This is a genomic window from Cytobacillus firmus DS1 (genome assembly GCF_000565285.1).
Taxonomy (GTDB): domain Bacteria; phylum Bacillota; class Bacilli; order Bacillales; family Cytobacillaceae; genus Cytobacillus; species Cytobacillus firmus_A.
In genome coordinates, this window is sequence record NZ_APVL01000028.1 from 1 (window position 1) to 41,523 (window position 41,523).

At 41.2% G+C, this 41,523-nt stretch carries 34 protein-coding genes, 1 pseudogene and 2 riboswitches; of the genes and pseudogenes, 33 read left to right on the forward strand and 2 right to left on the reverse strand.

The window, feature by feature from the left end:
• The 4 genes and pseudogenes from PBF_RS21965 to PBF_RS25240 all read left to right on the forward strand — a co-directional run.
• Positions 1-271: group II intron maturase-specific domain-containing protein (locus tag PBF_RS21965; protein ID WP_035332804.1), on the forward strand; the 271-nt coding region annotated here is incomplete at its 5' end.
• A 1,120-nt stretch (positions 272-1,391) separates the two neighbouring features.
• A pseudogene (locus PBF_RS26595) lies at positions 1,392-1,784 on the forward strand (hypothetical protein); the annotation flags it as partial.
• A gap of 13 nt (positions 1,785-1,797) precedes the next feature.
• Positions 1,798-2,214, forward strand: a complete 417-nt coding sequence (locus PBF_RS21980; RefSeq protein ID WP_035332805.1) for an immunity 70 family protein — start codon at positions 1,798-1,800, stop codon at positions 2,212-2,214.
• Positions 2,215-2,296: 82 nt separating this feature from the next.
• Complete coding sequence (locus PBF_RS25240) at positions 2,297-2,848, forward strand: DUF2247 family protein (protein WP_035332807.1); 552 nt, start codon at positions 2,297-2,299, stop codon at positions 2,846-2,848.
• Positions 2,849-3,388: 540 nt separating this feature from the next.
• On the opposite strand, the gene PBF_RS21995 is transcribed toward PBF_RS25240, so the two are convergent.
• Complete coding sequence (locus PBF_RS21995; protein ID WP_035332808.1) at positions 3,389-3,718, reverse strand: hypothetical protein; 330 nt, start codon at positions 3,716-3,718, stop codon at positions 3,389-3,391.
• Between the two features lie 36 nt (positions 3,719-3,754).
• Between PBF_RS21995 and PBF_RS22000 the strand changes: the two genes are divergently transcribed.
• The 6 genes from PBF_RS22000 (at position 3,755) to PBF_RS22025 (ending at position 8,665) form a co-directional block, all read left to right on the forward strand.
• Positions 3,755-4,036 (forward strand): HNH/ENDO VII family nuclease, encoded by a 282-nt coding sequence (locus PBF_RS22000; protein ID WP_051488985.1) that lies wholly within the window; start codon positions 3,755-3,757, stop codon positions 4,034-4,036.
• Positions 4,033-4,476 carry an SMI1/KNR4 family protein gene (locus PBF_RS22005; RefSeq protein ID WP_035332809.1) on the forward strand — a complete coding sequence of 148 codons (444 nt, stop codon included), beginning with the start codon at positions 4,033-4,035 and terminating at the stop codon, positions 4,474-4,476. Before PBF_RS22000 ends, PBF_RS22005 begins: the two co-directional genes overlap by 4 nt.
• 290 nt (positions 4,477-4,766) lie before the next feature.
• A complete protein-coding gene (locus PBF_RS22010) occupies positions 4,767-5,174 on the forward strand; it encodes a DUF600 domain-containing protein (RefSeq protein WP_081757347.1) in 408 nt (135 codons plus the stop codon).
• Between the two features lie 226 nt (positions 5,175-5,400).
• Positions 5,401-5,601 carry a hypothetical protein gene (locus tag PBF_RS25610; RefSeq protein ID WP_081757348.1) on the forward strand — a complete coding sequence of 67 codons (201 nt, stop codon included), beginning with the start codon at positions 5,401-5,403 and terminating at the stop codon, positions 5,599-5,601.
• Between the two features lie 344 nt (positions 5,602-5,945).
• Positions 5,946-7,067, forward strand: coding sequence for an ABC transporter ATP-binding protein (locus PBF_RS22020; RefSeq protein WP_035332812.1), 1,122 nt, complete (start codon positions 5,946-5,948; stop codon positions 7,065-7,067).
• Between the two features lie 29 nt (positions 7,068-7,096).
• Positions 7,097-8,665, forward strand: coding sequence for a glycine betaine ABC transporter substrate-binding protein (locus tag PBF_RS22025; protein ID WP_035332814.1), 1,569 nt, complete (start codon positions 7,097-7,099; stop codon positions 8,663-8,665).
• Positions 8,666-8,753: 88 nt separating this feature from the next.
• On the opposite strand, the gene PBF_RS22030 is transcribed toward PBF_RS22025, so the two are convergent.
• Complete coding sequence (locus PBF_RS22030) at positions 8,754-9,377, reverse strand: DUF421 domain-containing protein (protein WP_035332817.1); 624 nt, start codon at positions 9,375-9,377, stop codon at positions 8,754-8,756.
• A gap of 176 nt (positions 9,378-9,553) precedes the next feature.
• On the opposite strand from PBF_RS22030, the gene PBF_RS22035 reads away from it, so the two are divergent.
• The 23 genes from PBF_RS22035 to ptsG all read left to right on the forward strand — a co-directional run bounded on the left by PBF_RS22035 (position 9,554) and on the right by ptsG (position 41,274).
• The gene (locus PBF_RS22035) at positions 9,554-10,552 is read left to right on the forward strand and encodes an ABC transporter substrate-binding protein (protein WP_035332819.1); all 999 of its coding nucleotides are present in this window, start codon (positions 9,554-9,556) and stop codon (positions 10,550-10,552) included.
• Between the two features lie 480 nt (positions 10,553-11,032).
• Positions 11,033-11,326: a WXG100 family type VII secretion target gene (locus PBF_RS22040; protein ID WP_009336200.1), complete on the forward strand. Its 294-nt coding sequence runs from the start codon at positions 11,033-11,035 to the stop codon at positions 11,324-11,326.
• 178 nt (positions 11,327-11,504) lie between these two features.
• A complete protein-coding gene (locus PBF_RS22045; RefSeq protein WP_035332821.1) occupies positions 11,505-11,744 on the forward strand; it encodes an EsaB/YukD family protein in 240 nt (79 codons plus the stop codon).
• Between the two features lie 15 nt (positions 11,745-11,759).
• Complete coding sequence (gene essB, locus PBF_RS22050; RefSeq protein ID WP_035332824.1) at positions 11,760-13,091, forward strand: type VII secretion protein EssB; 1,332 nt, start codon at positions 11,760-11,762, stop codon at positions 13,089-13,091.
• A 20-nt stretch (positions 13,092-13,111) separates the two neighbouring features.
• Complete coding sequence (gene essC, locus PBF_RS22055; protein ID WP_035332826.1) at positions 13,112-17,584, forward strand: type VII secretion protein EssC; 4,473 nt, start codon at positions 13,112-13,114, stop codon at positions 17,582-17,584.
• Complete coding sequence (gene esaA, locus PBF_RS22060) at positions 17,581-20,427, forward strand: type VII secretion protein EsaA (protein ID WP_035332827.1); 2,847 nt, start codon at positions 17,581-17,583, stop codon at positions 20,425-20,427. The genes essC and esaA overlap by 4 nt, the downstream gene beginning before the upstream one ends.
• Entirely contained in the window at positions 20,417-20,896 is a 480-nt protein-coding gene (gene essA, locus PBF_RS22065) for a type VII secretion protein EssA (RefSeq protein WP_035332829.1), read from the forward strand. Before esaA ends, essA begins: the two co-directional genes overlap by 11 nt.
• Before the next feature lie 154 nt (positions 20,897-21,050).
• The gene (locus PBF_RS22070; RefSeq protein WP_035332831.1) at positions 21,051-21,434 is read left to right on the forward strand and encodes a YwqH-like family protein; all 384 of its coding nucleotides are present in this window, start codon (positions 21,051-21,053) and stop codon (positions 21,432-21,434) included.
• Positions 21,435-21,460: 26 nt separating this feature from the next.
• Complete coding sequence (locus PBF_RS22075; RefSeq protein WP_035332833.1) at positions 21,461-21,730, forward strand: DUF5344 family protein; 270 nt, start codon at positions 21,461-21,463, stop codon at positions 21,728-21,730.
• Positions 21,731-21,743: 13 nt separating this feature from the next.
• Positions 21,744-23,315 (forward strand): T7SS effector LXG polymorphic toxin, encoded by a 1,572-nt coding sequence (locus PBF_RS22080; RefSeq protein ID WP_035332834.1) that lies wholly within the window; start codon positions 21,744-21,746, stop codon positions 23,313-23,315.
• Between the two features lie 16 nt (positions 23,316-23,331).
• Positions 23,332-24,123 (forward strand): hypothetical protein, encoded by a 792-nt coding sequence (locus PBF_RS22085; RefSeq protein WP_051488986.1) that lies wholly within the window; start codon positions 23,332-23,334, stop codon positions 24,121-24,123.
• Positions 24,124-24,166: 43 nt separating this feature from the next.
• Entirely contained in the window at positions 24,167-24,538 is a 372-nt protein-coding gene (locus tag PBF_RS22090) for a hypothetical protein (RefSeq protein WP_051488987.1), read from the forward strand.
• Between the two features lie 38 nt (positions 24,539-24,576).
• Entirely contained in the window at positions 24,577-25,593 is a 1,017-nt protein-coding gene (locus tag PBF_RS22095; protein WP_035332835.1) for a hypothetical protein, read from the forward strand.
• A gap of 220 nt (positions 25,594-25,813) precedes the next feature.
• The gene (locus PBF_RS26890) at positions 25,814-26,080 is read left to right on the forward strand and encodes a DUF5381 family protein (RefSeq protein WP_268745132.1); all 267 of its coding nucleotides are present in this window, start codon (positions 25,814-25,816) and stop codon (positions 26,078-26,080) included.
• Positions 26,081-26,328: 248 nt separating this feature from the next.
• Complete coding sequence (locus PBF_RS22100; protein ID WP_035332836.1) at positions 26,329-28,023, forward strand: transglutaminase domain-containing protein; 1,695 nt, start codon at positions 26,329-26,331, stop codon at positions 28,021-28,023.
• A gap of 154 nt (positions 28,024-28,177) precedes the next feature.
• On the forward strand, positions 28,178-29,635 hold the full coding sequence (locus tag PBF_RS22105; RefSeq protein WP_081757350.1) for an esterase/lipase family protein: 1,458 nt from the start codon (positions 28,178-28,180) through the stop codon (positions 29,633-29,635).
• A gap of 470 nt (positions 29,636-30,105) precedes the next feature.
• Positions 30,106-31,062: an AAA family ATPase gene (locus PBF_RS22110; protein ID WP_035332838.1), complete on the forward strand. Its 957-nt coding sequence runs from the start codon at positions 30,106-30,108 to the stop codon at positions 31,060-31,062.
• Position 31,063: 1 nt separating this feature from the next.
• Positions 31,064-32,278 carry a DUF58 domain-containing protein gene (locus tag PBF_RS22115; protein WP_035332841.1) on the forward strand — a complete coding sequence of 405 codons (1,215 nt, stop codon included), beginning with the start codon at positions 31,064-31,066 and terminating at the stop codon, positions 32,276-32,278.
• Positions 32,278-34,482 (forward strand): transglutaminase TgpA family protein, encoded by a 2,205-nt coding sequence (locus tag PBF_RS22120; protein ID WP_035332844.1) that lies wholly within the window; start codon positions 32,278-32,280, stop codon positions 34,480-34,482. The genes PBF_RS22115 and PBF_RS22120 overlap by 1 nt, the downstream gene beginning before the upstream one ends.
• A gap of 70 nt (positions 34,483-34,552) precedes the next feature.
• A riboswitch (purine riboswitch) is annotated at positions 34,553-34,654 on the forward strand.
• Between the two features lie 216 nt (positions 34,655-34,870).
• Positions 34,871-36,391 (forward strand): glutamine-hydrolyzing GMP synthase, encoded by a 1,521-nt coding sequence (gene guaA / locus PBF_RS22125; RefSeq protein ID WP_200870082.1) that lies wholly within the window; start codon positions 34,871-34,873, stop codon positions 36,389-36,391.
• An 85-nt stretch (positions 36,392-36,476) separates the two neighbouring features.
• A riboswitch (purine riboswitch) is annotated at positions 36,477-36,578 on the forward strand.
• A gap of 123 nt (positions 36,579-36,701) precedes the next feature.
• Positions 36,702-38,030, forward strand: coding sequence for an NCS2 family permease (locus PBF_RS22130; protein ID WP_035332848.1), 1,329 nt, complete (start codon positions 36,702-36,704; stop codon positions 38,028-38,030).
• Between the two features lie 123 nt (positions 38,031-38,153).
• Positions 38,154-38,996 carry a glucose PTS transporter transcription antiterminator GlcT gene (glcT, locus tag PBF_RS22135; protein WP_035332849.1) on the forward strand — a complete coding sequence of 281 codons (843 nt, stop codon included), beginning with the start codon at positions 38,154-38,156 and terminating at the stop codon, positions 38,994-38,996.
• A gap of 217 nt (positions 38,997-39,213) precedes the next feature.
• Positions 39,214-41,274, forward strand: a complete 2,061-nt coding sequence (ptsG, locus tag PBF_RS22140) for a glucose-specific PTS transporter subunit IIBC (RefSeq protein ID WP_035332851.1) — start codon at positions 39,214-39,216, stop codon at positions 41,272-41,274.
• Positions 41,275-41,523: the final 249 nt, after the last annotated feature.

The following is a 41,523-nucleotide window of genomic DNA, read 5'->3' on the forward strand; positions in this document are numbered from 1 at the left end:
GGCAAAGATAAAAGCCTATACTGAGCCAAGAAATAAGCTTTACTTGGATATCGGTGAATTAGTGAAAGGGCTGAATAAGAAACTTCAAGGTTTCAAGAACTATTACCAAATATCACCCCTAGGAAAGAAATGGCTCAATCGAATTGATTGGTATGTATTAGAACGCCTCGCTTTGTTTTATAACAAGAAGAGGAACAATCGTAAGAAACATGGGAATCTAAAGGACGTAAGTAAAGAAGTTGAACATATTTTGGTGAAATTGGCTCGTTAGATACCGTAAAGCCAAAGAAAGAAGAACGTCGGAAAGCCGTATGAGGGAAAACCTCACGTACGGTTTGATGAGGAGGAACTGAAAGTAAAAGAGATAGCGTAAGCTATCCCTTCGAAATCAGTTTCTTACTCTACTGTTAGAAATTTAAACTTTGTATGACATTGATGATCCTTAATTGAAATTCATAACTCATGAAGGTTGTACCATCATGAAGTATTGTTTTAACACTTTGAGGAACGGAATAAGAACGAGAAATAGGCGAGATGACATTTCACATGGCAGAGATAGTTATGATATGGAATTGCTGACAAACTAACGAGATTGACAAAGCTCGTGGCGATAAACAATAAGGTAACGTGAAAGAGAGTTCTTATATTGCTTGGGCTTATAAATTTTGGGTTGTATTTTTACTAGAGACGGTCGTATAATACTCCCTATTCGTCAAAAAAGCGTTACGAAAATTACAATTTATGTAACGGGAGGGTGAAAAGTTGAACGTTGTTGGGGCCCAATCTATGGAGAGCTTTTAAAAGGCATCAGGCATAAAGCAGGAAATTCCGTGCGTTCTCCGGAATTCTTTAGAGAACTCGGCGTAACGGCCCTGGGTCAGATTCTGCCGCCCGGTGCTTATTCCATCTGGGCTATCTGGCAGAGTACCTACGAAAGAAAGACCATCCATTATCAATTAAGAGCCTTGAGAGCTTTAGCAGAGCTAAACAGCAGCGAAATCAGCCCGGAGGAATTCGCCTCCCTGAGTGGCCGGGAGATCCTGACTGTTGATGTCATAGATGAGTATGGAATCGGCAGCGAGAATCAAGGCGGAAAGTTTCATCTATATGAGGACGGCCGGATTGTCCGGGAATTCTATGGAGAAAAAGGAAAAGCCTACGAATTTGTCGACTCCATTCCAGAAGACCGAGTGGGGGGAGTGCGGGAACTGGACTCCATAGCTGACGGAACCCCGCTTGAAATACTCGAATACCTGTCGCTCGCGGCTGTTGTCAGAAAGCAAGGAACCAAGGTCATACGGAAAAGCATCAATAAGGCGGACTTTGATGCGCTTGTCAGGATATTGAAAGAGGAAAAGGGCCATGTGGTCTTGCCGGGGAAGAAGGCAGGTAAGGGTACGGGTAAAACTAGACCTTCATGGAGACAGTCTGAAATTGATGTAGAGAAGGATTTCCCTGAGTATAATGCCCAAAAGTCTTTTAAAGATGGTAAAGAAGTACCCTATGGAGAGAAAGGTAGTTCTAGACCTGACTTATATCAGACTGGGCATAGTATTGAGGTGAAAAATTATAAAATTACTACTTCAAGCGGACGGAGCAGATTGGTTAATAACGTGTCAAAACAGGTGGAAAAAAGATTAAGTGATTTGCCTAACGGTACAAAACAGTCTGTTATAATTGATATTAGAGGACAAAATGTATCAGATGAAATAATAGAAGAATTGTATGAAAAGATTATGAATAAAACAAATGGTAAAGTAGATATAAGATTCAAAACAAATTAATTGAGGTGAAAGAATGGCTGTGGGATTTAAGGTGAAATATTACTGGTATCAAGTCGGGCATGGCGATTTCTTACACTCTTTTTTCTCTACAATAAGCTATCATTTAGAACAAAATGGATGGGGGACAGAATATCCGTTCTTATTAAATGAACTTTACAACGGGAAACTTGAGAATAAGAATATTGATAGCGCTATAAACGAATTAGAAGCAATTAAAAAGAAATTACAGAAATTTAGTCCATCACAAGTAATATGGGATATTGAAGACTTATCTAAAAGACCGCCTTGGGGTGATAATATTAGTAAGGATATCACAAACTTATCTAATTATTTTATAACAAGTGAGGGCGAGGATTTAATAGATATGTTAATGAAAGCATTAGAGAAAGGACAAAAGACTAATTCAGATGTTTATATAGAAAGCATATAATTTCCATAAAGGATTACCTTGAAATAATAATTTCAAGGTAATCCTTTTATAGCTAATATGTTATAAAGTGGAGGGGGCTCAAATGGGAATTTCAATGGATATTTTCAAGCAAAACAAAATAAAGTACGATTGGAAAACGTTATACGTGGGATTTAAACTGGATTTAATAATGTATAGTGATATAGTGAATTATGCAGCTAAGTTTATAGCTGAACATCCTGATACCAGTAATCAAAATATTGTGCAGCTAGCTTGGGGTGGGGAAAATATTGATTACGAGAGTTTACTAGTAGATATATTAAAAGACTCGCATATTAATGACTTCAACTTGGACACTGATATTTGGCAGCTTGAAAAAAGAAAATGGCGATTTGGTATATTGGCTTATTTAAAAAGGAAATACCAAGAGAATTTCGAGGAGTTATTAAACAAGATTACTGAAGTGTATGCTGATTTTAATTATCCCGAAGATATGGATAGCTTTATTAATTATCTGGAACCAAAAGACGGCTACAACCCTTCAAAATACTCGAAAGAAGAGAATGTAATCAGATTAATAAACTTATTTAATGACTTTATGAACCAAATACACGATTATATACAAAATGACAAGTTAGTCTTTGACATTGATTAGCAAAATGCAAGTCAAGATTTTATCATGATTAACTATGTTGCGGGCAAGAGTACGGATGAAGTTACACCTAGAAAGAAGTCTGTACCTAATTGGCATAATGACGTTGGTAATTTTAGAAAGGAAAATCAGCCCAGTTATCCTTATAATGTGGGAGGGGTGGAGCAAAAGAAGCAGGAGGCAAAAAGTACTTAGTTGACTCATGTATCCACTTAAAGAAATAGTAACGAGAAAATTTACTCAAATTTGGTCTTTACAGAATGTAAATGTTAGCATTTTCGGCTATTCCGTTAACCAACTTCACTCTAGCCCAATCCATGAAGAGTTTTTAGAAGGCATAAGCAGGAAATTCATGCTCCCTGGAATTCTTAAAGGAACATGGCGTAACGGTCTGGGGTCAGATTATGCCGCCTGGAGCATATTCAATTTGAGGATATCTGGAAGAGCAAATATGAAAGAAAAACAATCCAATATCTGTTAAGAGCCTTGAAAGCTTATCACAGCTAGGACTATCATACCCTCTAATATACCAAAATCGCTGTATTAATCCTCATTAAGCTTTTGCTCATCAGCTTCTTCCAGATACTTTTCTGTACTTAAATGGGATTCTATAAGATTATCTAAAAACTCAATGCTAACCTCTCTATATTCTTCAAATATGTGAATTTTAGCACCAGCCTCTAATAATAAACTTACTATTTTTTTCATTTCAAATAATTTATCAATTTCTATTAGATTATACGATAAGATGAAATCGTTATTATTAAGTAATTCTTTTAATTCAGATAAACGCTTATTAGTATTTTTTCTTAAAATGGAAATGTACTTGACCTTATTAGTATCTTTTTCTATTTGTATATTCATTTTAGTCATTTACATTCTCCAAAAGCACAGCGTTCATTATCGCATATGTCTGATAAACAATTGTTATACTCATTTAAAAAAGGTTACTCACCAAAGGATGGAGCAAATGATACAATTGTACTCCATCATCATGAACAAAAAGTTGAGGGACCAATAATTGAAATGCCTAGCAGATATCATGATTTAGGTAATAAAAGACAACATCCATTTGGAAATTCGGGTGGAGTTTGTAGTGGAGAAGCTAGGCTAGAATTTAATAACTGGCGTAAAGAATATTGGAAGGCAAGATATGCTAATGAAATGATTAAAAGGGGGATTATTGAATGAAGGTAGAAATATTAAATGCCATCGATGAAGAGTTCGTAATGTGCCCGGAAGCCTTTGGAGGGCCTCTTACTATTGAGGAAGTAAACCAAGCAGAAGATGAACTAAAAGTAAAATTGCCAGAAGACTTTAAAGAATTTCTTTTGAAGTATGGTTCTGGAGCAGTGGGTGAGGCTATTGTTTTGGGATTGAAAGAGGCTGAGTTTGTTGCGACACCCTCATTTGTAGAGAAATCACTACATTTTAGAAAGGTACTTCCTAAAGGGTATGAGAATTTTACTGCCATTGGTATAGACGGTGCAGGAAATCCAATAGGCTTTATTTACCCTGAAACAGAAATTATTACATTTGACTTTAATTTCGGTGGGAAAGAAATTATAGCAGAAAGTTTTGAGAAATACCTAGAAAAAGCAATCCGTGAAGAATTAAATATGCATTTTTAACATCCAGGATATTAGTTATAGCAAGATAAACAAAGAAATTAATATTTAACTGTAAGCACTTGATTGCAATGAGGCAACAAGTGCTTTTTGTGGGAAAACAACCCTTTGGACAACAGGCGGTTTACCTTGTGGGCAGAAAGAACATACCCTGTTGGTGAGATTATGATGTATATATTATGGATTTACAAACATTGATTGGCAAACAGCCTTACAAGGTTTCTTTTTTCAGAGGCTACCAAGTGCCGAATACACCCCTTATTATTTACAAATAGAGAACTAGAGGTGATTATGTGAAGGTATTTGAGGATTATTTTTCAGAAATACAAACAGACATGGTGGCTATTTGTTTAGAGTATGTCGAAAATAAAGCAGATGAAATCTTTATTTATTGTTCATATGAACCCGAAATGTATGTTTTTGATTTTTTCTATAGAATTAACGGGAAGATTGTCCATAAACATCAACTAAATGATGCTATAAAAGAGTTAGACAGTCAGCAATATCAAATTTACGATGTTTCGAGAGAAAGACAGAAGGCAGCATTAAAAATTGGTAATCAAAATTTAAAGCTAATCCATAAGAAATGTGAAGACTTCAATAAAGAAATGCCTACAGAGATGAAGTTATATTACAATGTAAAACAAAATAGTTTAAAAGGAAAATATAGGTATGATTTGGTTTATACGAATGATGATTAACTATTGCCTGATGATATCTTTGAGTTATGGTTCGAAGAAGTGAAAGAAACTGTTTTGTAAAATCTGACCTTGATTGGCTATAAAATGCCTTTCAAGGTTTTTCGTTTTTCGGTTAACATGTCCCCGACATTCCCCCTCAAAATGTAGTGAATTTGCCCAAGCCAAACCCATTTCCACGCATATACAATAATGTAGGCATATACAGAGGAAATGGAGGTATGAACGGATGTACCCTTACAGAGGCCCTTATCAGCCGCAGGATCAGCGATTTTTTGGATTCTTCGGTCTGCCCTTTTTAGGCGGGTTAGCAGGAGGTTTATTAGGCACTGCCTTATTCTACCCGCGTCCATATTATTGGTATCCTCCACCGCCGCCGCCTTATTATCCGCGGCCTTGCTGTGGAACGGGATTTGGATTTCCTTACTAAACGTCATCTCATGGGAAGCTCATTATAATGTGCTTCCTTTTTTGAAATATCTTCGAATTCAGGGATATAGGAAATAATATTCAGATCAATCAATTGGCAGGAAAACGGAGAAACTATTACTTTTTAGGTACGGTTGCAGGGTATCAAAACAAGCTTACAATCAGAAGTCCAGATTAAGCCCTTTTTGGTTTAATTAAAGAAAAATAAGGATATAGGTATATATTATGGTAATAATATAGGTATTTTTGCGTGGTTAAGCTTGATATGTTATCCTAGAAAACATATCTGCGAATAGGGTGTCCATAATTTAAAAATTATTTCAAGTATTGGGGGGTGCTGAAAAGTTGATTGAGTTTAAAGATGTAAATAAAGTCTTTCAGGATGGATTTCATGCTCTTAAAGATATTACCTTTAATGTGAAAGAAGGAGAGCTGCTCGTTCTGATAGGACCCAGCGGATCTGGAAAGACCACAACAATGAGGATGATTAACCGCCTGATTGAGCCGACAAAAGGCACAATTACAATTGAAGGAAAAGATATTTCAAAAGAGGATCCAGTCAAGCTTCGCCGGACGATCGGCTATGTCATCCAGCAGATAGGACTGCTTCCGCATATGACGATTAAAGAAAATGTATCGCTTGTTCCGAGGCTAATGAAATGGAAGAAGGAAAAATACATAGATAAAGTGGACGAACTGATGCATATGGTTGGATTGGATCCGGAAGTCTTTGGTGACCGATACCCTTCAGAACTGAGCGGCGGGCAGCAGCAGAGGATCGGTGTTATCCGTGCGCTGGCAGCTGAGCCGAAAATTATCTTAATGGATGAACCGTTCAGTGCACTGGACCCGATCAGCAGGGAGCAGCTGCAGGATGAATTAGTCCGCCTTCAGCGGGATATCCAGAAAACGATTGTATTCGTAACACATGACATGGATGAGGCGCTTAAAATCGCTGACCGCATCTGTATTATGAAGGATGGAAAGGTCGTGCAGCTGGATACGCCGGAAAACATCATTCGCAGACCGGCTAATGAGTTTGTCCGAAGCTTTATTGGAGAAGACCGGCTTCAGGAAAGTGACAGCATATCATTCCCTAAGCTGACCAAACTAATGGTTCCGGCTGTGACAGCGGGCGAAAGCCGCAGGCTGGCAGAATCCTTGAAGCTGATGCGCAGCAAGCGGGTTAACAGTCTTGTCGTTGTGAATAATCAAAATGTTTTTCAGGGGATAGCAACCGTCTGGGACGTTCAAAAGAATTACAAAGATGAAGAGTTGATGCTTAAAGATATTATGGATTCAAGCGTTGTGACACTTCAGCAAAATGATCCGTCGGAAAAAGCCTTTCAGCTTGTGAACGAATCTGTTTACGGCTTTGTTCCGGTTATGGATGAACATAAAAACCTTTTGGGCATTGTGACCCGATCAAGTCTTGTAGAATATATGGTCGACGAGATCGTCGAATAATCAGGATAGGGGTGTAGACGATTCTTAACATGATCAGCAGCACGGCTGACGTTTTTGTAAACCGTTGGCCGACTATATGGAACTTAATTTTAGAGCATATGTATCTTTCTCTTATTTCAATAGCCATTGCGATTTTAATATCTGTTCCTTTGGGCATTTATTTAACCCGCCATCGGAAAATTGCCGATTCTATTATTGGAATTGCAGGAGTTTTTCAGACGATTCCAAGTCTAGCACTTCTTGTATTTCTCGTGCCATTCATCGGAACGGGACAAGCCCCTGCCATTATTGCTTTAACCGTTTATGGCTTATTGCCCATTCTCCGAAATACGTATTTAGGTATTACTGGTGTTGAAAAGTCTGCCATCAACGCCGGAGTCGGAATGGGAATGACGAATCGCCAGGTCCTCTGGATGGTGGAGCTTCCGCTGTCCCTGAGTGTCATCATGGGCGGGATTCGTACGGCGACTGTATTAATTATCGGTGTTGCTACGATTGCAGGGCTCATTGGAGCAGGCGGCCTGGGAGATCTCATATTCCGTGGACTGCAGACTTATAATACAGGCCTTATTCTGGCAGGTGCAATTCCATCTGCTCTCTTAGCGATTATTTTTGATTATTTGCTGAAGCTTCTGGAGACAGATGTGACTCCTCAGGGGCTTAAACAAGGGCAGAAAACCAATCCAACTGTGAGCCGCTGGAGAAAATGGGCGGTGACCGCATTGATTTTAATCCTTCCTCTGTCCGCCTTTGCTGCTCAGCTCGGCGAAACAGGCGGCGGCAAGGATACAATCACCATTACCGGAAAAAACTTCACGGAGCAGGAGATCATGGTTTACATCATGGGCCATCTGATTGAGGAGCATACAGATTTAAATGTGAAATACGAGTCCTTTCTGGGCGGTACCGCACCTGCATTTGAAGGAGTTAATAACGGAAATTATGATTTGTATATGGAATATACGGGAACGGCCCTTCTGAGTATTTTAAAAGAAGAAATGATCAGCGATCCTGACAAGGTATATGACCTTGTAAAAGAGCGCTTTATGGATGATTATGATTTGGTCTGGCTTGAACCATTTGGGTTTAATAACACGTATACACTGACCATTCGAAAAGAAGATGCTAAAAACTGGGGGGTAGAAACCATCTCAGATTTAGCCAAGAAATCATCGGAGCTTGCTCTTGGGTCAGAGCCGGAATTTCTGGAACGTCCAGATGGATATCCCGGCCTTGTGGAAACTTACGGATTTGAATTTGGGGAAACTCAGGCCATGGACTCTGGCATTATGTACAGTGCCATCAAGAATGGAGAAGTGGATGTCATTGATGCCTTTTCCACCGATGGCCGCATACCGGCATTCAATCTGCAGGTCCTTGAGGATGATAAAAAGTTCTTCCCTCCGTATTATGCAACCCCTGTTATAAGGGCTGATACGCTGAAAGAACATCCTGAAATTGAAGAAGCATTGAAGATGCTTGCCGGAAAAATTGATAATGAAAAAATGCAGGAGCTTAATGCAAGAGTTGATATCGATAAAGAACAATATGAAGATGTGGCGGTTGATTTCCTGAAAGAAGAGGGATTAATTGACTGATGCGAAAAGGACTGCGGATATCATCCGCAGTCCTTTTTGTAAGATCAATATCAATTTAAATGATAATGGATGGTGCTCTGAACTAAACTTACTGCAGATGACCTTGCTCACTTTCGGAAGTTTCTTCTGCCACTTCTGTAAAAATATCCTCTTCGTTTTCGGGAACCATATGGACAGAGAAGCCCTTGGCAAACGCAGGTTCCAGTATATGAATCAGCTGTTGGACATCAGCCTGCATCTGAAGGAATTCCTTTTTCGTTACAGGCTGGGCTTCTTCTTTTAATTCATAGCCAACTTGTCCGTTCGGCTCCAGTGTTGCCCATCTTACATCGCTGATAACTGCAACATTATGCTGACGCAGCTTCATTTCAAGCTGGTCCACAGTAAACCGGAGTTTTCTCAGATTCTGTTCATTTAATTTTCCATCTTCTATGATAATTTTGGATTGCCCGGTGATAAACTTCTCGAATTTGTCTGATTTCATTTGTGCATATTCCATGACAACTAAGGTAAGGACAAGGATGAGTCCAACAGCAAGAGTAGTCCAAATACTTTCCCCTGAAACCGGTTCAATTAATAGTGAACCGATGCCAATCATGATTACTACCTGAGCTAATGTCATCTGTGAAATAGACTTTCTGCCAGCGATCCTTAACAACAGGGTACCCCCGATGACGACAAGGATTGAATTCCAAATCCAATCGAATTCCACTCTTATCCCTCCCTATATTTTATTATAGTCTTTCGCAAATAGAGCCTTCTAAAACTGCAAATGTCAATTTATCTAACAAAATTGGGATTGGCTATTGTTACATGCTTATTAAACGTGTTAATATCAAAATATTATAAAAATTTTAAAAACTGTATGACTGTCGGGGGGATATTAGTATGAAAAAAATGTTAGCCATCCTAGCAAGCAGCGCACTATTAATGCTGGCTGCCTGCGGTTCAGGAAATGAGGAAACGAGCGGGGAAGCATCAGAAAAGAAAACGGTTAAAATCGGCATCACGCAAATTGTAGAGCATCCATCATTGGATTCTGCGAGAGAAGGATTTATTGCCGCACTGAAAGATGCAGGCTATGAAGAAGGAAAGAATCTTAAAATTGACTTCCAGAACGCCCAAGGGGATATGAACAACAATATGTCCATTGCCCAGAACCTGGTTGCGGACAAAAATGATTTGATTCTTGCTATTGCTACTGCCAGTGCACAATCCGTTGTGCAATCGACAAAGGATATTCCAATCCTATTTACAGCCATCACCGATCCTGTTGGAGCTGAGCTTGTGGAAACCATGGAAAAGCCGGGCGGGAATGCAACGGGTACATCTGACACACATCCGGATGCCATCAAAAATACAATTGACTCTATCAAAACATTTGTACCTGATGCCAAAAAGGTAGGCATCATCTTCAATGATGGGGAACCAAATTCAGTAGTAAATGTTAAGCATGCGAAAGAAGCCATCGAGGAAGCAGGCCTGGAAGCGGTTGAAACGACTATTTCAACAAGCTCTGAGGTTAAGCAGGCTGCTGAATCCTTAGTGGGCCGGGCTGATGTGTTTTACATCCCAAAGGACAATACTGTGGTATCTGCCCTTGAATCTGTCCTGAACGTAGCCAATGAAAAAGACATTCCAGCTTTTGTCGGAGAAAGTGATTCGGTTAAACGTGGCGGCTTTGCTGCCTATGGTTTTGAATATCATGATCTGGGATACTCCACAGGCCAAATGGCTGTTGACATTCTTGAAGGCAAAAAGCCGAGCGAGATTCCTGTCGGCTACCCGGAAAACCTTGAACTTGTGATTAACAAGAAAGCAGCTGAGGAACAGGGGGTTACGTTGACAGAGGACATGCTGAAGGATGCAAAGGTGGTTGGGGAGTAAATAGGCAGTTAAGAGATACAGCGATTAAGCTGTATCTCTTTTTTTTGCTTAATGAATCCCGAAATTTATTTTGAAAAATGATTCAAAAGTACCGTGTAAACGATAAGGCTGGGTTTAGGAAAAAAAAGGCACAACAAAGTTTAATTAAGATCTAAATTATAGGGTGATTTTACCTATAAAATACAATTGGGGGTTTATAGTTTAATAGGAATAAAACCACAGACATAATTCGACACCGCTACATAAGCAATTTGACGAGTTTTGACTGCCATGATAGTAATAAATAGGTAGAAAATTTGAATTTAAAAATTAAAAAAACAGAAAAAACTATGAAAAAAATACCAATTTTGGTTTAAGCCTTTTGAAAGTGGGTAGTAATGGGTATAAATAACTGTTTTGTTATTTTTTGCAAGTAAGTAATTGACCTTTCGATTGTGTATTTTTACAATAATAGTAACCTATTGAAAAGGAGAGATTTGAATGTCAGGAGTTATTCGCGTTACACCAGCAGAATTAGTAGGCATGTCTAACCGTTATAATGGAGAAAGCAGCCAGGTTGGGGATCAGATTGTCCGTTTGGATAATATGATTCGTGAACTGGAAGGTGCATGGGAAGGGGAAGCAAGCAGAGCGTTTGCTGAACAATACCAATCTTTAAGACCTTCATTTGTTCAAATGCAGCAATTATTAGAGGATATTTCTGTTCAGCTTAATAATACTGCAAGAGCTCTTGAAGATGCTGATAACCAGATCGCTGGCCAAATCCGCGGTTAATTTCATCTGAATCAATAAGTGGAGAAGGAGCGCTGCATTCATCAGATGAAAAGCGCTCTTTTTTTGGTACTAAATTAGCAAATTTTCACTTTGGTAATTTGTCTAGCGCAAGCAGCCTACCCCCTCGAGGTGTCGGGGGTGATCGAGGCGCTTCCGCTTTTCTAGTGAGGTGTTGAAAATGTACATAGAATTAACAATCGATCTGAAAAATTATGAAGTTGAACCTTTTGATCTCCGTCTATCTAACTATCACTCTGTTAAAAAAGTAGTTGATATTGTTTGGCAAGCAAAGTCTATTCCTCAGCCGCCCCGGGAAGGATATTGGGTCAGAATTCCCAACAAGCAATTGATTCTGTCAGGAAACGATAAGCTGGCAGAAAAGGGGATTACCACTGGGGACCGTTTCGAAATTTTATAAAGGAGCATTAAAAAAATGTCAGAAAAGAGTCAAACCTACCTTGAAGAGCAGCTTGAAGCGGTTGTCGAAACAGATCATCAATCCCTTACCATTCTTTTTCAAAGAGAAAAAATTAAAGCTGATGCTGCTGAGGAATTGGAATTGCTCCAGGCAATGGAATCAGCTATAAAAAGGGATATCCATTTAACAGAGGATGAACTGCGCCTCGTCCTGCAAATTCCCTCAAATTACTTAACCTTCTCCAAATTAAAAAAGAAAGACCTGAGAAGCAGATGGATTTTTTCTTCGCAGCTTCTAAAACTTGTGAAAAATCATCCGTATTCCAGGCTGCATCTCGTTATTTGTCCTGACAACATTGTGGCGGATGAAAGCCTGTCACCGCATTTGCTTCATTTTGGTGTGAGTGAAAGCCTTCCGCCTTATGAATCCAATCAGGAAAAACTCTGGATGGAATTGAAAGCGACCATCGCAGCTGCTGTAGATGGAAACCGCTCCTTCCGGGATTACCTTAGCCTTCATGAAACCATTGAACTGTCGCCTGCAGCGGCAAGTGTCATCAAGGCCAAGGATGAAAATGAACTGTCAGAAGTCATCCGGACTAACATAGAAATGCTTGAAAAAATAGATAAGGAATATGCTAAGGTTCCGCAGAAAAAGTGGAAAGCAACAAGGTATTCTGCTTGGGGTCTGCTGATTGCTTTATTGCCTTTCGTTGCTTTCAGCCTGTATTCTCTTGTCTTTACACAGCCTAAACAGGCAGCATTTATCAATAGTCAGGAACACTTCCTGAAAAGCCAATATAGTGACGTGGTTTCAGAGTTATCCAATTATGATATTGATCAGATGCCAAGAGTCGTACAGTACGAACTGGCACAGTCCTACATAATAAATGAAGCATTGACAGAAGACCAGAAAGAGAATGTCCAAAATACGATCACACTGCAGACGGATCCAATTTATTATCATTACTGGATTCATATTGGGAGGGGAGATGCCAAAGAGGCTCTCGATATCTCGCGGGATCTTGAGGATCGGGACTTAATTCTGTTCGCATTGCTTAAATACCGTGAAGTTGTCAAAGCGGATGATAGTCTTGAATCCGATGAAAAACAGCAGAAAATCGACGAAATTCAAGCAGAGATTGATGAATATATAGAGGAACAGAAAGCTCAGGAGGAAGAGGAGCAGCGTCTTCAGGAAGAGCAAAGCAGCAGCGGAGATAATGAACAGGCTGTAAAACAGGAGTCTGAACAAAAAGCTGCTGAAGAGCAAAAGCCTGCCGATGCAAAGGAAGCTGAAGCTTCTGCTGAAAAGAAGGAAGAGACAGAAAAGACAAAATCTAATTAAGATAGACAGGAGGTGGAGAGATGGAACAATTATGGTTGTTTTACAGCGATTACTGCCAGCAGCTGTCTATGCCAATTGAAAAAAGCGGCAGGATTACTATTGGCCCTGAGCTGGAACAGCTGGTGACAATAAGGGAATTTCCTTTTACAAAAGGAATTGTGTCAATAGAAAAGCACGACAGCTTCTATGAAGTTAGGCAGAATGAGCTGGTTCTCGGAAAGCTGAACGACGGAGAACCATTTCAGATAAATGATGAGGGGGAAATCCTGACAATAATAGGAACCTCTGAAGCTCTTAAAAGCCAGACCTACTATTCCGGCTATCAAAGGGAAATAGAAATTTCCTCTGTTAACCCGGAAGCTTCCATTTATAAAAAGCATGGCATTTTAATGGATGCCAGCCAATCTTTTGACCTGATAAAAACAAAAAGGGGATGGATGGCAGAGCCGGGTTCAGGACAGCTTTATTTAAACGGAAAAAGAGTTGAAGAGAGGACTTTCCTTGAAATGGGGGATGTGCTGTTCTTCCCCTTTATGTCTATTCGAATAATAGAAGAGGATCTTTTCCAGATTGATAGCTTTGAAGGCTATGAATCAAATCTTCCGATTACTATTAGGCCGCAATCAGAGATGGCAAAGAAATATCCTCTCTACCGGAGAACGCCGCGAATGATCTATGAAATGCCGGATGAGAAGGTCTCCCTATCCTTTCCATCGCAGGAGCCGGATGATTCAGGCAGGGGATTATGGCTGATTATCATGCCGCCGCTGATTATGCTGGTTGTAATGGGTATTGTGGCTTTAATTCAGCCAAGAGGGATTTTTATTATCATTTCAATGGTCATGTTCATGACCACTTTAGTGACATCAACAGTCCAATACTTTAAGGATAAAAGCAATCAAAAAAAGCGGAAAGAGCGCAGGCATCGAGTGTATACAGCCTATCTGGAAGAGAAACGAAAAGAGCTGCAGGCATTGTCCGACAAACAGAAGCATGTTCTGGAATTCCACTTTCCGTCTTTTGAGAAAATGAAATATTTTACGGGCCATATATCCGACCGGATTTGGGAGCGGCCTCTGCAGAGCTTTGATTTTCTTCAATTCAGGCTGGGTACCGGAAATGTGCCTGCGAGCTATGAGGTTAAGGTCAGCTCAGGGGATATGGCAAACCGTGAAATCGATGATCTGCTGGAACAGTCACAGCAAATGGAAAAGGTGTATAAGGAAGTTAGAAATGTGCCTGTAGTGGCTGATCTGGCCAAGGGGCCAATCGGGCTGATCGGAAAAGAGCAGGTTGTTAAAAATGAGATACACCAGATCATTGGGCAGCTGGCCTTTTTCCACAGCTATCATGATGTGCGGTTTGTATTCATTTTTAATGAAAAGGAATATAAGAAATGGGAATGGCTCAAATGGCTTCCGCATTTCCAGATGCCTCATGCACACGCAAAAGGGCTGATATATAACGAACAAACGAGGGATCAGCTGCTGTCTTCCCTTTATGAAATCCTGCGTGAAAGGGATTTGGATGAAAATAAAGAGAAGCAGGTGTACTCGCCTCATCTCGTGTTCATCATAGCCAATCATCAGCTGATTGCAGATCATGTAATTCTGGAATATTTGGAGGGAGACCACTCTAATATGGGAATCTCCGTGATCCTTGCAGCAGACTCAAAGGAAAGTCTTCATGATAATATTCAAACCCTTGTCAGATATGTCAATCAGGAAGAAGGGGACATTCTGATTCAGGACAAAAAAGCCGTGAGCGTCCCATTTAAGCTTGATGCTCATCAGAAAAAGGGGAATGAGGAATTTTCCCGTCTGTTAAGAACGCTTGATCATCAGGTTGGAATGACCAATTCCATTCCAAATAGTGTTTCCTTCCTGGAAATGATGAAGGTAAAAGAAGTATGGAAACTTCCGATCAAAGAGAACTGGCTTACAAAAGAGTCGTCCAAATCTCTGGCAGTTCCAGTCGGATTAAAAGGAAAGGAAGACCTGTCGCTTTTGAATCTTCATGAAAAGGCGCATGGCCCGCACGGTTTGCTGGCTGGGACAACGGGATCGGGTAAGAGTGAATTTCTGCAGACGTATATTCTTTCACTTGCTGTTCACTTCCATCCCCACGAGGTCGCTTTCCTGCTGATTGACTACAAAGGCGGAGGTATGGCCCAGCCGTTTAAGAACATGCCGCACCTCCTGGGTACCATTACGAATATTGAAGGCAGCAAGAACTTCAGTTCAAGAGCGCTTGCCTCCATCAAAAGTGAATTGAAAAGGCGGCAAAGGCTTTTCGATCAATATCAGGTAAATCATATCAACGATTACACCGACCTTTATAAAAATAGTATGGCAAAGGAGCCGCTTCCGCATCTGTTTTTGATATCTGATGAGTTTGCTGAGCTTAAGAGTGAAGAACCGGAATTCATCAGAGAGCTTGTCAGTGCCGCGCGGATCGGACGGAGCCTGGGAGTTCATTTAATTCTGGCAACTCAAAAGCCGGGCGGTGTCATTGACGAACAGATCTGGAGTAATGCCCGTTTCCGGGTAGCTTTAAAAGTTCAGGACACAGATGACAGCCGGGAGATCATTAAAAACGGTGATGCCGCTGCTATTACCGTAACCGGACGAGGCTACCTGCAGGTCGGCAACAATGAAGTCTATGAACTGTTCCAATCTGCATGGAGCGGGGCCCCTTATTTGGAGGACTCCTCTGAGACAGAGGATGAGATTGCCATCGTAACTGACCTGGGGCTTGTGCCATTATCAGATGTGAATTCACGCCAAGGAAAGAAAAAGGGCGGAAAAACAGAAATCGAAGCAGTTGTGGAAGAAATTGAAGCAGCACAGTCCTCGATGGGCATTAGGAAACTTAGAAGTCCGTGGCTTCCTCCTCTTGAAGCGCGCTTAAGCAGAAAGCTTTATCGCGCTGAGGAAAATAATGAAATTCATTTAGCAATGGTGGATGAACCAGAGAAGCAGAGCCAGTATCCGCTAAGCTATCAAATCATAGAGGATGGAAATATAGGGGTCTTCGGCTCATCCGGTTATGGAAAATCCCATACGATTATGACATTGCTTCTCAGCATTGCTGAAAAGCGGTCTCCTGAAGAAGCCCATTACTATATATTTGATTTTGGCAATGGTTCCCTTCTGCCGTTAAGGCAGCTGCCGCATACGGCCGATTTCTTCCTGATGGATGAAGAACGGAAAATTGAAAAGTTCATGAATCTGATCAAGGATGAAATTGCCCGCAGGAAGCAGTTATTCCAGCAGCAGGAAGTCAGCGGAATTAAGATGTACAATTCGATGAGCAATGAAAAGCTGCCGCTTGTTTATATCACATTTGACAACTTCGATTTAGTAAAAGAAGAAATGCAGGAGCTTGAAACGCAAATTAATCAGATTGCCAGGGATGGACAGTCACTCGGCATATATATGATTTTTGCTGCGACGCGGATCAATTCAATCCGGCAGTCACTCATGAATAACCTCAAAACAAAAGTGGTCCATTATCTGATGGACAGCAGCGAGGCTTACTCCGTACTGGGAAGAGTTCCGTTCGCACCGGAGCCTATACCGGGAAGAGCCATTATTAAAATGGAAGAGGCATATTTTTCACAGGTATTCCTGCCGGCAGAGGGCAAGGACGATTTCGAGATCATGGAATCGATCCGGGCTGACATCCAGGAACTGAAGGAGAAATACAAGGACTGCAGTCAGCCTGAAGAGGTGCCAATGCTTCCAGCAGAGCTTAATACGATTAACTTTACCCGTTACACTGCGGGAGAGACTCAGCCTGGACTTGTACCAATTGGACTTGATGAAGAATCCGTCAAACCTGTGTATGCAAACTTCAATAAAACGAAGCATTGCATTATCCTTGGGCAGGCCCAAAAAGGAAAGACAAATGTTCTAAAGCTTATGATCAATCAAATGCTGGCTCAGGGAGCTGAATCTGTCGGTATTTTCGACTCCTTTGACAGAGGATTATCCTCCTATGCAAGTGAGGAAAAGTCAGTCTATATCGAGACAAAAGAACAGATCAGCGATTGGGCAGCAAAGGCGGAAGAACAGTTATCCCTAAGAGAAAAAGAATATCTTAATGCAATCCAGCATGGCAATACAGATATAGAATTTTCGCCAATTGTGCTGGCTGTGGATGGATACTCCCGTTTTGCACAGACATTGGATAACAGCCTGCAGGAAAGAATGGCTAGGCTGATGAAAAATGGTAGCCATCTTGGCTTTAGTGTCATCGTGACAGGCAGCAATAATGAGCTGACGAAAGGATACGATTCCTTAACGGCAGAAATCAAACAGATCCGCCAGGCGGTCGTTCTGATGAAAAAATCAGAGCAGACGCTCTTTACTCTTCCATATGAAAGGAAAGAGGCAGAGATTCAGCCGGGATATGGTTATTACGTTATAAACGGAAAGGAATTAAAAATTCAAATTCCTTTATGTGCCACTGAAAGGAAGGTCTTAGCATGACAGCCAAAACAAAATATATCGTGAAAATGGTTTTGGTGATGCTTCTGATTATCGCCGCGCCAGCCATCTTTTTTGGCTCCATTGGCGATAATCCTCTGCTGGTCAGGGAGAATGCCACAAGAACCATAGCAGTAGTTAATGAAGATACAGGGGCTGACAAGGAAGATAAATCCCTTGATTTTGGAGAGGAAATCACATCGATCCTCGAAGACGGTTCACAATATGAGTGGACTGTCATCGGCAGAAGTGCTGCAGAAAATGGCTTGAGAAATACCAAGTACGATGCAGTCGTTTATATTCCTTCCAATTTTTCAAAGAACATCATGTCCTATGAAAGCCAGCAGCCTGAAAAAGCAAATTTTGAATTTACCGTTCAGAACCAGCTGAACTCATTGAACCGGGAAAAGGTCCTGCGTGAGATCCAAACGGCCACCAGCCGTGTGAATGGAAAGATTTCAACATTGTACTGGACCTATGTATCCCAGGACCTAGAGAATGTGAAATCCCAGTTCGATACCATTTTACAAAAAGAAATAGACTTCCAGAATGCCATGCTTGCTTTCTATAAGCCCAGCTCAAAGAACCTGGCCGCGGAAATTGAACAGCAGCGCAACATGCTGGAGAGTATTCAGTCGACAGTGAAGACAGCTGCTGAAAGCACTGCCGAGGGTGAAAATAATCTCAGTCAATTTGAAGAGAACCTTGCTGGATTTGTTCAATATGTTGAACAGTATCGGGAATATCAGGATGCACAGCAGGAAACTCTGCAAAAGCTGCAGGATGAAAGTGTACTAAGTTTACAAGCCCTGACCGGGAAACAGGATCCGCAGTACTCTGAATCATTAGCCGCACTGAATGAAGGTGGCGAGCAGCTGTCAAGCACACTTGATTCAGTAGAGTCTCAGCTTAAAGAAAACAGTGAGACATTCAGCAACCTCTCTGCTATCCGTACTGCACAAGTGGATAGACAAAGAGAAGAATTGATTAATTATCTTATGGAACAAGAACGAAATACCCTTAGCCAAGCCGAGGCAAACATAGCTTCTTTGAAGCAGGAATTGTCAAAAGGGACATCTGCCGGAAATCCAGGAATAGCATCAGCGGCTTCAAACAAAAGCTATGCTGAAAAACAGACTGCTGCTAACACGAATCCGAATACAGCCATTCCTTCGGTTCCGGGTCTGGAAAATGAGAGGGCAGAATTGCTGGCCATTGCCAATGAAATAAATACGATTAAATCTTCGCTTGAAACAATTGAAGGAACTCCGGAGCAAGCTGCGGCAGCAGTCGCAAGCCTGCCCAAGCTGTCTCAGCGTTTGCTTAATGTAGAGCAGAATATTTCTGCGAATGACACAGGAGAAAATCCTCTGCAGAAAGTAGTGGATGAACTGAAGGCTGCCAACGATGAATTGCTTGCTCAAAACGGAAAATTGGTTGAAGACTACAATAAGCTGGTTGAAGAAAACAAAAACTTGATTCAGCAGCTAAGTAATTCCGGAAACTTTTCATCTTTAATTGGTTTAATCGACCAGAAAGAAAACAAAATTCTTGAATTAAGTTTAGACAGCGAAAGCAAGGCGAAGTTAACAGAAGTGTTTAACCAGCCAATTATCTATGCCGTTCCTTCAAAAATGATGGAATATTATTCTGCACTCGGAAGATTCGAAGGTACCGTTGAGTCATCCATTAACTATAATCCTGAGAAACTTAAAACCTTTATAGAGAAGTTGAATCCAATTGTAAAGGTGAACGAGGATGAACAAAAGGTTTGGGATGAGTTGAATACATCCATCCCATATTCTGAGGAACAGCTTGCCGGTTTAGATAATCAGGTTGCTTCATTTTTAAGTGATTATAGCCAGAAGATTGAAGAGCAGCAATCTGCTATGCAATCAGACTTATCTGCACTGCAGGAAAGCGCAATAGCTGTTATGGATAACATTCAGTTATTATCAGCCAATACCCAAATGCCTGTCGATGGCATTGACGGAACTTCCGTCATGGTCAAACAGGAAGGAATCAGCCAAAGAATGCTGATGATCAATGATCTTGTTGGTTCTATCGGAGAAAACCAAAGCAATATCGTATCCTATACAAACGAGCTTGAGCAAAAGGTGCAAAGTGTCCAGCAGGATGCAGATACACTGAATTCCAAGTGGGGCTCGAACGTAGAGACAACCCAGATGTTCCGGGATGATATTTACAATCTTCTTGGAAATACCTATGTGAATGGCCAAAAGAATGGCCCTGTATACGAGCAATTATCCAGCCCGCTTCAAATCAGCGGAGAAACAGCTGCCAAGAAAGAGGAAAGCAAGCTGCCGCCGGTTGTCGTATTGGCCATTGTCCTGCTCAGCAGCTTAATGATCGGATACTTCAGTCATTATTTCAAAAATGCGCCAATGCTTGTCCATGCTTCCATGTTTGTGCTGCTGAATCTTATTGTTGGTCTGATTATCAGCATATTCGGCCTCAATATTTACTCAATGGAACAGGATCGCGCAATTGAATGGACCATTTTCACTATATTACTGCTGACAGCAGCCTCAGCCATTGTGCTGGCAGGATTCAATATCGGCAATCTGGCAGGATGGATTCTGAGCGTTGGGCTCATCGCCTTCTTCATCAGTCCGTTCCTTGCTCTTACAGCACCGAATATTCACTATGAAGACCCAATGTCCAAGGTATATATGTCCATTCAGTATGACTCGCAATCCCTGTTTATTCCGGCCATCCTCATACTGCTTGGCATTATTGCCTTCCTTGCCATCATTCCATTTGCAGCCCGGTATATAAAGGACCTGCGTACAAAGAGGGATGAGGACCAGGCTTATGAAGCATAATAGATTCCTTAAAGTAATAGTTCTGCTCCCGGCATTTTGGCTGCTGGCTGGCCAATCTGCCGGGGCAACCCCTGATTTAAATAACGTAACGCCGAATACCTATGAAAAAAAGGAATTCAAAGAGAATACCGATTACCTCCATGAAAAATCGCTATATGAAAATAAAAAGCAGATCCCGGAAGAACAAAAGGATCTTACTTTTACAAAAAAGAACCTGGATCCTTTGAAGGAAGTGAAGGAGAAGCTTTTCGACGGCGGTGAAACCACTACTAATACCATCACCGCAAAAGCAGACCAGCTTCAGCTTTTTTCCGATTCGAAACAGGAAAGCTTTTTCAATGCGGAGGATCAAGCACCCGCTGAACAAGATAACAAATTAATGATTCTCTATAGTATTCTGCTTGTCATTGCCATAGGCGTAATTATGGGATTCCTCATTCCGAGGATGGCGAAGCAGGCTGATAATTAAAAACCTTAGAAGTTGCATGTTCATTTACTTGAGCATGCAGCTAAATAAAACTGTTAATTTCAACTTCTATCAACCGTAATGCAATTAATATCTTCCGATTCATACTCCAACTTAGAAGCCTTCCAAATTTTAAAGTTAAAGCGGGGTGACAACTGTGGATGATAATTCCATTTTAATAAGCCAGCTGTATAGAGATATTTCCTTTTTGAATAGTGAAATTAGTAAGAACAATGAGATACTTGCACGATTGAGAAAGGCACAGCAGGAAATCTCATCAGGCCAGGAAGAATTTATGCTTAATAAGCGTTATATTCATCAGCCCAATTTAAATCAGTCGGTTTGGGCTGGAACACATGCTAATGATTTTGATGATATACGCGGAGAAATTGAAGATACCTATATGAGGATTGGAAACATTGAAGTTGAAGGAATGTTAAACAATATTGAAGTGAAGATAACCCATTACGAAGGAGTAAATAAGTCTCTTTCAAGCACAATTTCTTCTAAACGTTATCGTATCTCACAATTAAGCGATTAATACGGCATGACTATTGAGGTGAAAAAATGACCGAAATTAAATTAATTCAAAGTGAAGTGGAAAGTGCCCTAAGTGAACTCAAAAGCAAGGCAGATGGGGTTGATGTCAGCAACCCTTCAATTACATTCCCAGAAAGCAGTTTGGATCTGCTGTCTGAAATCACTAAAATTGAGCAAAAGTATTATACAACCCTTAAACAATATCAAAATTTGCTGATTAAAACAGAACAAGATATGAGAACCCTAATAGATCAGCTTGCTCAAAAAGATAAAGAGCTATCTCAAAAAATGAAATAGTGGAGTGATACAGATGAAGGTAATTAAAGTTTCCGAAATCATTCCTGAATTGGATGAATCCATAAAAAAGAAAGAAGCTGAAAAGGACCAGCTGCAGGATGTGCGAGCTTCAATCAATAGCTTGATCAATTTGGATGATGCTTTAAAAGGAAAAGGAGCAGAAGCAATAAAGGAACATCTTACTGTTCTGCATATTCCGGCAGTCTTGTTGTTGAATCAATTTATAAGTGAATATGTTAATAGGCTAAAGCAAGTGAAAAATTTAATAAATGAGTATGAAATTAAAAGTGGGCTAGTCAGACAGGACTTCGTAGAGCATGAGGCGAAGTCCGGAATTGAGAACATCGAACAAATGTCAGAGGACACTATTAATGATATTAATCAGGAATTCTTGAAGGTTAGTGATATTGTTGGAGGCTCAACCATTTCCTTAGCGCATTTAAGACAGAATTTTGATAAAGCAAGGCGCCATATTAAGAAAACCACAGATGGTTTAGAGGATTTGGATGCAAATAGTTTAAAAGTCTTAAAGGAGTCAACAGAAGAGCTTACGGGAATTGCAGACTTTATCAATAAAATTGAAACCTGGGCATCAAATGGAGCAGAACTAAATGAAAGTACAATTAGAGAGATTGAAAAGTATTTCGCTGAGAATGATACGATCGGCAAGCTCATCGACTCTGCCATGGAGCTGGCTATAAAAGAAGGTGATTCCACCTTAATGGGGAATGTGGCAGACTGGCTTGACAAAATAGGTAAACTTAATGGGGGAATGGAAGCTGTAAAAGGTACCTTAGCTGCAACCATTCTATTAAGTAAAAGATTAGTACTGGTGAAAGATGGATCGGGAAATTTCAAGGTTAGGGCCCATCCTGATTGGCTAAAAAAGAATGGGGTTTATGGTTCGAAGCTGGCTGATTCAATCCATAAGATATTAAAAAAAGGAAGTGCAAGCAGCTATTATGGTATTAAGAATTACTTTTCTAAATATCAGAACTCACCTAGCAGACTATTAAGAAGCCTTGTTGGACTTAATCCTGGTTCAAATGTGAAGAGCTACCTTAAATTGTTGGAGCATCAGCATCCTTATTTGAAATTTGATGCAGCACAGGCTGAATTATATAAAAGAGCTTCGATTGATGTTAGGGCTACACTGGGACAATTTACAGATAAAAAGGCTCTGGCAGCAATGTTTAAAAAAATACCATATGCAGGGATCGCATTTTCTTTTGGTACAAATTTGGGGGAATATGCTAATGATAAGAATAAATATAAATCTTTTTCGGAAGTAACAGGCAGAGTTGCTGCTGGTATAGGAATGGATGTCGGAGTCGCGGGTTTAACTACCGGAGGTGCGGCGATTGGGACAATGATATGTCCAGGTCCAGGTACTCTTATTGGAGGAGCGATCGGCGCAACAATAGGGATTGTTGGCTCAATTAAATTTGAAGAAGATATAAAAGACCTTGGAGAAAAAGCTGGAAAATGGGCAGAAGATAAAGTTGAAGAAGCGAAAGAGATTGGCAGCAATGTTAAAAATGCTTTGTCAGACGCTGGAGATTTCGTATCAGGATTGTTCCGGTAAAGGAGGAAAGTGATATATGGGCACGGAAAGGGTATCTCTAACTACTAACGAATTGGCAGCGGTTCTTGTTTTATGTGGTTACGAAAATATGGCCAGCCAGGTTCTTAATAGCTTGGATATAACAGAGGGATCAGGCGATTTGTATCGTTTTATTGAAGAAACTGAAAATTCCCTTAAAGCAAAAGGATTCTTGGATGAAAATAGAGGCACCGTCCTAACTGAAGGATTGGAGAGTTTGCTGCACATTCTTGTCCAATCTAAAAGAAAAATAAGATGCATAAAAAAAGATAGGGTGCTCTTCATTCATTTTATTAAGGGAGATGAAAGAGTCCTAATACAAGAAATAAGACATAATACTCATTTTTTCTCTATTTACTTAGTCAATGAAGGATTTGAACAACTTTTATTGAAACATTATGGCTTAGAAATAGTTATAAGTGAATTAACTGATAATTTATCAACTCTTCAGCTATCAGAAAGTATCTATGACCAGCTTCACAATATGGAAGGTGGAGTATTAGATAGAATAATAAATGATGAAAAGGTGAAAGGTCAGTTGAAACAATTTTTAATTGACTTTAGGAATAATGGGCAGGAGTTGGATAATTTATCTCTAATTGAAATGGACTATGTAAAAGACTACTTTGAGATGAAGCAAGTCATATTCTTTTTGCCAAGCCAAAAGTTTCTTTGGCATCTTGACTACGATAAAATACAGGAAAAAGAAGTCTATGTAACTCCTGTGGCTATAAAAAAATATTTCAAGAAGTTAAGCGGGGTAATTACTTCATTTATTGAAGAATTATAGTTTTTTGTGCAAAAGTGACCCCATTAAAGAAAGGTAATTATATATGAAAAATTTTATTGGATTCTTACTGGCTAATGGCCTTTGGATACTATTCTCTTTATTTCTTACGGGAATAGATGTTCCGATTCCAAGCTCCTTTATTGCATTAATGATAGCGGCTAATGCTATATTTGCATTCTTTTCTATTTTTGTGCAGACTTTGGTCATCACTTTATATGAAGTGAATGTTTTTGAAGAACCTAAAAGTATTCTAGATTATTGCTTTAAATATTTTGCAATTACCACATCCGGTATAAATTATTACGTTCAAACTGTACTAAATAGACTTCCATTTATATTAAACAAATTAGTTGCTGCTTTTTTCTTTGTCTTCCTTGTTGCGACAGGCTTCAGCTTGCTGGGCGTTTTCAATTGATGCAGTTTGAATAATTCACATGGTGGAGGAAAACGAATATGAAAAATGCCCAAAAAATAAATGTGTCTTCACAAAATCTAATAGATGCTCTTATTGAATTTGGTTTTACAAAAAGGGAGAGGGAATTTGCCATTGAAAGTGGTTTTACCCTAAAAGAGATTGACCAGCTAAAAAAGAAATCAAAAGGGATAGAGGTTTCGGAGCCATTAAAAGAAATATTAAACTCGGTGTTAAGTATGAGCAGTATGGCCAGGTTTGAAAGTGGAGAAAAAACACTTCTTGTTTTTCCTGATAGTAAATCGAATATCATAGTCGAGCGGATAAAGGGGAACTCTTATGAATTTTCCAAACATGACTTCAAGGAATTAAATTCGATTTTAACTGATTTTTATGGGTGGGATACCAGCAAAATGGACGATCCCATGAAGGTTAATATCGGATTATCCAGTGATATATATGATTTAATCCATGGCATAGAGCCATCTGGTTTGGATGAAATGATAGAGGATGAAAATTTCGAATTGCAAATTCGTCACTTTTTGCGTGACTTTAAAAGAAATTATCATCAGGTATCAAAAATGACATTTAAAAAAAGAAGAATTGAGACATATGTTATGGAAGAAGACCATGTGATGTTATTTGTGCCTTCAGAAAATTTTATATGGCATATTAATTATGAAGAGATAATGGATGATCAAATCATTATAACGAGTAATAGTGTCCCGACCTATTTATCAGTTGTGCAGAAAATAACGGAAGAAATATTGCAAGGTGGTATACCTAACGAAGAGAAAAAGATTATGAATTCCAAAGAAGAACAAAAGAAATTCTCATTTAAAAGAGGATTTTCATTTTTTTGGAAGAGTAATCTAATTCTATTAATAACTATTCTTGCGATAAATATAAATAGAGCAAATTTTAGTGAGGATGGTGGCGGTCTGCTTCTCTTATTGTCTCTTTCATGGGAAGCCCTGCTTATTTTATTATCATTTTTTGCATGTTTTAAAGAGAATGAAGACTCTTCTCCTGCAAGGAAGGTTAGTTCAGCCTCATGAAACAAATTTATGTTATGAAGGATCCTCGATAAGTGATATTATCGGGGGTTTTTACTGGGCTTTCTAATGTAAAATATTAAACTTGTAATCAACATTAAGACTCAGTTTCCAAATGGGGGAGTATCGCTTGGCAAAAATTCAGGAAAAGAATAACACCATTATCATTAAAACCTCAATATTCATGGGAAGCTCGCTGTTGCTAATCACCTAAGGATTCTCATTGGAATCAAAATACTCTTTTAGGTATATTTTCGGAGGAATTATGTTTTTGCCCATATTTTCGTATTTAACTTTCTGGATTATACCTGCATTAAATCCTGCAAAAGTCTTGCTGAAAATAATTCCGGGTGAAAGAATTATCTCCAAAAGGGCCACTGTTCCACTAGAAAATATACGTGATATTAGACTGATAAGGAATCCCTTCAATTTAATAAATTACATTGTTATCGAAACATTCAGTGATGAGAAGATCAAAATTTGCACTTAAAATCTGATTGATGACTATAGCTATGAAATAATAGTAGATCAATACATTTATCCTCATTTGACTGAAAACGCAAGAAAGGTTTGGGATCGCAAAATAAATCTTGACCGTCTTAAGGAAGTAACAAGGTATGAAAGAAAAGAACAAAATATAAATTAATTAACATGAAAAAGAGTGTAGTTAAATATTTGGTAAATTTGATCGTAAAGTTAAGAGATCAAAAAAAATCTTGGTTTTAATAGGAGGACCCCATGCCAAAGAAAAGCCCCATCACCATATTAATAGTATTACTATCCAGCTTCCTATTCCTCTCTGCCTGCAGCAGCTCTGAAAGCAATTCAGAAGCCAAAGCGGAGAAAAAGGAAGAAGACAAATATGAAAAACTGGTTAAAGAGAAAAACAAGGAACTTGAGCTTGAACCTCTTGAGCTGACTTCTTACCGCGAGGAAGTCGGGGCAGCTCTGAAGAATCCGGAATATAAGGAGTTTGCTGCAAATGGCAAGGTGGCTGTGCAGGGAGAGGTTGAGAAGTACACGGATCTCAAATCAGACTATGCCTGGATTAAGGTCCGTTCCACAGAGGAGGGACCGGCAGGGAATGATCTGGAATACTACGCACCCATTAAAGAAGGGAAGTTCAAGCAGAATATCCGTTTATTTAATGGGGAAGGCGAGTATAAGGTAACGGTCCAGCTTCCAAGCATGGATAGTGAGAATTATTATTATGATCTTGCCTCGTTCACTGTACACAATGTGAATCAGGATACAGAGCGCGATGTAACGTTTACTCCGTTTGGCCAGGAAGCAGAGCTGACTTTAGACATTGAATCAAGCTATCTAAAAGGCAATGAAGTATTCAATTTAAAAGGGGAAGCGGCAAGTCTGACAGACAGCGATACGATCATGTTAAAGCTGAATAAGGAATCGGAAATGTGGAAGCATGTCATTACGCTTAAAGATGGCAAGTTCTCCTATGATGTGCCGTTATTTTATGGAAAAGGCCTGCACAGGCTTGAGGTGCTCGTTCCTGACAAGGAAAGGGAAAATTACTATCAGACGGCCACAACCATTTTAATAGATAACGAGTCTGATAGGACAATGAGTCCAATTGAATATTCTAAAACATATGAGGAGCGGGGAGTGGCGCTTGAATACCCGCAATATGGCGGTGAGAAGTCTGACGGTGTCTTTTCTGTAAAAGGAAAAATCGATCCGCAGGCAGAATTCGGTCCTGAAACAGATCATATTTACATTACCACTAAAAAAGGTGAAGACGAAGCACTGGATGTTATCCCTGTAAAAGACTTCACGTTTGATGATTCATTTCATTTAAGGTTTGGTCCTGGCACATATGAAGTCACACTAAGTGTACCGGAAATTAAGGAAGAGAATAGTGATTATTTCCGCTTTTATGGATTTGCCAAATTTGAGGTGGAGTCAACAGGTGAGGATAAGCGGGACCTGCTTCCTTCCAGAGGCGTTCAGTCAGATGCGCCGCAAATTACTGAATTGGCGCAGGAGCTGACAGAAGGCATTAGCGGGGAAAGGGAAAAAGCGAAGGCCGTCTATGATTATGTCGCGAAGAACGTTTCATATGATGTGAATAAGCTCGAAACAGATGACTTCAGCTGGGATGATAGTGCGCTCAAGACACTTGATTCCAAAACGGGCGTCTGCCAGGATTATTCGTATCTGGCCATTGCTCTGCTTCGGGCCAGCAACATGGAAGCCCGCTTTATTGAAGGAACTGCTTTTGGCGGATTCTGGCCGCAGAAGCATGCATGGGTGGAAGTGAAGGTGGATGGAAGCTGGCTCACGATGGATCCGACATGGGGAGCAGGCTACATTAAGGATGATAAATTCGTGGCAGCTTTCAATGAAAAATACTTTGATCCGAATCAAGCGGAGTTTGAAAAAACACATAGCCGCACAGGTGTATCATACTAAACTGCAAAAAGTCATGGGGCTTGTTCCTGTGGCTTTTATTATTTTCCAAAGTAATGGGAATTTAATCCGAATTACCCTTCAATAAATAATCTGAAAATTATAAAATCAAATTGACTGGGCTTCCGTCCGGATCTCCTTTAAGGAGGGGATAGCTTTGATAAAACAATTGGCAGGAGTGATCTTTTGTATGATGCTGATTTTCCCTCGTATGGTGAAGGCTGGCGGCTTTGGCGGTGATGACAGCGGCACTCCGGGTAACTGGTATGCTGGAGAAACACCTTCAAGCATTGATCCTTCCAAATCACCTCTTGTGTTTGTGCACGGCTATAATAATTCGTCAGCAGTCTGGCATGAAGGTAATGATATGTATGAAGTGGCTTTGGCAAATGGATATGAAACAGCCTTCATTGATCTTCATCATGACCGTGATATGTGGACGAATGGTACCATTCTGGCTGAAAAGCTTCAGGAAATGTACCATCATTTCGGAGGAAAAAAGCTGGTGGTCATTGGCTACAGCAAAGGCGGTGTGGATATTCAGACAGCGCTTGTGCATTACAATGCCCACCCATATGTATCAAACGTCATCTCTTTATCCTCTCCTCAACATGGCACCCAGCTTGCAGATCTTGCCCACAGCAGCGCCGCCTGGTGGCTTGCTGCCCTTCTCGGAAACAATAATGAAGCAACTGAATCCCTGCAGACAGGCAATATGCAATACTTTCGAAGCCTTACAGATTCCCATCAGAATGCTGGAAAAAATCGTTATTATACACTTGGCGGAACCAAATGGGGTTCATTTGGCAGTGCTTCCTATTGGGGAGGTTTATACCTGAGTCAGTACGGAAAAAATGATGGTGTTGTGACAGCAGTTAATTCCCGGCTGCCTGGAGCTTCCATTGTTCAGGAAGGGAGCTGGAACCATACATCCATTCGGGAAGGATCCCATACATTCCCGGTGTTCAGGCCCTATACCACTATTACTCAGCCTGCTGCAGTTCTCTCAGCTTCAGCCTCAGAAGCCGCTGCCAGCAAGCCTCGCATCCATTCCATTGTAAAAGGAGGGAAAGCTGTCAGTGCAATAAGTGAGGTTTTTTCGGTAGAGGATAATGTAGACTCCATAACCGTTTCTTTTTTAAGTGAAAAGAATTTGTCTGCCCTAAAATTAATCAGTCCGGACGGAAAAGAATATAAAACGGGAAAAGCGTATAAGGAAGAATCCAATTTTTTCAAAGGAGCGTGGATTCACCAGTTTGAAATCGGGTATCCCGAAGCAGGAAGCTGGCTGTTAAAGGCTCCGGCAAATGCATCGTACCTATACACCGTTACACTAAACAGCCCGTTAAATGATAAAATTCAGGGCAAGTCTGCGAAAAGTCATAACGCCTTTAAAACAAAATGGATCCGCTTCGGGTTTGATTCTTCAGGGAAAAAGCTGCAGCAAAAAGCGAAAGGAGAAAAGTCTGGCCCCATGACCAAAAGCGATTTTTCACAGGAAGGCGTATACAATATGACAACGGAAATAATAGGTCTTACTGAAAATGGAAAGCCATATGAAAGAACACTTATCGAATCTTTTTATATAGATCAGAATGGAAAACGACATAATTAACTGGTCTCCGGCTGCTGAGAAGCAGCCTTTGCTTTTGTTTTAGGCTGTTTTCGCAAGGTTTGTTGCTTTTTGTATTATATTTGCTGAGTTGATCGGAGCGGAAGGTGCGAGATCCTCGAAAATGCTGGCGCATTTCCTTCGTGCGGTGCTTATTCGAGGATGCTTATTCAAAGTCCTGCGGGAGTAGCGGGACAGGTGAGACCCCGCAGACGCGTAGCGTCGAGGAGGCTTACCGCCCGCCCCGCGGAAAGCGAGCGTCCTGGAGCGGAAATCAACGGACAACATAGATAAGCGAAAAACAATAAATTATACGAAAAAAGCCTTGTTCTAAGACCATGTAGAAGATAGAACCATCCCAGAAAAACACAGGAGTTTCCAGCGCGACAGCGAATATATAATAGGTTAGAATTAAATTCAGGTAATTGTAAATTAGTGGGATTATAGATATAGATAAAGGGGAGAGATTTCACATGGATCGAAATCAGATGCATCCTGCAATTGAGAGGGTATTAGGGAATATTGAAAAAGTCATGATCGGCAAACGGGATGTCGCAGAGTTAAGCCTAGTGGCGCTTTTAGCGGAAGGACATGTTTTGCTCGAAGATGTTCCAGGTGTCGGGAAAACGATGATGGTTCGTGCGCTGGCTAAGTCAGTTGGAGCTGCATTTAAACGCATCCAATTCACGCCTGATTTGCTGCCTTCGGATGTGACAGGTGTATCCATCTATAATCCGAAGGAAATGGAGTTTCAGTTCAGGCCTGGTCCCATTATGGGCAATATTATTTTAGCAGACGAAATCAACCGAACCTCTCCAAAGACGCAATCTGCTCTTCTTGAAGGGATGGAAGAAAGCAGTGTGACCATTGACGGAGTGACGCATCGTCTTGAAAGACCCTTCTTCGTTATGGCAACGCAAAATCCCATCGAGTATGAGGGAACCTATCCGCTTCCGGAAGCGCAGCTGGACAGATTCCTGTTAAAAATGAAAATGGGTTATCCGGAAATCGCGGATGAGATGGAGGTCTTGAATCGGGCGCAGCGCATTCCGCCGATAGAAGATCTGGAAACGGTAATGGATCTGGCTGAATTGCGTTCACTGCAGACAGAAATTAAAGAAGTGCATGTGGATCAAACGATTAAACGCTATATTGTTGAAATTGCGGGTGGAACCCGTAACCACAGCAGTGTGTATTTAGGAGCCAGTCCGCGCGGATCGATTGCTTTAATGAAAGCAGCCCAGGCTTATGCATTCATGTATGGCCGCGATTACGTTCTTCCGGATGACATTCAGTATTTGGCGCCTGCTGTTTTTGTTCACAGAATTATCTTAAGGTCCGAGGCGAAATTTGAAGGCATTACCGCTGAAGAAGTGGTGGAACGGGTTATTGCCAGGGTGTCTGTTCCTGTACAAAGGCTAGTGAAGTAACATGAAACAGCTGTTAAATACACTGAAAGGTGTCTGGAAGCTGATTGTACTATTTCTGCTTATTTTATTCACCTTTTCGTATGCCATGTTTCAGGGCGGCTTTGTCAGCTGGTTTTTGTTCTACAGCTTTGTGCCGTTTGCTTTATATGCCCTTGGTCTGTCGTTTTATTCATTAAACAGCGTTAAAGTGGAGCGGATCCTGCCGAAAACAGAATACAATGCGGGTGAGCAGGCTGTGATTACTCTGAAGATAAGCAGGGGATCAGCTTTTCCTTTATTGTACCTCGTCATTGAGGATGAAATGAGTGAACAGCTCCTGCGTGCCAGGAAGTCAAATGAGGCAAAGCGGTTTTTATTTCCGGGGTTCCAGAAGGAAATGTCCATTCAATACAAGATTAATAGTCTGCCCAGGGGAGAGCATTTTTTTGCCTCTGTCCGTTTTAAAACGGGTGATCTGCTTGGTTTAATAGAAAAAGAACGGCAAGCTCCCGCTGAGAGCAGGATGATTGTCTACCCGGCGTATGAGGAAATGATCTATAAGCCTGTGGCCCATCATTACGACCAGGGGATGACTGCTTCAAAAGAGCGGGTGCAAAGGGATACTTCCATGGCAATCGGCATCAGGGAGTATCAGCCGGGAGACAGATTTTCCTGGATTAACTGGAAAGCTACCGCAAAGCGAAATGATATCATGACCAAGGAATTCGAACAAAGGCAATCCCATGATGTCTATATCCTGATGGATTGTGCAGCGGATAGCCGATTTGAGGCCATCGTTTCGTTTACTGCCTCCATTTTGAGGGCCATTCTCCGAAAAGGAGCACAGGTTGGGTTTTTGACCTCTGCAGCTGCCCGTACAGCTTTTCCGATCAGAGGCGGAGAAGCACACCAGCTCCAGCTGTTCTATCATTTGGCAAAAATAAAAGATGATTCGGCAGCATCAGTGGACCGGGTTCTTGAAGCAGAGCATTTTCTCCTGCAGCAGAACAGTCAGCTGATGATTGTTACAGCACAATTAACAAAAGCACTTATAGAGAAAGCCGGATTTTTTATATCCAAAAATGGGGCTATGACTATATTTTTAATCAAAAATGAGCATGAATCTCCTTCTGGTGATGAACTGCTGCTTAAAGCCTCTGCGAATGCCAGGGGAATCCGGGTTATATTAGTTCATAACGGACATTTTGCAGATGTGTTTTCGGGGGTGGGCATGTAATGGGATATCAGCGGGTACAAAAGGATTTTGCCACCTTTCTTCTTTATGTTCTTGGCTTTTTCTTATTATGGGAATGGCTGCGCCCGGTTGAAGAGCTGACAGATACGTCGAATATTATCGTTTTCCTTGTGTTCCTTGTATTGTCACTCCTGCTGGCTTTCTTTGGCGTAAGTCCAGTAATGAGCAGTATTATTAAGGTGCTTTATATTTTATATGAGCTGCATTATTTATATTTTGAAGGCTCCTTTTTTCAGTTTTCATGGATAGCCGTGTTTGCATCGGATATGTGGCATAACTTTGGTTTGCTTGCTGAGAGAGACTGGCCTGCCATAACCAATCTTTTCAGAAGTCTGCTTTTTTTCATACTGCTGTGGCTGATGACCTATTTGATTCAGTACTGGCTGATTAATCGCAGACAGATTTTCATTTTCTTTTTCATGACACTCATTTATATAACAGTTCTGGACACCTTTACACCTTACACGGCAGACGCAGCGATTGTCAGGGCGGTTATTGCGGGCTTTACGGTTATGGGCATCTTAACGTTTAACCGTCTTCTGGAGCAGGAAGGGCTGAAAAAAGAAGCCTCCCTGTCGCGCAAATGGATGATTCCGCTGACTGCTCTGATCGCGCTAAGCACCGGCTTGGGATTTGCTGCCCCTAAGGCAGAACCGATTTGGCCCGATCCTGTTCCTTTTATTAAATCCTATGGGCAAAACAGCGGCAGTGATGGCCCGGGTATTCAGAAAATCGGCTATGGTGAAGACGATTCCCGCCTTGGCGGCCCTTTTATAGGAGATAATGCTGTGGTTTTCAGGGCGGAAGTGGAGTCCCGCCATTACTGGAAGGTGGAAACGAAGGATACGTATACAGGCAAGGGATGGGTAACCTCCCAGCCTGAAGGGGAATACCTTCCGTTTGGAATGGGAGAAGAAATCCCGGTTACATCGTTCATCGATAACGATGCAATTGAAACCACTGAAGAAGTAAGCTCTGTTTATACTTTTATGAATTACCCTCATGTAGTGTATCCATTAGGGTTAAAAAATATTGAAGCTTCGCCTTTCATTACCTTTGAGCTGGAAACGGCCACAGAAAAGATCCGGACATTGGATAGTGGGCGGCCATTTGCATTGGAAGATTACAAATTGGGTTTTGAGGTGCCTGAATACAGTGTGACTGCCATGAAGGCATCGGGAGCAAAAGCGGAATCACTTCCTGAGGAATTTTTGTCCCGATATACACAGCTGCCTGAAGAACTGCCTGAAAGAGTCAGGGAGCTGGCGCAGGAAATCACTCAGGATCAGCCGGATTGGTTTGAAAAAGCCAGGGAGCTTGAGAGGTATTTCCGAAGAGCGGAATATACCTACAGCCAGACAGACGCAGCAGTTCCGGATGAGAATGAGGATTATGTTGACCAATTCTTATTTGATACCAAAGTGGGGTATTGCGACAACTTCTCTTCCTCCATGGTGGTTATGGCGAGGTCTATTGGATTGCCGGCAAGATGGGTGAAGGGCTATACAGAAGGAGAATTCAAGCAGTCATTAGGGTCTGGACTTCGCTTGTTTGAGGTAACAAATAACAATGCCCATTCATGGGTGGAAATTTATTTTCCTGAAATGGGCTGGGTTCCATTTGAACCAACTCAGGGCTTTAATAATAACGTACAGTTCAACTTCGACACTGCCGGCCAAAATACGAGCCAGCCGGAAGCAGATAAGCCAAAAGAGACTGAGACTCCCATCAAGCCGGACAAGCCTGAAGTAACATCATCGGAAGAATCGCCGTTTACTTTAGAAAAGCTTTGGAGCAATATTGAGTCTTTCTTTAAAGAACATTGGAAAGTCATCGGAGCAGCCGTTTTGGCAGCGGCTTTGCTTGTTATTGTGATTTTCCAGAAACGGGGTAAATGGCTGCCTCATTACTTCATCTGGAGATTTAAAAGAACAAGGAATGATGAGCATTTCTCCAAGGCTTATCTGATTCTCTTAAAGGAATTGGACCGCTACGGGCTAAAGCGGAAAAACGGACAAACCTTGAGGGAGTATGCCAAATATATCGACAGCTTTTTCTCCACAAGGGAAATGAGCAGGCTGACAGCATACTACGAAGAGCTTGTCTACAGGGGGGTCCTGAGAGAAGGAAGCTGGAATGATACGAAGGAATTGTGGGAAAATTTAATTAAAAGAACAATAGCTTGACCGGGATTTGCCGCTGTTGTTACAATAGGCAAATAAGACAGCGGCATATTGTTCGGGTTTTGCCGTTTTATACAATTAAATCATGCACCTTCATATATCCTCGATAATATGGTTCGAAAGTCTCTACCGGATCGCCGTAAATGATCTGACTATGAAGGCAGAAGAAGTTTTTGCTATACGTGAAAACCGGAATTCTGCCTTCACTTTTTTTGTGGAGAAAGAGTTCCGGTTTTTTTTATTGTCCAGCTTCCCGCTGAAATATATGAAATGCTTGAGAAATTATATTTTTACTAGATATTTTATCTGCAGGAGAGAAGACTAAAGGCAATATAACAAAATTAATGGGGTGAACAGTGTGACGGGGAAAACAGAACTTCAAAATCAGGAAATGATCGTAGTGCTGGACTTTGGAAGTCAGTACAATCAGTTAATCACACGCAGAATTCGTGAATTTGGTGTTTACAGTGAGCTGCATCCGCATACGATTACAGCTGCAGAAATCAAGGAAATGAATCCAAAAGGGATTATTTTCTCCGGCGGCCCTAACAGTGTGTATGGCGAAAATGCCTTCAGATGCGATGAAGAAATATTTGAACTGGGATTGCCGATTTTTGGTATCTGCTATGGCATGCAGCTGATGACCATGCATTTTGATGGAAAAGTAGAACCTGCCAAGCACCGTGAATACGGAAAGGCAATCATGAAAATTGAAAATGAATCTAAATTGTTTACAGATCTTCCTCGGGAACAGACAGTCTGGATGAGCCATGGCGATCTTGTTGTAGAGGCTCCGGCTGGTTTTACAGTGGATGGAACCAATCCGTCTTGCCCGATTGCGGCTATGAGCAATGAAGAGCGCGGTTTATACGCAGTTCAATTCCACCCTGAGGTGCGCCACTCCGTTCATGGAAATGATATGCTGAAAAACTTTGTGTTCGGCGTTTGCGGCTGTACTGGCGATTGGTCAATGGAGAACTTCATTGAAATTGAAATGGAAAAGATCCGCCAGGAAGTTGGAGATAAAAAGGTTCTTTGCGCATTGAGCGGCGGGGTTGATTCTTCTGTTGTTGCCGTCCTTATCCATAAAGCAATCGGAGACCAGCTGACTTGTATTTTCGTCGATCACGGCCTGCTGAGAAAAGATGAAGCAGAAGGCGTCATGAAGACATTTGCTGATGGCTTTAATATGAATGTAATCAAAGTGGATGCCCAGGAACGCTTTTTGAATAAGCTTAAAGGTGTGAGCGATCCTGAACAAAAACGTAAAATCATTGGCAATGAATTCATCTATGTATTCGATGATGAAGCTGCTAAGCTTGAAGGCATTGAGTTCCTTGCACAAGGAACACTTTATACCGATATTATTGAAAGTGGAACAGCTACTGCCCAGACGATTAAATCTCATCACAATGTAGGCGGGCTTCCTGAAGATATGCAATTTAAGCTGATTGAGCCGCTTAACACTCTGTTTAAAGATGAAGTGCGTGCATTGGGAACAGAGCTTGGCATTCCGGATGAAATCGTGTGGAGACAGCCATTCCCTGGCCCGGGATTAGGGATCCGTGTACTGGGGGAAATCTCAGAAGATAAGCTTGAAATTGTGCGCGAGTCTGATGCTATATTGCGTGAGGAAATCCTAAAGGCAGGGCTTGATCGCGACATTTGGCAATACTTCACGGTTCTGCCTGATATCCGCAGTGTCGGTGTAATGGGAGATGCCCGGACTTATGATTATACTATTGGAATCCGTGCGGTTACTTCCATAGATGGCATGACATCTGACTGGGCACGTATTCCATGGGATGTACTGGAGATTATTTCAACTAGAATCGTTAATGAAGTATCGCATGTCAACAGAGTGGTTTACGATATTACAAGCAAGCCGCCTGCAACAATCGAGTGGGAATAAAATACGAACATTGTTAAAATGCGGACATGAAAATGTTCGCTTTTTCTATTGACTGGGACTTTTTGAGGTGCTATGATAAAGAAGAATTAAATATGTCGTTTTACGTCGTATAATATTGGGGATATGGCCCAAAAGTTTCTACCGAGCTACCGTAAATAGCTTGACTACGAGGTAAGTGCAGATAGGGATGTTTTTGCCATTATTTTTTAGTTTCCCCTATTGCAAGCACGAGCCCAGTTGTCAATGCTCCGGTAGTCAAACCGGAGTTTTTTTATTGAAAAAATAAAGACAGCCAATAGGGGGAAAAGAAATGAAGAAGTACTTCCAGTTTGAAGAACTTGGTACTAACTATCGCCGTGAATTCATCGGCGGACTCACAACATTTTTAGCAATGGCGTATATTTTAGTCGTTAATCCGATTACTTTATCGTTAATGGATATACCGGATTTGCCGGATGCCATGAGAATGGACTATGGAGCAGTATTTGTAGCAACAGCAGTGGCTGCGGCAATTGGATCCCTGTTGATGGGTGTACTGGCCAGATATCCGATTGCACTTGCTCCGGGTATGGGATTAAATGCATTTTTTGCTTATACTGTCGTTTTAACGATGGGAATTCCTTGGCAACATGCATTAGGCGGGGTTCTGATCTCAGGGATTATCTTTATCTTTTTATCCCTTTCAGGTCTGCGTGAAAAAATCATTAACTCGATTCCTGCTGAATTAAAGTATGCGGTCAGTGCAGGAATCGGCTTGTTTATTACATTTGTAGGCGCTCAAAGCGCAGGGCTGATTGTCAACAATGATGCGGTCCTTGTAGGATTAGGGGATTTTACTGACGGGAATGTGCTCCTGGCCATTTTCGGCATCGTTATAACAGTGATCCTGATGACAAAAGGAATTAAAGGCGGAATCTTTATAGGTATGGTAATCACGACGGTTGTTGGGATGATTGCCGGATTAATTGATGTTCCAGGAAAGGTTGTTGATTCCGTGCCAAGTGTGGCTCCAACGTTTGGGGCGGCATTCGGGGCATACAGCGACCCTTCATTCTTCTCAACAAGCATGCTGGTCGTTGTCCTGACATTCCTTTTCGTTGACTTCTTTGATACAGCGGGTACTTTAGTGGGTGTTGCCAACCAGGCGGGACTAATGAAGGAAAATAAGTTGCCGCGCGCAGGTAAAGCGCTTCTGGCGGACTCAACAGCAACAGTCGTTGGTGCGATATTCGGAACATCCACAACAACTTCCTTTATTGAATCTTCCTCAGGGGTTGCGGCAGGTGCGAGAACAGGATTTGCATCGATAGTCACAGCAGGATTCTTCCTGTTATCACTATTCTTCTTCCCGCTTTTAGAAGTCATTACTTCTGCGGTGACGGCTCCGGCACTTATCATTGTCGGTGTATTGATGGTTGCATCATTAGGCAATATTGACTGGACAAAGTTTGAAATCGCTGTTCCGGCATTCCTGACAATTATTGCAATGCCATTGACTTACAGTATCGCAACAGGAATCGCAATCGGATTTATCTTCTATCCAATCACGATGATCGTAAAAGGAAGAATCAAAGAAATTCACCCAATCATGTATGTGCTGTTCGTCATATTTGTTATGTATTTCATTTTCCTGAAGTAATATTATGAATTAGGCCCGCTTCAATGCGGGTCTCTTTTTATTTTATTAAACTCAATCCGTTGACTTCCCGGACAGGCTTTAATACCATGAGAGTACATTTGTTTAATGGGCGGGGAGAAGAGAATGGGTGAGTATAAGGTTAAAAAAGTGCTGAATAATAACGTCCTTATTGGCAGCCATGAGTCATTAGGAGAAGTTGTCATGATTGGAAAAGGGATTGGCTTCAACCGGAAATCGGGCCAGCCAATCGATTCTGCTTTGGCTGAAAAGCTCTTTGTGCTTAAAAATGAAAAAGAGCAGGAGAATTATCTGAAGCTCATGCCTTATGTGGAGAATGAATTGCATGAAGCGATTATCTCCTCGATCCAATTGATTAAGCAAAAGGCAAACTCCATGCTTAATGAACATATCCATGTTGCGCTGACTGACCACTTGATGTTTGCGATAACACGCATGAAGAAAGGGATGGAAATGAGAAATCCTTTTCTTATCGAAACGAAGACCCTTTACCCATTCGAATTCGAAATAGCCCAGGAAGTTGTAAATCTTATAGGGCATCGCACCGGTATTTATTTGCCGGAAGGAGAGGTTGGGTTTATTGCCTTGCACGTTCACAGTGCTGTAATGAACCGTGATTTATCCGAAGTGAATCAGCATTCTCAACTGGTGACTCATCTCGTTAACATGATTGAAGACCAGCTGGACATTCAAATTGATAAAGATAGCATTGATTATATGAGGCTTGTCCGCCATATCCGCTTCACCATTGAAAGGGTCAACAAAGGTGAGGTCGTTGAAGAACCGGAAAAAATAACTTCACTCTTGAAAGAAGAATATCCGGTGTGCTACAATCTCTCTTGGAAGCTCATTAAAGTAATGCAGCAAACATTAAAAAAACCAGTCTTTAATGCAGAAGCTGTTTATCTGACAATGCATCTGCAGAGGCTTCAAAAGAAAATAAATTAATTACGATAGTATCTTGTCCAGAAATGGCAAGTCTTTACGTGTTACTGATTCGATCAGGCATGAGTGAAGAAAGGTAATTGAATTTAGGTAAATAGGGTATGATACCCTTGTATGCACCTGAATTCTATCTTTTTTTCCTCATGCCTTTTTTATTTTTTAATGGTTGCCGCTATTAAATGAAAACGCTTAATGAGTAAAAATTTTAGGGGGTTAACATATGTTTAAAAAAGTATTTGGCGTCCTGCAAAAAGTCGGGAAAGCCTTGATGCTTCCTGTAGCATTGCTGCCTGCAGCGGGGATCCTGCTGGCTCTTGGTGCGGCTCTGCAGAATCCGGCGCTTCTTGAGCTGGCTCCGTTCCTGGATAATAGCGGGGTTGAGATCGTTGCCCAGGTTATGCAAAAAGCAGGGGATATCGTCTTTGCCAACCTTCCGGTGCTATTTGCAGTTGGTGTAGCAGTTGGTTTGGCTGGCGGTGAAGGTGTAGCTGCGCTTGCTGCCATTATTGGTTATTTGATTATGAACGTGACAATGGGTACGGCTGCCGGAATAACGGCAGAGGATGTAAATGGGCTTAATTATGCGAATATCTTAGGAATTCCAACTCTGCAGACAGGTGTATTCGGCGGTATCATAGTTGGAATTATCGCTGCTGCATTATACAACAAATTCTATGAAATCGAACTTCCTTCATACTTAGGATTCTTTGCCGGGAAACGTTTCGTTCCCATTATTACGGCTGCAACATCAGTAGTTCTTGGTTTGCTGATGCTGGTTATCTGGCCGCCAATTCAGGAAGGGTTAAATGCCTTCTCGCAAAACATGGTTCATGCGAACCTGACTTTATCGGCATTTATATTTGGCTTAATTGAACGATCGCTGATTCCTTTTGGACTGCATCATATTTTCTACTCTCCGTTCTGGTATGAATTTGGACAGTATGTAACGAATGCAGGTGAAACTGTACGCGGTGACCAGCGGATTTTCATGGCGCAAATCAGTGACAATGTACAAAACCTTACTGCAGGTACATTCATGACTGGTAAATTCCCGTTCATGATGTTCGGTCTTCCTGCCGCTGCTTTAGCAATTTATCATGAGGCACGTCCGGAAAAGAAAGTGGTAGTAGGTGGCCTTATGGCATCTGCGGCGTTAACTTCTTTTTTAACTGGTATTACAGAGCCGCTAGAATTCTCATTCTTATTCGTAGCTCCGGTCCTGTTTGCTGTACACGCAGTGTTTGCAGGTCTTTCGTTCATGACCATGCATCTCCTGGATGTAAAAATCGGCATGACTTTCTCAGGTGGTTTGATTGACTATATTCTATTCGGTTTAATCAACCCTCAGACAAATGCCTGGATTGTCATTCCTGTTGGATTAGTATTTGCTGTGATTTATTACTTTGGCTTCCGATTTGCCATTCGCAAATTTAATTTAATGACTCCGGGCCGTGAAGAAGTAGAAGATGAAGAATCAGCTGCTTCAGGCAAAGGCGGAGATCTTCCATACGAAGTTCTTGATGCTATGGGCGGACAAGAAAACATCGCTCATCTTGATGCTTGTATAACTCGACTTCGTGTATCAGTAAACGATATTAAAAATGTAGACAAAGAACGCTTGAAGAAACTTGGCGCATCTGGAGTACTGGAAGTTGGAAACAACATTCAGGCTATCTTTGGCCCGAGATCTGAAACAATCAAAGGCCAAATGAAAGATATCATGAGCGGCAAAAGACCGCGCGCAGTTGAAAAAGCTCCTGAAGGCGGAGTTGAACAGCAAATTGAAGAAGTAAATCCTGAGGCTCTTCAGACTGAACATAAAGAAGATGCATTCATTGCACCATTAAAAGGTGAAATCAAACCAATTACAGAAGTGCCTGACGCTGTATTCTCAGGTAAAATGATGGGTGATGGTTTTGCGATTGTGCCTTCAGAAGGAACTGTAGTTTCACCGGTAGACGGGAAAATTGTTAACATGTTCCCGACAAAGCATGCAATCGGCATCCTTTCTGATTCAGGCCGCGAAATCCTGATTCATGTGGGTATTGATACGGTTAATCTGAAAGGTCAGGGATTTGAAGCGTTAATTGCTGAGAATGACCGTGTAGAAGCGGGACAGCCGCTATTGAAAGTGGACCTTGATTATATCGGGGAAAACGCCACTTCTATTATTACACCGATCGTCTTCACGAACCTTCAGCAGGGTGAGGCAATTAAAATTAATAAGCCTGGCGCTGTTGATCTTAAAGAAAAAGATATCATCGCTATCTCAAAACAATGATATATAATATAGAAGAAACCAGCTGCGGTTCAAACAGCTGGTTTCTTTTATTTGATAGGATAAAAAAATCTTTGTATTTTTCTTGAATAACTTGTTGACCTTCTGGGCAACAGGTGTTATTATAGAAAAACAGTCGCTTGAGACGCTAACAGCATTTGAAAGATTTTAAAAAAAGTTGTTGACGAAGTGATTGAGAAATGATATATTAATAAAGTCGCTTCTGAGCGGCGGATTGATCTTTGAAAACTG

Bases quoted from the DNA above. Each gene is read 5' to 3' on its own strand.
- PBF_RS22110 (WP_035332838.1), top strand. From the start codon at position 30,106: ATGGATCGAAATCAGATGCATCCTGCAATTGAGAGGGTATTAGGGAAT.
- PBF_RS22090 (WP_051488987.1), top strand. From the start codon at position 24,167: ATGAAAAATTTTATTGGATTCTTACTGGCTAATGGCCTTTGGATACTA.
- PBF_RS22120 (WP_035332844.1), top strand. From the start codon at position 32,278: ATGGGATATCAGCGGGTACAAAAGGATTTTGCCACCTTTCTTCTTTAT.
- glcT (WP_035332849.1), top strand. From the start codon at position 38,154: ATGGGTGAGTATAAGGTTAAAAAAGTGCTGAATAATAACGTCCTTATT.
- PBF_RS22045 (WP_035332821.1), top strand. From the start codon at position 11,505: ATGTACATAGAATTAACAATCGATCTGAAAAATTATGAAGTTGAACCT.
- essB (WP_035332824.1), top strand. From the start codon at position 11,760: ATGTCAGAAAAGAGTCAAACCTACCTTGAAGAGCAGCTTGAAGCGGTT.
- PBF_RS22075 (WP_035332833.1), top strand. From the start codon at position 21,461: ATGACCGAAATTAAATTAATTCAAAGTGAAGTGGAAAGTGCCCTAAGT.
- PBF_RS25610 (WP_081757348.1), top strand. From the start codon at position 5,401: ATGTACCCTTACAGAGGCCCTTATCAGCCGCAGGATCAGCGATTTTTT.
- PBF_RS21980 (WP_035332805.1), top strand. From the start codon at position 1,798: ATGGCTGTGGGATTTAAGGTGAAATATTACTGGTATCAAGTCGGGCAT.
- PBF_RS22040 (WP_009336200.1), top strand. From the start codon at position 11,033: ATGTCAGGAGTTATTCGCGTTACACCAGCAGAATTAGTAGGCATGTCT.
- essC (WP_035332826.1), top strand. From the start codon at position 13,112: ATGGAACAATTATGGTTGTTTTACAGCGATTACTGCCAGCAGCTGTCT.
- PBF_RS22095 (WP_035332835.1), top strand. From the start codon at position 24,577: ATGAAAAATGCCCAAAAAATAAATGTGTCTTCACAAAATCTAATAGAT.
- ptsG (WP_035332851.1), top strand. From the start codon at position 39,214: ATGTTTAAAAAAGTATTTGGCGTCCTGCAAAAAGTCGGGAAAGCCTTG.
- PBF_RS22025 (WP_035332814.1), top strand. From the start codon at position 7,097: ATGATCAGCAGCACGGCTGACGTTTTTGTAAACCGTTGGCCGACTATA.
- esaA (WP_035332827.1), top strand. From the start codon at position 17,581: ATGACAGCCAAAACAAAATATATCGTGAAAATGGTTTTGGTGATGCTT.
- PBF_RS21995 (WP_035332808.1), bottom strand. From the start codon at position 3,718: ATGACTAAAATGAATATACAAATAGAAAAAGATACTAATAAGGTCAAG.
- PBF_RS22005 (WP_035332809.1), top strand. From the start codon at position 4,033: ATGAAGGTAGAAATATTAAATGCCATCGATGAAGAGTTCGTAATGTGC.
- essA (WP_035332829.1), top strand. From the start codon at position 20,417: ATGAAGCATAATAGATTCCTTAAAGTAATAGTTCTGCTCCCGGCATTT.
- PBF_RS22000 (WP_051488985.1), top strand. From the start codon at position 3,755: ATGTCTGATAAACAATTGTTATACTCATTTAAAAAAGGTTACTCACCA.
- PBF_RS22085 (WP_051488986.1), top strand. From the start codon at position 23,332: ATGGGCACGGAAAGGGTATCTCTAACTACTAACGAATTGGCAGCGGTT.
- PBF_RS22130 (WP_035332848.1), top strand. From the start codon at position 36,702: ATGAAGAAGTACTTCCAGTTTGAAGAACTTGGTACTAACTATCGCCGT.
- PBF_RS25240 (WP_035332807.1), top strand. From the start codon at position 2,297: ATGGGAATTTCAATGGATATTTTCAAGCAAAACAAAATAAAGTACGAT.
- PBF_RS22100 (WP_035332836.1), top strand. From the start codon at position 26,329: ATGCCAAAGAAAAGCCCCATCACCATATTAATAGTATTACTATCCAGC.
- PBF_RS22115 (WP_035332841.1), top strand. From the start codon at position 31,064: ATGAAACAGCTGTTAAATACACTGAAAGGTGTCTGGAAGCTGATTGTA.
- guaA (WP_200870082.1), top strand. From the start codon at position 34,871: ATGATCGTAGTGCTGGACTTTGGAAGTCAGTACAATCAGTTAATCACA.
- PBF_RS22035 (WP_035332819.1), top strand. From the start codon at position 9,554: ATGAAAAAAATGTTAGCCATCCTAGCAAGCAGCGCACTATTAATGCTG.
- PBF_RS22080 (WP_035332834.1), top strand. From the start codon at position 21,744: ATGAAGGTAATTAAAGTTTCCGAAATCATTCCTGAATTGGATGAATCC.